Genomic DNA, 57,671 nt, shown 5'->3' on the forward strand with positions numbered 1-57,671 from the left:
ATGGCGTCTGCGGACCGGCAGGAAGCGTTCGGACCGGCGACTTCGGCGATCGGCGGCCCCGGCGCAGTCGACCCGACGGACGCGACCGCCGTCGTCACCGCCGCCGGTGAGATCATCGGCTGGACCCCCGGTGTGGAGGTACTCCTCGGATACGCACCGGAGGAGGTCGTCGGCCGCTCGGGGGCCTTCCTGTTCGCAGGGCACGAGGACCGCGCCCGGACGGCGAGGATCCTTGAGCGGTGCCGCACGGGGCCGGGGTGGAGCGGCGTGACGACGGCCCGCCGCCGCGACGGCCGGACGATCGAGGTCGCCGTGCAGGTCTCCGCCGCGTTCCGGCTGGCCGGCCAGGAGTGCTTCCTCGTCTCCGGACGGGAGCGGCGACCGGAGTGGACGATCGGCCAGTCCGTGCTCGACGGGTTCCTGACCCGCTCCCCGATCGGCATGGCGGTCATGAGCCCGGACCTGCGGTACGTCTGGCTGAACGACACCCTGGAACGCTTCGGCGGGGTGCCCCGCGAGCAGCGGATGGGCTGCCGGCTCAGCGAGGTGGTGCCCGGTCTGGAGGCCGAGGCCATCGAGGCGATCATGCGCCAGGTGCTGGACACGCGCGTGCCGGTGGTCGACTACGAGTACCAGGGCTGGAGCTGGGCCGACCCGCACCGCCGGCACGCCTACTCCACCTCGTTCTTCCCGCTGGTGGACGCGCGGGGCGTCATCACCGGGGTGTGCTACATGGTCATGGACGTCACCGACCGGTGGAACGCCCAGCAGCGCCTGGCCCTGATGAACGACGCCGGGGCCCGCATCGGCAGCACCCTGGACGTGATGCGGACGGCTCAGGAGCTCGCCGACGTCACCGTGCCGCGCTTCGCGGACTTCGTCGTCGTCGACCTGCTGGAGTCGGTGCTCAGCGGCGAGCCCGCGGTCCCCGCCGTCCCCGGGGACGAGCCGCCCGAGAGCAGGCCGAGGATGCGCCGGGCCGGGATGCGGTCGATCCACGAGGGCTGTCCGGAGGCGGTCGTCCAGATCGCCGAACCCGTCGACTTCACCACCCCGCGGTACGACGCCAGCCACATGTTCCACGGCGAGGCCGTGTTCATACCGGCCCTCGACCCCCTCGACCAGGCCTGGACGACCGAGCAGCCGGCGCGGGCCGCCAACATCCGCCGGTTCGGGCTGCACACGCTCATCTCGGTGCCGCTGCGGGCGCGGGAGACGGTCCTGGGCGTGGCGACCTTCATGCGGTCGGAGAACCTCGCCTCCTTCGAGCGGGACGACCTGCTGCTCGCCCAGGAGCTGGTCGCCAGGGCGTCGGTGTGCATCGACAACGCCCGCCGCTACAGCCGGGAGCACGCCACGGCCCTCGCACTGCAACGCAGCCTGCTGCCGCGGACCCTCGCCGGCAGTCCGGTCCTGGAGGTGGCCTCCGCCTACCTGCCCGCGGACACGAAGGACGGCGTCGGCGGCGACTGGTTCGACGTCCTGCCCCTGTCGGGCGCTCGGATCGCCCTGGTCGTCGGTGACGTGGTCGGGCACGGCATCACCGCCGCGGCGGCCATGGGACGGCTGCGCACCGCCGTGCACACGCTCGCCGACATGGACCTGCCGCCGGCCGAGCTGCTGGCCCACCTCGACGACCTGGTGCTGCGGCTGACCGACGACGAACCCGAGGACGAGCCCACCCGCACCGCCGTGCTCGGCGCGACCTGCCTGTACGCGGTCTACGACCCCGTCACCCGGCACTGCGAACTCGCTCGCGCCGGGCACCCGCCGCCCGTCCTGGTGGGTCCCGACGGGACGGTCAGCTTTCCCGACCTGCCGTTCGGCCCGCCGCTGGGCCTGGGCGGTCTGCCGTTCGAGGCGACCGATCTGGAGGTGCCCGAAGGGAGCCTGATAGGTCTGTACACCGACGGTCTCATCGCGACCTCCGGCCAGGACGTCGACGCGGGGATGGCCCGCCTGGGGCGGGCCCTGGCCCAGACGGGTCTGGATCTGCGGGAGCTCTGCGACGCGGCGGTGGGACGACTGCTGCCGGGCCCGCAGCCCGACGACGTCGCGCTGCTGCTCGCCCGTCCCCGTCCGCTGGCCCCCGAGCAGGTGGTCACCTGGGACGTCCCCGCCGATCCCGCCGCCGTGGCGGCCACCCGGTCCCTCGCCGCGCGGCACCTGGACGGCTGGGGCCTGGGCGAGCTGGTCATGACCACGGAGCTGATCGTCAGCGAGCTGGTCACCAACGCCATCCGCCACGCCACCGGACCCGTCCGGCTCAGGCTGCTGCGCCAGCCGCTCCTGATCGTCGAGGTGTCGGACGCCAGCAGCACCTCGCCGAGGCTGAGGCATCCCCGGACCACCGACGAGGGCGGCCGCGGTCTCTTCCTGGTCGCTCAGCTCGCCCGCCGCTGGGGCACCCGGTACACCGACAACGGCAAGATCATCTGGGCGGAGCAGGACCTCCCCGTCGGCACACGCACGACCGGCGCCCCCGGCTCCGACCCGCTGCCCGCGAGGCATCCCATGTCCGGCGACGAACCGGCCGCCGCCGCGCTGTAACCGATTCGGGCGTCGCCGCCCACGTCCGCACGAAGCCGCACGTGGGAAAGGTTTTTCCGTTCGCACCCTGGACACGGACGGGCGTCGTCCCCGTTAATCCATCCCATGTCGCCGGTTTCCGACCGGTGACCGTGCGTGAATCCGTCATCCCGCACACGCCGCTCATTGATGGGATGCATTTAGGGCGGGCACACCCACCTGTCGGGCATGAACCGAGTGCTGTGCCCCGATTTTCAGGGGTTTCCCTGCCGGACACCTAGACACCCCACCCACCCTCCCTCTATAAACATCCCATCTCTTCACGAGCGACATCTCACCGTCGCACCCGTGTACCACCCCGCTTCGGGACCAGCGCGAGGAAGTACCGATGAGACTCAGAACAGTCCTCTGCTCCACCGCATCCGCCGTCTCCGCCCTGGCGCTGCTCAGCGCCTGCGCCGGCGGCTCCCAGACCGCCTCGTCGTCGGGCGAGCCGCTCGTCGGCGTCGACTACCCGCGGTCCGACACCGACTTCTGGAACTCGTACATCAAGTACACGCCCCAGTACGCCAAGGAGCTGGGTCTGAACCTGAAGACCACCAACTCGCAGAACGACGTCGCCAAGCTCACCGCCAACGCGCAGACTTTCATCAGCCAGGGCGTCAAGGGCGTGGCGATGGCCCCGCAGGACACCGCCGCCATCGCGCCGACCCTGGCGCAGCTGGAGGCGAAGAAGATCCCGGTGGTCACCGTGGACACCCGCCCCGACACCGGCAAGGTCTACATGGTCGTACGCGCCGACAACCGCGCCTACGGCGAGAAGGCCTGCCAGTTCCTCGGCACGAAGCTGGGCGGCAAGGGCAAGGTCGTCATGCTCCAGGGCGACCTCGCCTCCGTCAACGGCCGTGACCGCACCGAGGCGTTCAACGCCTGCATGAAGAAGGACTACCCGGACATCAAGGTGTTCGGCGAGGCCACCAACTGGGACGGGGCCGTCGCCGCGCAGAAGCTCCAGACCGACCTGACCGCCCACCCGGACATCAAGGGCGTCTACATGCAGTCCAGCTTCGCCCTGTCCGGCACCCTCCAGGTGCTCAAGCAGAAGGGCCTGCTCGTCGGCCCGCAGGACGACAAGCACGTGTTCGTGGTCTCCAACGACGGCATCCCCGAGGAGCTCAAGGACATCGCCGCGGGCAAGATCGACGCCACCGTGTCCCAGCCGGCCGACCTCTACGCCAAGTACGCCCTGTACTACCTGAAGGCGGCGATCGACGGCAAGACGTTCCAGCCCGGCAAGACCGACCACGACAGCACCATCATCCAGGTCCGTGACGGACTGCTGGAGGACCAGCTCTCCGCGCCGCTCGTGACGGCCGACGGCGCCACCTACGGCGGGGTCGCCAGCCTCAAGAGCGACGACAAGTCCCTGTGGGGCGACAACCTCGGCTGACCACCCCCTGCCAGGCAGCCAACGGCTATGGAGAACAAGGCGGTTGAGATGAGCGACGGGGAGCGAGAAGTCACCCCCGCGTCCGCCCCGGCGGACGGCGGACGGGTCCCGGCGGACCCGCCCGTCGTCGAGGCGACGGGCATAGTCAAACGATTCGGTCCGACGGTGGCCCTGAACGGCGCCCGGATCACCATCAGGCCCGGCGAGACCCACGCGCTCGTCGGCCGCAACGGAGCCGGCAAGTCGACCCTGGTGTCCGTGCTCACCGGCCTGCACGCCCCGGACGGGGGCGCGGTCGTCTTCGGCGGCGCCCCGGCGCCGCGGCTCGCCGACCGCGACGCCTGGCGGCAGCGGGTGGCGTGCGTCTACCAGAAGTCCACCGTCATCCCCACACTGACCGTCGCCGAGAACCTCTTCCTGAACCGGCACGACCACGGCCGCGGCCGCCTGATCAGCTGGCGGGGCGTGCGCAGCCGCGCCCGGGACCTGCTGTCCACATGGTCGGTGGACGTCGACCCGCAGACCCTCGCCGGCGATCTGGACGTGGAGCAGCGGCAGTTCGTGGAGATCGCCCGGGCGTTGTCCTTCGGCGCGCGGTTCATCATCCTCGACGAGCCGACGGCGCAGCTCGACGCGGCGGCCATCAACCGCCTCTTCGACCGCATCCGCGATCTGCAACGCCAGGGCGTGACCTTCCTGTTCATCAGCCACCACCTCCAGGAGGTCTACGAGATCTGCGACATGGTGACGGTGTTCCGCGACGCCCGGCACATCGTGACCGCGCCGGTCGCGGAGCTGCCCCGAACCGACCTGGTCGCCGCGATGACCGGCGAGGCGGCCGCAGACCGGCGTGAGGACCGGGCGAGCAGCCATGTGCCCGCCGCCGAGGCCGCGTTGAGCGTGCGCGCGCTGGACGGCGAGGCCTACGGCGACGTCAGCTTCCGGGTCGGCGCGGGTGAGATCGTCGGGCTGGCGGGGGCGGCCGGCAGCGGGCGCACCGAGGTCGCCGAGACCGTCGTGGGGCTGCGTTCGGCGGCGGCCGGCGAGGTGGAGATCGCGGGGACGCGGCCCCGGCCGGGCAGTGTGCCCGCCGCGCTCGCGGCCGGGGCGGGGTTCGTCCCGCAGGACCGGCACCACCAGGGCTTCGTCCCGGACATGTCGATCGCGGACAACGCCACGCTGTCCGTGCCCAAGCGGCTGGGCCGGGGCGGGCTGCTGGACCGCGGCCGCCGGGACCGGCTCGCCGAGGTCATGATCGAGAACCTTGCGATCAAGACGCCCGGCCCCGATCTGCCCGTCTCCGCCCTGTCCGGGGGCAACCAGCAGAAGGTCGTGATGGCGCGCGCCCTGGCCGACGACCCCCGGCTGCTGGTGCTGATCAATCCCACCGCGGGCGTGGACGTGCGCTCCAAGGAGTTCCTCCTCGGCAAGGTCGAGGAGACCGCGGACACCGGGACCGGGGTGCTCATCGCCTCCGACGAACTCGACGACCTGCGTATGTGCGACCGGGTCCTGGTGATGTTCCAGGGCCGGGTGACGACCGAGATGGCCCGCGGCTGGCACGACCACGACCTCGTGGCAGCGATGGAAGGAGTGGACCTGAATGCCTGAGGCAATGCCTGAAACGGTCCTCGCGCACCCGCCCGCGCCCCCGGCCGCGAAGCCGCGGCCGAAGCGGACCGCGCTGCTGGGCGGCCGGGTGCCGCTGGCCCGGCTGCGCGACCTGGCGCTGGTGCCCGCGATCGTGGTCATCGCGATCGTCGGTCAGATCGTGAACCCGGTCTTCCTCCAGACGGACAACCTCATCAACGTCCTGCAGACCATGTCCGAGATGGCGCTGCTGGTCCTCGCCCAGACGATGATCCTGATCGTCAAGAAGATGGACCTGTCGCTGGAGTCCACGATGGGTCTCGCGCCCGGAGTGGCGGCCTGGCTGGTGGTCCCCGTCGGCGCCGGACACGGGCTGGGCCTGCTCTCCGGGGCCTGGGCCGTCCCCGTCACGCTCGCCGTGGGCGCGCTCGTCGGCGTGCTCAACGCGCTGCTGATCATCCGCTTCGGCCTCAACGGCTTCATCGTCACCCTCGGCATGCTGATCGTGCTGCGCGGCGTCCTCACCGGTGTGTCCGGCGGCCAGACGTTCTTCCAGCTGCCCGAGTCGATGCTGTACCTGGGCACCGCGCAGTGGTTCGGGATGCCGGCGTCGATCTGGATCTGCCTGGCGCTGTTCGCCGTGGCGATCGTGGTGCTCGGCTGGACCAGTTTCGGCCGGTCCCTGTACGCCATCGGCGGCAACGTCGACGCGGCGAAGGCGGCCGGCATCCGCACCGACCGGGTGCTGTGGATCGTCATCGTCACCGGCAGCGTGCTCGCCGCCCTCGCCGGCCTGATGCTCTCCGGACGGCTCGCGTCGGTCGCCTCGGCGCAGGGCAACGGCTACATCTTCACCGTCTTCGCCGCCGCCGTCATCGGCGGGATCAGCCTCAACGGCGGCAAGGGCACCATGTTCGGGGCGTTCAGCGGCATCCTGCTGCTGTTCATGATCCAGAACGTGCTCACCCTGGCCGGCGTCCCCGCCCAGTGGATCGGCGCCCTCAACGGCCTGATCATCCTCTTCGCCCTGATGATCTCCCGCATCACCGGCGGCAAGGTCCAGGACTGACCGGGCGGCCCGCGCCCTGAGCCGTCTTCCATGTCTCGTCGCGAGGGGCCGCACGCCCCTCGCCCCTCACAGGAGTTGCCGCAATGTCCTCCACTGTGTCCCCTTCCCCGGCGTCTGCCCACATCATCGCCCTGGACGTGCTGGACGTGCGCTTCCCGACGTCCGAGCATCTCGACGGCTCGGACGCGATGAACCCCGAACCTGACTACTCGGCCGCCTACGTCGTCCTGCGCACCGACGCGGGGGACGGGCTGGAGGGCCACGCGCTGGCCTTCACCACCGGCCGGGGCAACGACGCGCAGGCCGCCGCCATCGCCACCCTCGCCCCGCATGTGGTGGGCCTGTCCGTCGAGCAGGTCTGCGCGGACCTCGGCGCGTTCGCGCGCGGTCTCGTCCACGATCCCCAACTGCGCTGGCTGGGGCCGGAGAAGGGCGCCATCCACATGGCGACCGGCGCGGTCGTCAACGCGGCCTGGGACCTCGCCGCCAAGCGGGCCGGAAAGCCCGTCTGGCGCTTCCTGGCCGAGATGACGCCCGAGGAACTCGTCGCCCAGGTCGACTTCCGCTGGCTGAGCGACGCCCTCACCCCCGAGGACGCGCTGGAGATCCTGCGCCGCGCCGAACCGGGCCGCGAACGGCGGACCGGCCTGCTGATCGACGAGGGCTACCCCGCGTACACGACCACCCCGGGCTGGCTCGGCTACTCGGACGAGAAGCTGGCCCGTCTCGCCCGCGAGGCCGTCGCCGACGGCTTCACCCAGATCAAGCTGAAGGTCGGGGCGTCGCTGGCGGACGACACACGTCGTATGCGGGTGGCGCGTGAGGCGGTGGGGCCGGACATCCGCATCGCCGTGGACGCCAACCAGAGATGGGACGTGGGCCCCGCCGTCGACTGGATGCGGGAGCTCGCCCCGTACGACCCGTACTGGATCGAGGAGCCCACCTCCCCCGACGACATCCTCGGCCACGCCGCCGTCCGCGAGGCGCTGGCCCCGATCAAGGTCGCCACCGGTGAGCACGTCGCCAACCGGGTCGTCTTCAAGCAGCTGTTGCAGGCCCGCGCGGTGGACGTGGTGCAGATCGACTCGGCTCGGGTGGGCGGCGTCAACGAGAACATCGCGATCCTGCTGCTCGCCGCGAAGTTCGGCGTGCCGGTCTGCCCGCACGCCGGCGGGGTCGGCCTGTGCGAGATGGTGCAGCACCTGTCGATGTTCGACTACGTCGCCGTCACCGGCACCACCGAGGACCGGGTCATCGAGTACGTCGACCATCTGCACGAGCACTTCGTCGACCCGGTGCGCATCGTCGACGGCCGCTACCTCGCGCCGACGCGGCCCGGGCTGAGCGCGCAGATGCACCCGGAGACGCTGAAGGAGTACCTCTACCCCGACGGCCCGGTCTGGTCCGCCCGTGTCTGAGCCGCTGCCCTTGGTCGACGCCCACCACCACGTGTGGGACCTGGACCGGCGTCCCCAGCCCTGGCTGGACGAGCCCGGCCTCGAACCGATCCGCCGCACCCACGGCATGGACGACCTGCGGCGGGCCGCGAGCCGGCCCCTCGCGGGACGGCGGCTGACCCGGACGGTGCTGGTCCAGTGCGTGACCTCGGTCGCCGAGACGAGGGAACTGCTGGCCCTCGCCGAACGGGATTCACTGATCGGCGCGGTCGTCGGCTGGGCGGACCTCACCTCGCCCGCGGTCGGCGACGTACTCGACGAACTGCTTGCCGGGCCCGGCGGCGGGCGCCTGCGGGCCCTGCGCCACCTCGTCCAGGGCGAGCCGGACCCGGAGTGGCTGCAGCGGCCGGCCGTGGAGAGGGGGCTGCGCGCCGTGGCGGAGCGGAGGCTCGGGTACGACGTGCTCATCCGCGACCACCAGTTCCCGCAGGCCATCCGCCTCGCCCGGCGCTTCCCGGACCTCCCGCTGGTCCTGGACCACGCCGGCAAGCCGCCCGTCGGCCGGACCGACCTCATCGAGTGGACGCGGCAGGTGCGTGCGCTGGCCGGCTGCCCCCAGGTGCGGTGCAAGGTCTCCGGGCTGATCACCGAGGCCGACCACCGCACCTGGACCCTCGACGACATCCGGCCCGTGTGGGACACCCTGCTGGCCGCCTTCGGCCCCGACCGGCTGATGTTCGGCTCCGACTGGCCCGTGTGCGTCCTCGCCGGCGGCTGGGACCGCTGGGCCGCCGCCGTGGAGGAACTGCTGCACGGCTGCTCCGCCGACGAGGCCGGGGCGATCCTGGCCGGCGCCGCGACCGGGTTCTACCGTCTGAAGGACACATCATGCTCCTGACCGAACTGCTGCACCCCGGCATCCTCGAAGCGCTCGCGGGAGCGGGGCACGGCGCCCGCGTCCTGCTCGCCGACGGGCACTACCCCGCGAGCACCGCCGTCGGCGAACGGGCGAGGACCGTCCATCTCAACCTCTCCCCGGGCGTCCTCGACGTCACCACCGTCCTCGGCGTGCTGCTGCGGGCCCTGCCCGTGGAGTCGGCGCAGATGATGGTGCCGCCCGAAGGCGAGCCGGAACCGCCCGCCGTCGCCGAGTACCGCTCGCTGCTGGCGCCCGTCGCCGTCGACACCCTCGGCCGCTTCGCGTTCTACGACGCTGCCCGCTCACCCGATCTGGCCCTGGCGATCGTCACGGCCGACACACGGACCTACGCCAACCTGCTGCTGACCATCGGCGTCCGCGCTGAAGGGACCCTGACCCCGCGATGACACTCGCCGTCCGCTACACCCGCGCCCGCACCCTGGACACCGCACCCGCGCTCAACGCGCCGCCCGGCCCCGGCGAGGTGGAACTCGCCCCCGCCTATGTCGGCATCTGCGGCACCGATCTGCACATCTTCCACGGCGACATGGACGCCCGGGTCGCCGCACCGGCCGTCCTCGGGCACGAGATGTCCGGCCGGGTCGTCCGCGTCGGACCCGGCGTCGAAGGCCGGCGGCCCGGCGACGCGGTCACCGTGATGCCGCTGCGCTGGGACGCTTCCTGCCCCGCCTGCCGAGCGGGTCATCGGCACATCTGCCGGCACCTGGACTTCATCGGCATCGACTCCCCCGGCGCGATGCAACAGCGCTGGACCGTGCCCGCCTCCACCCTGATCCCGCTGCCCGAATCCCTCCCCCTGGACCGGGCCGCGCTCGTCGAGCCCACCGCGGTCGCCGTCCACGACGTCCGCCGCGCACAGGTCACCGAGGGCGAGAAGACCGTCGTGGTCGGCGGCGGCCCCGTCGGCGTCCTCATCGCCCTGGTCGCCCGGGCCGCCGGCGCCGACGTCCGCGTGGTCGAACTCAACGCCCATCGGCGGCTGCTGGCCGAGGACCTCGGCCTGACCGCCTGGGACCCGGCCGCCCACGACATACCCGAACTCGTCGCCCGGTGGACCGGCGACGCGGGCGCGGACGTCGCTTTCGAGGTGTCCGGCGCGGCGGCCGGAGTGGACACCGCCGTCGAAGTACTCGGCGTGCGCGGCCGGTTGTGCCTGGTCGCGATCCACTCCCGGCCCCGCGAGATCGACCTGCACCGCTTCTTCTGGCGTGAACTCACCCTCGTGGGCGCCCGGTTGTATGACCAGGGCGACTTCAAGGAGGCGGTCATCCTGGTCGCCGACGGCACCGTCCCGGCCCAGCGCCTGATCAGCAAGGTCGTACCGCTCACCGAGGCGGCCGCCGCGTTCGAGGCGCTGGAGAGCGGCGGCGACGTGATGAAGATCCTGCTCGACTGCACCACCACCCACCATGAGGCCGCCGTATGAACGCCTTCGACCTCACCGGCAGACTCGCCGTCGTCACCGGCGCCCGGCGCGGGATCGGCCGGGCCATGGCCCGCGCGCTCGCCGAGGCCGGTGCGGACGTCATCGGCGTGAGCGCCTCGCTGGAGGAGTCCGGCAGCGCGGTGGAGAAGGACGTCACCGCCGCCGGCCGCGCCTTCGAGGCGATCCGCGCCGACTTCGCCGACCCCGACGCCGTCCGCGCCCTGGGCGCCGAACTCGCCGCGCGGGAACGCCCGGTGGACATCCTCGTCAACAACGCCGGCACCATCCGCCGCGCACCCGCCGCCGAACACAGCGACGCCGACTGGGAGCTGGTGCTCCAGGTCAATCTGAGCGCACAGTTCGCCCTCACCCGCGCGGTCGGGGTGGGCATGGTCGCCCGTGGACACGGCAAGGTCGTCTTCACCGCATCGCTGCTCAGCTTCCAGGGCGGCATCACCGTCCCCGGCTACACCGCCGCCAAGCACGGCGTCGCCGGGCTCACCAAGGCCCTGGCCAACGAGTGGGCGCCGCACGGCGTCAACGTCAACGCCATCGCCCCCGGATACATCGCCACCGACAACACCCAGGCGCTGCAGGACGACCCGGCCCGCAGCAAGGCCATCCTCGACCGCATCCCGGCCGCCCGATGGGGCAGCGCCGACGACCTCGCCGGCGCCACCGTGTTCCTCGCCTCGAACGCGGCCGACTACGTCCACGGCGCCGTCCTGCCCGTCGACGGCGGATGGCTCGGCCGATGAGCGGCGACGGCCTGACGGCCGTGCTGGCGGGGTCCCGGCTGCTGCCGGTGCTGACGGTCGCCTCCGCGTCCGGCGCAGGTCCGCTGGCCGACGCGCTCGCGGCGGGCGGCGCCCGCTGCGCCGAGGTCACCCTCCGCACACCCGACGCCGAACAGGTCCTCAAGGCGATGGCGGCGCACGGCGCTCTGACTGTCGGGGCCGGCACCGTGCTCACACCGGACCAGGCGGAGCGAGCCGTGGAGGCCGGCGCCCGGTTCCTCGTCTCCCCCGGCTTGGACGCCGACGTCGTCGACAAGGGGAGGGAGTTGGGGGTGCCGGTCGTGCCCGGCGTGGCGACGGCGACCGAGTTGATGCGTGCGCTGAAGGCCGGCCTGGACACGGTCAAGCTGTTCCCCGCCGAACCGCTCGGCGGCACCCGGATGCTCCGGGCCCTCGCGGCGCCGTTCCCCGGGGCGCGGTTCGTGCCCACCGGCGGTATCGGCCCGGACCGGTTGTCCTCCTATCTGGCCCACCCGGCGGTCCTGGCGGTGGGGGGCAGCTGGATGGCCGCCGACGGCCGCCTGGAGCGCGGGGAGTACGCGGAGATCCGCCGGCTGACCGCCGAGGCCGTGGAGCGGAGCGCGCCATGACCGACGTGATCGCCCTGGGCGAGGTGATGCTGCGCTTCGACCCCGGGGAGGGACGCATCCGCACCACCCGCTCCTTCCGGGTCTGGGAGGGCGGCGGGGAGTACAACGTCGTACGGGGGCTGCGCCGTTGCTTCGGGTGGCGTACCGCCGTGGTCACCGCGCTCGCCGACAACGCGGTGGGCCGGCTCGTCGAGGACCTCGTCCTCCAGGGCGGCGTGGACACCTCGCTCATCCGCTGGACGCCCGACGACGGCGCCGGCCGCACCGTGCGCAACGGACTGAACTTCGTCGAGCGCGGCTACGGCATCCGGGGCGCGCTCGGCGTCAGCGACCGGGCGAACACCGCCGTGTCCCAGCTGCGCGAGGGGGACGTCGACTGGGACGCCGTCTTCTCCGGCCCGGTGCGCTGGTTCCACACCGGGGGCGTCTTCGCCGGTCTGTCCGACACCACCGCCGACGTCGCCGACGAGGCGATGGCCGCCGCCCGCCGCCATGGGGTGACGGTCTCCTACGACCCCAACTACCGCCCGAGTCTGTGGGCCGGCCGGGGCGGCGCCGACCGCGCCCGCGAGACGGACCTGCGGCTCGCCCGGCACGCCGACGTCGTCGTGGGCGCCCTGGGTCTCGCGGGCACCCGGCCCGGCGACGGACGCCTCACGCCGGCCGAGGTCCCCGACGCGCTCACCTCGGTCGCCGGTCTGCTGCCGGACGCCGGGATGCTGGCGACGACCCTGCGCGAGGTTCCCTCCGCCGGAATCAACGACTGGTCGTCGGCCGCCTGGTCCGCCGCGACCGGCGTGGTGACCGGCCCTCTCATGCCCGGCCTGCACGTCCTGGACCGCATCGGCTCAGGAGACGGTTTCGCCGCCGGACTCATCCACGGCCTGCTCACCGGCGCCGGCCTGGAGCGCGCCCTCGCCTACGGCACCGCGCACGGCGCGCTCACCATGACCACGCCCGGGGACGTCTCCATGGCCACCCTCGCCGAGGTCGAGGCGCTCGCCTCGGGCGCCACGGCTCACATTCGACGCTGACCACACCCGCACCCGCACGACCGAGGAGCACGTCTTGCACCACCGGAAGATCCGCGGCACGGCGGTCGCCGTCTCCGAACTCGGCTTCGGCGGCTCGGTGATCGGCAACCTGTACCGCGTCACGCCGGCCGAGGAGGCGGCCGCCGCCGTCGACACGGCCTGGGACGCCGGCATCCGCTACTTCGACACCGCGCCGCACTACGGCCTCGGCCTGTCCGAGCGGCGACTCGGCGCCGCCCTGCGCGGCCGCCCCCGCGGCGAGTACACCGTCTCCTCGAAGGCCGGCCGGCTCCTCGTCCCCAACGAACGGCCCACGGGCGTCGACAGCGAGGGCTTCGCCGTCCGCGACGGCCTGCGCCGCCGGTGGGACTTCAGCCGCGACGGCGTGCTGCGCTCCCTCGACGACACGCTGCGACGCACCGGCCTGGACCGGATCGACATCGTGTACCTGCACGATCCGGACGACCACTGGCCCCAGGCCGCCGACGAGGCCATGCCCGCCCTGGCCCAACTCCGCGACCAGGGGGTGGTCGGCGCGATCGGCGCGGGCATGAACCGGTCCGCGATGCTCGCCCGCTTCCTGCGCGAGACCGCCGCCGACGTCGTCATGCTCGCCGGCCGCTACACCCTGCTCGACCAGTCCGCCCTGGACGACGTGCTGCCCGCCGCGCACGACACCGGCAAGAGCGTCGTCGCCGCCGGCGTGTTCAACTCCGGTCTGCTCTCCCGGGACCGGCCCGCCGAGGGCATGAAGTACGACTACCAGGACGCCCCGTCCGGCCTCGTCGCGCGGGCCCGCGCCCTCGCCGAGGTCTGCGAGGCCCATGGCACCACTCTCCCGGCGGCCGCCATCGCCTTCCCCCGCACCCACCCCCACGTCGTCAACGTCACCCTCGGCATGCGCGACCCCGGCGAGGTCGCCCGCAACGCACGACTCCACCGCGACGCCGTCCCCGACGCGTTGTGGGACGACCTGCGCGACCGGGGACTGATCAGGGCCGACGTGCCCTCCGTGAGGAGCGCCCCGTGTCCCTGACCGACAAGGCGATCACGAGGATCCGCGAGCTCATCGCCACCGGCGCGCTGCCCCCGGGCTCCAAGCTGCCCCCGGAGCAGGAGCTGGCCGCCCAGCTCGGCCTCTCCCGCAACCTCGCCCGGGAGGCGGTGAAGGCCCTCTCCGTGGCCCGCGTGCTGGAGATCAGACGCGGCGACGGCACCTATGTCACCAGCCTCCAGCCGAGTCTGCTCCTGGAGGGCCTCGGGGGCGCGGTGGAACTCCTCCAGGGCGACCCCGACGCGGTGCTGGACCTCATGGAGGTGCGGCGGCTGCTGGAGCCCGCCGTCGCGGCGCTGGCCGTCGCCCGGATCTCGGACGACGGGCTGGCCGAGGTGAAACAGCACCTGGACGCCATGCGGGCGGCACGCAACGACATCGAACGGCTGACCGTCCACGACGCGGCGTTCCACCGGGCCATCGCGGACATCACCGGCAACGAAACGCTGATCACGCTGCTGGAGGGCATCGCGGGCCGCACCCTGCGGGCCCGTATCTGGCGCGGCCTGGTGGACGCCCGCGCCGCGGCACGCACCCTCGCCGAGCACGAGGCGATCTACGCGGCCCTGGCCGCACGGGACGTCGCCCTCAGCCAGGCGGCCGCGCTGCTGCACGTCAACAACACCGAGCAGTGGCTGCGGGAGCACCTGGCGGCCGGCGGCGCCCGGCGGGAGACCGTCGCCGCGTCCGGACCAACCCCGTGACACCGGACCGCCGTACGCGGCCCCGGAGTCCTGGCTCCGACACCAGGGAAGGGCGCAGCTGATCAGCCACTGTTGCCCGGGCGGTAGACGCTGAGGTCGCCGTAGGCCGACAGGACGCCGGCCAGGTCACCGGGGGTGTGCCGCAGGGTGGTGTCAAGGAAGGCGAGAGTGGTCGCGGCGACGACGCGCGGGCTCTCGATGCGGCCCAGGGAGCCGACCACCGAGGGGACGGGCGGGAGGTACAGGGGGCCGTCCATGAAGGTGAGGTGCGCGGCGCCGGGGATGGTGAGCCGGTAGCTCGTCGCGGCGCTGAGCTTGAGGACCTTGGCGAGGCGGGGTATGTAGTGCGGGTCGGTTGCAGGGGTGATGGCCTGAGTGAGCGCGAGCGTCGGCTGGCGGAGGGAGGGCGAGGTGGGGCCGTGGGGGTAGCCGTCGAGGTCGATGACCGCGTCGAACCGGCCGTCCTGCCGGGCTGCCTGCAGGGCGGCAGCACCCCCCATGGAGTGGCCGGTCACCGCGACCCGGCTGGTGTCCAGGCGTCCGGTCAGCGGGCCGGCGATCTCACCTCGATCCAGACGGTTCAACTGAGTGAGAACGAAGCTGAGATCAGCGGCCCGAACAGCCGTCCAGCCGGCCGCCAGCCTGTTGTCCTTGTCCCGGTCGCCGGTGGAAGCGGTCCTGGTGTGAATCGCTCGGCCGTCGTTGAGGACGACGGCGGCGGAGTCGTACGGGTGGTCAAGGGCGGCGACCACGTAGCCGTGGCTGGCCAGTTCCTCCGCCCAGGCGGTGTTCTGGGTGCGCACTCCGCCCGACCCGGGGGATAACAGTACGACCGGGAATCGTCCGCTCCTGCCGGCCACTGCGGCGTCGAAGACCGAACGGGTGTGGGCACGCGGGATACCGTCGACCAGGAAGCCGGGCAGGCCGACCTGGCGAGCGAGGGCGTCAGAGACGATGCGCGCCTCGTGCTCTGTGCGTCCCAGGTACTGAGCCCGCCGCGCGCCTGCGGGGCTCTCCTCCGCGGGATACCAGAGCTGGACCACGACCCTGCGCCGGTCCCCACGGTCGGCGGTGAAGGTCTCGGAGCGGTGTGGGTCGGTCCACTGCACCACACGGGTGCCGACCGCGAAACGACCTGACGGCTCGGGAAACACGGGCACGGGAAAGGACCAGGCTGCCACCGGGCCCGTGGCGATCAGGCCGACGCAGGCAGCCGACCCCGGCAACGCCAGCCACCATCGGGCCCGCCACGCCGGCCGACCGCTACGGCGTCGCATGAAAGGAGAGAGGGCGAACGGCAGCGCGAAGGCAGCGCCTGCCAGTACCGGCAGCACCTGCCAGCGGATCCCCGCCACACTCAGCACGATCGCGGACAGCACCAGCACCACCCCCGCCGCGATCGTGACGCGCGGGCGGGCAGCGACGGGAAACCAGCGCGCCACCACCAGCGCGACGGCACCCAGCACGGCAAGCAATTCCAGAGGGGACATGTACAGCCCCGTGATGATGTCGGTCATCCGGCCATCCTCAGCGCGGGACACGCGATGCCACATCGATCCAGGGTCGCCATCGCGTGCGACCGGAGTCGCAATCCGTGGCATGTCCCCCGTGCGACCGAAGTCGCGATCGGACACGCCGGTTCAGCGGTCGCTTTGCGACCACGGGGGTAGCGGGAGTCCTCCTACGGTCGCATCTCAGCGCGCCGTCATCAGACGGTGGACTCATGCGTTCCGCTGAATCTGCGGCCTACCGTGACAGGGCCGTGAAACCCGCCGGGCAGGCCGGGGCTTCGCTTCCCTCGTCCGACTCGAATCCGGCTGTACGCGGTGGTGGCCCCGGGCGGGGTCACCATGATGCTCAATCGACGGGTACATGTGATGACCCAGGTGGCCCCGGAACCCGACAATGTCCTCCCTGTGCTCTACCCGGACCGCGTGCGGCGGACGAGGACAGCCGTACGGCTGACGAGGACAGCCGTGCGGCTGACGAGGTACGCCGACCTGGCCTCCGTGCGAACGGGGCGACTGGCGAGTGCCGCCCGGAGCCGACGGCCGGACCCCGTTCCGGTCGGGCGGGACGGCCTGCGATCCGCGCCGGGCGCACCGCTATCATCGACGTCACACTTCAGGGCCTTCCCGCCCGGGACTCGACGAGACGAACAGGGCCCGTGCGCGCGGCGCACTCGCGGAGAGGAGCTCCCCTTGTCCCTGACCGACAGGGCCATCGAGCAGATCCGTGAGCTGATCCGCTCGGGCGCGTTGCCGCCTGGAGCGAAGCTGCCGCCGGAACCCGAGCTGGCGGCGCAGCTGGGGCTCTCGCGCAACCTGGCACGCGAGGCGGTCAAGGCGCTGGCCGTCGCCCGGGTCCTCGAAGTCAAGCGGGGAGACGGCACGTACGTCACCAGTCTCCAGCCGAGCCTGCTCCTGGAGAGCCTCGGGGGCGCGGTGGAACTCCTCCAGGGCGACAACGGAGCCCTGCTGGACCTGATGGAGGTGCGGCGGCTGCTCGAACCGCTCGCCACGGGGCTCGCCGCGAGCCGGATCTCGGACGCGCAACTGGCGGACGTCAAGCGCCACTTGGACGCGATGCGCGAGGCGCGTGACGACGTCGAGCGGCTCAACGCCCATGACGCGGCCTTCCATCGCGCCGTCGTCGAGGCCACCGGCAACGAAACGCTGCTCACCCTCCTGGAGGGCGTCTCGGGCCGCACCCTGCGCGCCCGTATCTGGCGCGGACTGGTCGACGACCAGGCGGCCGGGCGGACCCTCGCGGAACACGAGGCGATCTTCGACGCGCTCAGCGCCCGTGACGCCACCCTGAGTCAGGCCGCCGCCCTGCTCCACGTCGGCAACACCGAGCGCTGGCTGCGCGAGCACCTGCGCTCCGGCGGCTTCGAGCAGGAGCCGCGCTGACCGATCGGGCCGCGCGTGCCGCACTGACGGACCGGCGCCGTCCTGCGCTGCCGGCCCCGTGTCACACCCACGTCGACGATCCCCGCGGATGAACGCCCCTCAACAGACGTGGCGTTCATGATGACGGTCGGCGTTCAGGATGACGGCCGCTTTTCACGATGAGGTCGGAGTTCCGGTCGCGTGCGTGAACACCGGCCCGGGTGACGGCCATTGACCATTGCGGCGGGATTCCCAATCATCCTCCCTGTCCGACTCCCCGAGTGACGTTCGAAAACTCGGACATCGAGAAGGAGTAGTGATGTCGATGTCGAAGCCCACATCATGGCCCGCCCTGGTCGCGGGACTGCTCGCCCTCGTCACGATCACCGGCGGCACGGCGCTGACCGACGGCACGAACGCACCACGCGCGGCGCTCGCCGGGGCCGCGGCGCCCGCGGCGACCGCCGGGTGCGGAAAGGCGCCCGGACTCGCCAGCGGCACCCACACCCTGCAGGTCAACGGCAAGAGCCGCAGCTACATCCTGCGGGTTCCGGACAACTACGACCGCAACCGCGCCTACCGCATGGTCTTCGGCTTCCACTGGCGCGGCGGCACCTCCACCGACGTCGCCACCGGCCGGACCGTGCAGAACGGGACCTGGGCCTACTACGGCCTGCAGCGGCTGGCGAACAACAGCGCCATCTTCATCGCGCCGCAGGGCCTCGGCAACGGCTGGGGCAACGCCGGCGGCGAGGACCTCACCTTCGTCGACTCCATGGTCCGCCAGATCGACGCGGCGCTGTGCGTGGACACCGCCCGCCGCTTCTCCGTCGGCTTCAGCTACGGCGCCGCCATGACCTACGCCCTGGCCTGCTCCCGGCCCACGGTGTTCCGCGCGGTCGCCGTGCAGTCCGGCGGACAGCTCAGCGGATGCAGCGGCGGCAACCAGCCCGTCGCCTACCTCGGCATCCACGGCATCCGGGACGGCGTCCTCGGCGTGGCCGGCGGACGCGGCCTGCGCGACCGGTTCGTCAGGAACAACGGCTGCGCCGCCCAGAACCCGCCCGAGCCCGCGCAGGGCAGCCGGACACACCGGGTGACCGCCTACTCGGGCTGCGCGGCCGGACGCCCCGTGGTCTGGGCCGCGTTCGACGAGGGCCACATCGCTGCGCCCCAGGACGGGGCCGGCGGCGACAGCGGCTCGCGGACCTGGGTGCCGGGCGAGATCTGGAAGTTCTTCACACAGTTCTGAGCCCCACCCCCGTCGAGGAGAACAACACCCCCCACTGCCAAGGGAGTTCTCATGCCCGACCGAACCAGGCCACGCGCGCTGCGGCACCTCCTGCTCACCGCGGCGGTGGCCGGCGCGCTCACCGTCGGCATGCTGACCGGCACCGCGCCGGCCGCGCCGTCCACCGCGGCCGCACCCGCCGCCGCCTCGCTGCCCTGTGACCTCTACGCCGCCGGCGGCACCCCCTGCGTGGCGGCGCACAGCACGACCCGCGCGCTGTACGGGGCGTACAACGGCCCGCTGTACCAGGTGCGGCGCAGCTCGGACAACGCCACCCGGGACATCGGCGTCCTCGGTGCGGGCGGGGTCGCCAACGCCGCGGCGCAGGACTCCTTCTGCGCCCGCACGACCTGCCTCATCACCGTGGTCTACGACCAGTCCGGCCGCGGCAACCGCCTCACCCAGGCACCGCCCGGCGGCTTCCCCGGTCCGGCTCCGGGCGGTTACGACAACCTCGCCAACGCCACGGCCGCGCCGACCACGCTCGGCGGGCGCAAGGCGTACGGCGTCTTCGTGGCCCCCGGCACCGGGTACCGCAACAACAACACCAACGGCATCGCCAAGGGCGACCAGCCGGAGGGCATGTACGCCGTCCTCGACGGCACGCACTACAACGGCGGCTGCTGCTTCGACTACGGCAACGCCGAGACCAACAGCCGCGACAACGGCAACGGCACCATGGAGGCCATCTACTTCGGCAACAACAAGGTCTGGGGCTACGGCTCGGGCAACGGCCCCTGGATCATGGCGGACCTGGAGAACGGCCTGTTCTCGGGGGTCAACCGGCGTTACAACGCCAACGACCCGTCGATCAGCCACCGTTACCTGACCGCCGTCCTCAAGGGCGGCCCCAATCGGTGGGCCGTCCGCGGCGGCAACGCGCAGTCAGGCAACCTGGCCACCTTCTACAACGGGGTCCGCCCCAACGTGCCGGGCTACAACCCGATGAAGAAGGAGGGCGCCATCATCCTCGGCATCGGCGGCGACAACAGCCATGGCGCGGCCGGCACCTTCTACGAGGGCGTGATGACGTCCGGCTACCCTTCGGACGCCACCGAGAACGCTGTACAGGCGAACATCACCGCGGCTGGATACGGCAGGTAACTCCCCTGCGGAAGCGGCCCGTTCGTCGCCCTCCCGGCCTCACCGAGCGGCCTCTCACGAGAGTCACCCGAAGGGAGTTCACGAACGGGCCGCGATATCCCTGGACAGGATTCGCGCGAAGACGCCGTGGCCGGGTTCACCGCGTACACGGGAGCGCACGCGGCCACCCCGCGTACGGGTGCCGCACCCCGAGGAGTTCGCCCGCCTGCACGCCATGCACCTCGAGGAACACCTGCCCGGACCGGTCCGCGCCCGAACGCGGGAGTGAACGCCTCGCCCGGTCACGGAATGGCGCCCTTCTCGCAGACGAGGCGGGCCACGTCGCGGAGTTTGAGGTTGTTCTCCTGGGAGTAGCGGCGCAGAACGTCGAAGGCCTGTTCCTCGCCGAGGTGGTGACGGCCCATCAGGATGCCCATGGCCTCGCCGATGAGGTGGCGGGTGGCGATGGCCTGCTCCAGCTGGGCGTGGGTGCGGGCGCTGGAGAAGGCGACCGCCGCGTGGGAGGCGAGCAGCCAGCCGGCCAGCTCGCTGGCCTCGGTGAACGCGCCGGGGCGGCGGGAGTAGAGGTTGAGCGCGCCGAGGTCCTCGTCCTCGGTGAACAGCAGGAAGCCCATCATGCTGCCCACGCCGAGGGCGCGGGCGCGGGGGGCGTAGGCGGGCCAGCGGGGCTGCTCGGCGGTGAAGTCGGCGATACGGAAGACGCGCTCGCCGGTCGTGGTGTGGGCGGCGTCGAAGCAGGGGCCTTCGCCCAGCCGCACCTGCAGCCGGTCGCTGTCGACGACCAGCTGGTCGGTGGCGGCGAGGGTCTCCACCTCGGATCCGCGCAGCAGGAGGATGCCGGCCGCGTCGCACCCGTCGACCAGTTCGGTGGCCGAAGCGGTGATCCGCTCCAGAGTGGCGTCGACCGACTCCTGCGCCAGGAGGTCCCTCGCCATGGACGCCATCTGCTGCGCGAACCGGTCCCAGTCCACCGTGTCCTCCCTGACTGCCTCGGCCGGACGCCCGCCCGACGGAAAACCTCCTACCCGGCTTTTTCCACCGCGCCTCATGTCCGGCCCTCAGTCGTCGTAGTCGGGCGTCCACTGGGCGGCGTCGATCGCGGTGCGCAGTTCGTCCTCGGTCGCCTTCGGGGCGACGCCGTCCTCGACGGCCGCGAGGGCCGCGGCGAGGGCGATCTCGCGGGCGGCGTCCCGCATCCGGCCCAGCGGCGGCAGCAGGGGCGCCGGGGAGCCGTCGTCCGGTGCGGAACGGGCGGCGCAGCGGCCCACGGCTCGGGCCGCGGCGACCATCATCCGGTCCGTCACCCGGGTGGCGCGGGCGGCGGTGACGGCGAGGCCGATCGCGGGGAAGACGTAGACGTTGTTGGCCTGCGCGACCGGCACGTCACGGCCGTCGATCCGAAGGGGCGGGAACGGGGATCCGGTCGCGACCAGCACCTTCCCGTCGGTCCAGCGGGCCAGGTCGGCGGGGTCGGCCTCGGAGTGCGAGGTGGGGTTGGACAGCGGGAAGACGACCGGGCGATCGCAGCCGGCGGCCATGTCCCGCACGATCTCCTCGGTGAACGCCCCGTGCGCGGTGGACAGCCCGATCAGCACGGTGGGCCGCACGCGGCGCACGACCTCGGCGAGGCCGGGCGCCCCGTCGCCGTCCCAGTCGCGCACCTCGTCGTCGTCGCGGGCGTACGTTCGCTGTTCCCCGGTGAGGCCGGACCTCGACTCCGTCAGCAGTCCGTCGACGTCGACGAACCAGAAGCGGGAGACGGCGTCGTCCGCCGACAGGCCCTCCTCTTCGAGGGCGGCGCGGATCATGTCGGCGACGCCGACGGCCGCGGATCCGGCGCCGAGCACCACGAAGCGCTGGTCGGACAGGCGGCTGCCGGCGATCTCGGTCGCCGTGGTGAGCGCGCCGAGCGCCACGGCCGCCGTTCCCTGGATGTCGTCGTTGAAGGTCAGCAGCCTGTCCTGGTAGCGGGTGAGGATCGGGCGGGCGTGCGCGGTGGCGAAGTCCTCCCACTGGAGGAGGGTGCCGGGCAGCTCCGCCTCGACGGCCGAGACGAACAGCTCCACCAGCTCGTCGTACTCGTCGCCCGTGACCCGGCGGCGGCGGGTGCCGAGGTAGTGCGGGTCGGCCAGCAGCTCCTCGTTGTCCGTGCCGACGTCCAGCAGGACGGGCAGGGTGCGCGCCGGGTGGATGCCGCCGATGGCGGTGTAGAGGCTGAGTTTGCCGATCGGGATGCCCATGCCGCCGACGCCCTGGTCGCCGAGGCCGAGGATGCGCTGGCCGTCGGTGACGACGATGACGTCGACGTCGGCGTGGGGCCGGTTGCGCAGGATCTCCCGGAAGCGGTGCCGGTCGTCGTAGGACAGGAACAGTCCGCGCGGCCTGCGGTAGATCTCGCTGAAGCGGCGGCAGGCCTCGCCCACCGTGGGGGTGTAGACGACCGGCAGCATCTCCTCCAGGTGCCTGGTGACCAGCCGGTGGAACAGCACCTCGTTGGTGTCCTGCAACTGGCGCAGGTAGATGTGCCGGTTGAGCGGCTTGTCGTAGCCGAGGAACGCTTCGTAGGCACGGTCGGCCTGCTCGTCGAGGGTTTCGACGGCGGGCGGGAGAAGCCCGTCGAGGCCCAGGTCGGCGCGGTCGCGCCGGCTGAAGGCGGTTCCCCTGTTGCGCAGGGGGTCGGACAGGAGCGCCGTGCCGCGGGTGGTGTTGCTGGCTGTCATGCCGGTCGGCTGCCCGGGATGTCGGGGTCCGCACCCCAAAATTCGGTAAGGCGCGGGAGCCCTGCCGTCACAGGAAGCGGCGTATGGGCTGTACGACGGCTTCGTAGGCGCGTTGCCGCAGCGGGCGTCTCTTCCAGCGGCCGGGCACGATCGGCGTGCTGACCGCGGTGTCCTCGTCGAAGTGGGCGTCGAGGGCGGCGGTGAACCGTTCGTCCAGCACGGCGAGCATGACCTCTTCGTCGTGGTCCAGGGAGCGCCGGTTGAAGTTGGTGGAGCCGACGAGGGCCGCCGTGCGGTCCACGGTGACGATCTTGGCGTGCATCATGGTCGGCTGGTACTGGTGGATCTTCACTCCGCAGGCGAGGAGGTCCTCGTAGAAGTGCTGGCCGGCGAGCTGGCAGACGCGCTTGTCGGTGTGCGGTCCGGGCAGCAGGATCTCCACCTCCACGCCCCGGCGGGCGGCGGCGCACAGCAGTTCGACGAAGTACGCGTCCGGGGAGAAGTAGGCGGTGGACAGCCGGAACCGTTGCTCGGCGGACTCGATCATCACGCGCATCAGGGTCTGCATGTCCTGCCAGCCGAAGCTCGCGGAGCCGCGCACCACCTGGACGACGGCGTCGCCCTGCGGGCGGTGCTCGGTGAAGCGGTCGCGGTCGTCGAACAGCTCGTCGTGGCACTCGGCCCAGTTCTGTGCGAACGCGGCGGCGACGCCGTCGACCGCGGGACCGGTGAGCCGTACGTGCGTGTCGCGCCACTCGCCCGGGTTGCGGGCGTCGCCACACCACTCCTCGGCGATGCCCACCCCGCCGGTGAAGGCGACCTGTTCGTCGACGACGAGGACCTTGCGGTGGCAGCGGTGGTTCTGTTTCAGCGGCGACAGGTAGAGCGGTCTGCGGAACCAGGCGACCTGGACGCCGGAGCGGCCCATCTCCTCCAGCAGGTCCTTCTCGATCAGCCGGCTGCCGAAGCCGTCGAGCAGCAGCCTCACCCTGACGCCCGCGCGGGCCCTCTCCGCCAGCGCGCCGGCGAACTGGCGGGCGATGTCGCCCTTCCAGTACACGAACGTCATCATGTCGACGGTGTGCTCGGCGGACCGGATGCTCTCCAGCATCGCCGGGAAGATCTCGTCCCCGTTGCGCAGGACGACCAGGGCGTTCCCCTCGGTGGCCGCGATCCCGATGAGCCGTTCGAGCCGCCGCCGTATCCGGGCGGCCCGCTCGGTGAAGTCGGACCGCCCGGCACCCCCGGGCTCCCCGGCCGCTCCGGCCCCGCTGCCGTGCTCGGCCCGCTCGACGAGTTTCGACGGCCCGTCCACCGCGCTCGTCGTGGCGCCGGGCGCGTTCTCCTGTGTGCTGGTCATACCTGCCCCCTCTTCCCCGGCCCGACATGCGGCGACCGCGGGCCGCCGGCGAGGCCCGGCGCGGTGCAGGGCGACTGTAACGCCGGGGCGGCCGGGGTGTCGGGAGGCCGGGGTGCGAGACGGATCACTGGGTGATCACTGGGCGGGGGGCGGGGCGGGGTCACGACGCGGGGCCGGTCAGCGGCCGCGGGGAGGGGGCCCCGCCGGCTGACCGGCGAGGGCGTGTTTCGAAAGTAGCGTCGTCCGCCCGGAGGGCGGGCTCGCGGCGGCGAGGGGGGCACCTCCCGCGCGAGTTCGGTTCGAGCGTGGGGGAGCGTGCGATCGCAAGGCGGAGGGTCGCCCTCGTACTGGGCGTACGAGGGCGATCCCGACAACGCGGCGAGCGCGCGTGCCAGACGCCGCGAGCCTGGGGGCACCTCCCACCCCCTCAGGGCAGTGGGGGGAGGGACTTTCGAAACACGCCCTGGTCTGTCACCGGTCGGCCGGTGGAGCCGCCTCGCTCTCTCCGCGTGCCCGCTGCCAGGCCCCCTCCGTCAGCAGGCGCAGGCCGTTGAGGCCGACGAGGACGGTGGAGCCCTCGTGTCCGGCGACGCCGAGCGGCAGGGGGAGGGCGCCGAGGAGGTCCCACAGGACGAGGACGGCGATGAACGTGCCCGCGATCACGAGGTTCTGCACGACCAGGCGCCGTGCGCGCCGGGAGAGCGCGATCACGGCGGGGACGGCGGCGAGTTCGTCCCGGACGACGACGGCGTCGGCCGCGTCCAGCGCGAGGTCGGAGCCGGTGCGGCCCATCGCGACGCCGGTGTGCGCGGCGGCCAGGGCGGGCGCGTCGTTGACGCCGTCGCCCACCACCAGGACCCGGCGCCCCTCGCCCTCCAGCTCGCGCACGGCGGCGACCTTGTCCTGGGGCAGCAGCCCGGCGCGCACGTCGGTGATGCCGACCTCCTCGGCGAGGCGACGGGCCGCGCGCGGGTTGTCGCCGGTGAGCAGGACGGGCCGGCGGCCGGTCAGGGCGGTGAGGCCGCGGGTGGCGGGGCCGGCGTCGGCGCGCTGCCGGTCGGCCACGCCGAGGAGACCGGCGGGCGTGCCGTCGACGGTGACCAGGACGGCCGTACGGCCCTGTTCCTCCAGTCGCTCCGCCGCGGCGCGCGCGGGGTGCCCGTCGGGCAGGAGCCGGGCGGGGCTGCCGACGCTCACGGTGCGGCCGGCGACGGCGGCGGTGACGCCGGAGCCGGGCACGGAGCGGAACCCGGTCGCCTCGGGCGGGGTCAGCCGGCGGCCACGCGCGGCCTCGGTCACGGCGCGGGCCAGCGGGTGCTCGCTGGCGTGCTCGGCGGCCGCGGCGAGCCGGAGCAGCTCGTCCTCGTCCGTGCCCCCGTCGGGCAGGGGTCGTACGTCGGTGACGCGGGGCAGGCCCTGGGTGAGGGTGCCGGTCTTGTCCAGGGCGACCGCGTCGACCTGCCCGAGGCGTTCCATGACGACGGCGGACTTGACGAGGACGCCGTGCCGGCCGGCGTTGGCCATGGCCGACAGGAGCGGCGGCATGGTCGCCAGGACGATGGCGCAGGGCGACGCGACGATCATGAACGTCATGGCCCGCAGGAGCGCGTCCCGCAGCTCGGCGCCGAACAGCAGCGGAACGGCGAAGATCAGGACGGTGGCGGCGACCATGCCGACGCTGTAGCGCTGTTCGATCTTCTCGATGAACAGCTGGGTGGGCGCCTTGGTCTCGGCGGCCTCCTCGACCATCTTCACGATGCGGGCGATGACGGAGTCGGACGGGTCGCGTTCGACTCGGACGCGCAGGGCGCCGGTGCCGTTGACGGTCCCGGCGAAGACCTCGTCGCCGGGTTCCTTGGGGGCGGGCAGGGGCTCGCCGGTGATGGTGGCCTGGTCGACCTCGCCGGCCCCCGCCAATACGCGGCCGTCGGCGCCGATCCGCTCGCCGGGCCGGACGAGGATGACGTCGCCGGGGGTCAGGCGGTCGGCCGGGACGGTCTCCTCGCCGTCCCGCGTGAGCCGGGTCGCGGTGTCGGGCGCGAGGTCGAGCAGTCCGCGCACGGAGTCGGCGGTGCGGGCGGTGGCGACGGCTTCGAGGGCGCCGGACGCGGCGAAGATGACGATCAGCAGCGCACCGTCCAGCACCTGACCGATGGCCGCCGCGCCCAGCGCCGCGACGACCATCAGCAGATCGACGTCCAGGGTCCCCTCCCGTGCGGCCTTCAGCCCCTCCAGGGCCGGCTCCCGGCCGCCGGTGACGTAGACGGCGGCGAACAGCGGCCCCCACGTCCACGCGGGCGCGCCGAGCGGGTGCAGCGCGAGGGCGGGGAGGAACAGGGCGAGCGCGGCCAGCGCCCACCGGGCCTCGGGCAGGGACAGCAGGCGGGTGCGCCGCCCGGGCGGCGCGGGGCTCGGGCGGGGGCCGGTCAGGCCCGGGGCGGGGCGCTGGTCCAGGGCGGAAGGCATGACGGATCGACCCCTCGGGGCATGGCGGCAGGGACCCCCACACCATACAGGAACATATGAACAGGTCTTCATATGTCGTCGGTATGCTGTCCCCCATGGGTCATGGAAGCGTCACCACCAGCACCGCGACCACCCGCGAGCGTCTCGACGCCGTGGGCACCGCGGACGTCGCCGCCACCCTCCAGGCCCTGGCGACCCCGTCACGACTGCACATCCTCGCCCGGCTCCAGGAGGGCGCCTGCTCGGTCGGGGACCTGGCCGCCGCCGTCGACATGGAGCCGTCCGCCTGCTCCCACCAGCTGCGGCTGCTGCGCAACCTCGGCCTGGTGACGGGGGAACGCCGGGGGCGCTCCATCATCTACGCCCTCTACGACCGGCACGTCGCCGAACTGCTCGACCAGGCGCTGTACCACGTGGAGCACCTGCGCATGGGCATCCGCGACATGCCGGCCACGGACGCCGCCCCGGACGCCGCCGACGCCTCCGGCTTCGCCGGCTGACGCCTCAGGGGCCGGCCCCCTCACCGGCCCGTGCTCAGTCCGCGGCCGCCCGCTCGCCGGCCGGACGCCTGCGCAGCGCGGGCTCGGTGAGCGGCCGGGGCTGCCAGACGCCGTCGGCCCGGTACAGGTCCGTGCCGGGCGCCACGATCTCGTCGATCCGGTCGAGCGTCTCGTCGTCGAGCAGCAGATCGGCCCCCTTGAGCAGCGACGTGAGCTGGTCCATGGTGCGCGGGCCGATGATCACCGAGGTGACGGCCGGGTGCACCAGCGGGAAGGCGACGGCCAGCTCCGGCAGGGTGCGGCCCGACTCGTCCGCCAGCAGGGCGAGTCGCTCGGCGGCCGCGAGCTTCTCGGCGTTGCCGGGGACGGCGGGGTCGAAGCGGTGCGGGGTGAGCTTGGCGCGGCCGGCGGTGAGGTCGACGGGGCGGCCCTCACGGTAGGCGCCGGACAGGAATCCCGAGGCGAGCGGCGCCCAGGTCAGCACGCCCATGCCCAGGCGGTGCGCGGTGGGCAGCACCGCCCGCTCCACACCGCGCGCGAGGATCGAGTACGGCGGCTGCTCGGTGCGCAGTCGCATCAGCCCCCGCCGCTCCGCGACGTGGTGCGCCTCGACGAGGTCCTCGGCGGGGAACGTGGAGCAGCCGAACGCACGGATCTTGCCCGCCCGCACCAGATCGCTGAGGACGGACAGCGTCTCCTCGATGTCGGTGGTGTGGTCGGGACGGTGCACCTGGTAGAGGTCGATCCAGTCCGTGTCCAGGCGGCGCAGACTGTCCTCGACGGCCTTGAGGATCCAACGGCGGGAGTTCCCGCCGCGGTTGCGGCCCTCCCCCATCGGGAAGTGCACCTTCGTGGCGAGCACGACGTCGTCGCGGCGGCCCTTCAGCGCCTTGCCGACGATCTCCTCGGACTCGCCGGCCGAGTACATGTCGGCGGTGTCCACGAAGTTGACGCCGGCGTCGAGGGCGGCGTGGACGATGCGCGCGCAGTCCTCGTGGTCGGGGTTGCCGACGGCGCCGAACATCATGGTGCCGAGGCAGTGGGTGCTGACCTCGATGCCGGTGGTGCCGAGGACTCGATATCGCATGCCGCTTCTCCGGGTCGGGTAGGGCCAACTGGGAGCGTCACTGTAGGAGTTGGAGTGCACTCGAACGCAAGCGCGGCGAGGCGGAGCGGAGGGGGCGGGATGCTCACGTTGGCCGAGGTCGCCGACGAGCCCGCGATCCTCACCCGGCGGGTGGGCCTGGGCGACGGCACGGAGGTCGTCTTCCGGCCGCTCACACACGCCGACGTGGAAGGGCTTGCGGAGTTTCTGCGGGAACTGTCCCCGGAATCCAGGCGGTTCAGCACGTTCGGCGGGTACGACCTGGCCTTCGCACGGGAGTTGTGCGACGCCATAGCCCGGTACGACAAGCTCAGGCTGGTGCTCGACGAGGTGGGGTCCGGCAGGATCGTCGGCCTGCTGGAACTGGCCCTCGATCTGCACCCGTCGGACATCGCCCGCTACAGCGAGGCCGGCATCGCTCTGACGGCGGCGGACTGCCGCTTCGGCCCGACCCTGGCCGACGACCACCAGGGCAGGGGCGTGGGCACCCTGGTCTTCCCGCTCGTCGCGGACGTCGCCCGGCGTTTCGGCAGGACGCGGATCATCCTGTGGGGCGGCGTCCTCGCCGACAACGCGCGCGCCGTCCGCTTCTACGAGAAGCAGGGCTTTCGGACCGTCGGCGCGTTCACCGAGGCCGACGGGACACGCGCGCTCGACATGATCCTCGACCGGTCCGGGCCGCCGGGCGGCTGACGCCGTCTCACGCCGCCTCACGTCGCGGGAGCCAGCGCCCCCTCGATCAGCGTTTCGAGCTGCTGTGCGACCTGGTCCAGGGGGTGCGCGTCGCGCTTGGCGCGGCACATCGCGGTCGCGCCCTCGACGGACGCCACCACGAGGGCCGCGAGGCCGTCGGCCCGGTCGGCGTCGACCCCCTGTCCGCGCAGCGAGTCGGCGAGCAGCCGCTCCCAGTCCTCGAACGCCTCGGCGGCTGCGAGGAGGGCGGGCGGGACCTCGTCGGTCTGCGGTTCCTCGACGGAGACGGCCAGCACCGGGCAGCCCGCGCGGAAGCCGCTGTCGACGACGATGCCGCGCCACAGGGCCAGGAAGGCCCGCAGTCCCGCGACCGGGCCCGCGTCCAGTTCCTGGCGCAGGACGCGCGTGACCGCCGCCCCCGCGTACCGCACGGCCTCCGTGGCCAGCTGCCCCTTGCCCTGCGGGAAGTAGTGGTAGGTCGAGCCGAGCGGTGCTCCGGCGTGTTTGGCCAGATCACGGATGCTCGTGGCGTTGAGGCCGCGCCTGCTGATCAGATCGGCGGCGCCGGCCACGATACGTTCACGCGACGGCGCGCTGGGTTTGCCCAAGACTCCGCTCCCCTCTGGATATAACGCACGTCATAGCCTATCCGACGCTGTCCGCCCCCTACTGTGACGCCCGGCCGTCACCCGCCGGCGAGCCGCAGCGCCAGAAGCGCGACGTCGTCGAGGCGTTGCGCGCCGACGCCGGCCCGGGCGAGCAGCGTGTCCACGAGCGGGTCGAGCTCCCGTTCGCGGGCCTGTGCGAGGTGGTGGGCGAGGCCGGCGATGGCTTCGTCCAGGTCGAGGCCGGGCCGTTCGACCAGCCCGTCGGTGTAGAGGACGAGCATCAGCCCGGCGGTGAGCGGCATTTCGGTGACGGGGAAGGCGGCGTCGGGGTCGATGCCCAGCAGTGGGCCGGGCGGGACGTCCAACGGCCGGGCGTCGCCGTCGGCCCGGCGCACCAGCGGCGGCGGATGGCCGGCGCTGGCCAGTGTGGCGCGGCCCGCGGCGAAGTCGAGGTGGGCGTAGAGGCAGCTGGTGAACAGGTCGGGACCGAGGTCGGTGAGGAGGCGGTTGGTGCCGGACAGGACCGTGTCCGGGTCGCCGGCGACCGAGTGCGCGTGGACGGCGGTGCGCACCTGGCCCATCAGGGCCGCCGCGGCGACGTCGTGGCCCTGGACGTCGCCGATGACGGCGGCGACGGCGGTGTCACCGAGCCGGATCAGGTCGTAGAAGTCCCCGCCGATGTCCATGCCGTGGGTGGCGGGCAGGTAGCGGGCGGCGACGTCCAGTCCGGGGACGACGGGGAGGTCGCGCGGGAGGAGGGCCTGCTGGAGGCCGTGGGCGAGCTCGTGTTTGACGTCGTAGAGGCGGGCGCGGTCCAGGGCCTGGGCGATGAGCCCGGCGAGCGAGGTCATGACGGCGCGGTCCTCGGCCGGGAACTCGCGGGGTTCGTCGTAGGACAGGACGCAGATGCCGACGGGCCGGCTGGAGATGATCAGGGGGAGGAAGGCCCAGGCCTTCTTGCCGCTCACCTGCTGAGCCTCGGGGTAGATGCGCCGCATGTCCTCGGGGCTCGTGAAGAACGCGGGGATGCCGCTGCTCAGGGCGCGGCCGGCGGGGGTGAACGAGGTGCCCAGCGGCAGGCCCTGGAGCCGTTCGATGACCTCGGGGGCATAGCCCCGGTACCCGGTGATCCGCAGCCGGCCGGCCTCGGCGCTCGACAGGACCAGGCCCTGGGCGCCGAAGGCGGGCATGATCTGCTCGGCGACCAGGTCGACGACGTCCTGGACGCCGACGACCTCGGTCAGCGCGGCGGCAAGATGGGTGAGCTGGTAGAGCCGGCCGGCCCGCGCCGGCGCGGCCGGCTGAGCGGGATGGTGGGAGGCGGGCGAGGCCGGCGGGGGGTCGCCGTTGGGGACGATGCGGACGCTGATGCCGCTGGCGTCGGGGAAGAGGTGGAAGTCCAGCCACTGGTCGGGCGGGCGGCAGGCGGTGAAGGCGACGGGTGCGCGGCTGATCACAGCGGCGCGGTAGCGGTCCTCGTAGGTCGGGTCGTCGAGCCAGGGCAGGCTCCGCCAGGGCAGTGTGCCCAGCAGTCGGCCGGCGTCCCGGCCGAGCAGTTCGCAGGCGCCGTCGCTGAGGTAGGTGAAGTGCCCTTGCAGGTCCAGGGCGCAGCTGCCGCCCGGCAGGCGTTCCACGAGGTCGGCGGCGGCCGCCTCGGAGCCCGACCGCAGCCCGGTTTCCGCGGGCAGGGCACGCGGGGGCCGGGCGCAGGCCGGCGGTTTGCCGTGGTCGAGGGCTTCCTCCAGCAGGCGGGCCAGCCGGCGGCAGCTCGCGAGGATGTGGTTCTCCTCCCGCCGGGTCATCCGGGGCGGGTGCGTGGACGGCCACATCAGCAGCAGCGACCCCCAGGTGCGGACGCCGGTGACCGGGGCGGCGGCCAGCGCCAGGGGGTAGGGCAGCGCCATCGCCGTGCGGGGGTAGGAGTGGGCCAGCTCCCCCTGGCCGGCCATCCACACCAGGCGGCCCTCCCGGACGGCGTCGGCCACCGGCGCGGGCGACGCCGTCGGCACCCTGGTCCACGGCGTGGCGAAGTCGGCGGGCGCCCCACACAGCACGTCGAGACAGAGCACCTGCTCGTCGGGCGCGAGCAGGTACAGGGCTCCGATGGACGCGCCCGTCCTGCGGACCGTCTCCGCCAACGCGGCGTCGAGCGCGTCGGCGACGGCGGCCCCGGAAATGTCCGGGCCGGTCACACGGCACCTCCAGCGTGATGAGGCGTTCTCCTCACCCACGCATACCCCGCCTCACCCACATGTGGACGCTACGCCTGTGCGCGGCTGCCGGCACCTGGCGATGTCCTCCCGCCCCGTCACGACCGCCGGCGAGCGGCGCCGGGCGCGTGGTGCGCACGCCCGACGCCGACGGCTGTGCGGGGTTCAGCCGGTTCCCCCCTGCCCCCGTGCCTCGTCGGCGACCTGACCACCCGACCGGCGCGCCTGATCCTTGAGCTCGGCCGCCTGGTCGCGGGCCTCGTCCTGCGTGGTGCGGGCGGCTTCCTGGGCGGTGCCCTTCACTTCCTCCATGGCGCCCTGCGCGACGTCCTTCGCCCCCTCCCGCAGGTTCTGCGCGGAGTCGGCGGCGGCCTCCTTCAGCGGCTCCAGTGCCTCGCCACCGCGTTCCATGAGGTCGGCGGCCTTCTCCTGCTCCGCCTGGGAGGCCGGGAGCAGCGAGGACGCCAGCATGCCGGCGCCGAAGGCGATCACTCCGGCCGCCAGCGGATTGCCCTGCGTGCGGCGCATCGCCTCGTCCGGCGCCTGCCGTACCGCTTCGCCCGTCTGGCCTGCCGCGTCGCGCGCCGTGCCGGCCGCTTGCCGGGTGCCCTCCTGCAGCGAACCGGCCGCCGACTGGGCGCCGCTCGCGACCTCGTGGGCGGTGTGTGCGGCCGTTCCCATGACCCTCTCGCGCACGCCGGAGACGGCGCCGCGCATCCTGCGGGCGCGGCGACGCGCCACGCGACGCGGGCTGGCCCGGTCCGCGAGCCGGTCCACGTCCGCGGACAGCCGCTCCCTGGTGGCGGTGATCTCGGCCCTCATCTGGTCGGGTGACGTGCCCATTGCGCGTTCTCCTTCATCGTCTCGACTGTCTGCTCCGGTCTGGGCGCCACGGCGCGCATGCGGGTGCGGCCCCGCGCGTAGAGGACGGCCGCGATCACCGCCCACACGGCGGCGACGATCAGAGCGGCCCAGCCCCCGTCCATCACGTCGGCCAGGCCGAACACGGCGGCCAGTGACAGGAACAGGAGCACCATGTATCCGGCGAAACCGGCGCCGCCGTACATGCCGGCGGCCTTGCCCGCCTTGGTCGCCTCTTGCCTGACCTCGGCCTTCGCGAGTTCGACCTCCTGGCGGAACAGGGTCTGCACATTCGACGTGACGACGGACAGCAGTTCGCCCACCGAGTCGTCCCCGCTGCGCGTCGGCGCCGGATGGGACGGAAGAGAGGTCATGGTTCACACCCCCGGCCGGCCAGGCGCGTCGCCGGAGGGCGCGCCGACGGACGGCGGGTACTCCGGGACGGCGGGCGCCGCCGGCGTGGCGGTCTGTGCGACGTCCGTGACGGAAGAGGCCGGGACCGCCGTGGCCGGCTCGCCCAGCGTCATCTGCTGTGTGTCGGCGGCGAGTTCCCGCCGTCCTGTCCCGGACGACGTGCCGGCGCCTGAGGACGTGTCGGCCTTGGCCGCCACCTTCATCAGCCGGCCGACGGCCATCCCTGCCAGCAGGGCGCCGCCCAGAAACGCGCCCGGACGACGGCGGGCGAAGCCCTGCACGTCGGAGAGGACGCCTTGGACCCCCTGCTTCTCCAGGTAGTCGGCAGCCCGGTGTCCGCCGTCCGCCGCTTGGGCCGCGAGACTGCGTGCGGGTGAGTCGCCCGGGGCGTTGTCGGCCAGTCCGGCCAGGTCGTCCGCCCAGTGGTGCAGCTTGCCGGCGGCCCGCCGAGCCTGCCCCTGGACCTCGTCCATCGCGCGGCTCCGCAGGTCGCCTGCCATGGCGCCGACCTGCTGTCGCGCTTCACCCGCCACGGTTTTGGCCTGGTCCACGGCTGCGCCGGCGACCTGCCCGGCAGCCTGCTTGGCCTGGCCGGCCGTGGCCGAAGCCTCCGCTTTGGCCGTCTCACCGGTCTGCTGCAATCTCGTCGTGTCGCCCTGGATCGTGTCACTCATCGGCCACGCCTCCCAGCCCTGCATGCAGAGATTTATCCTTTCCGCAACCGAGTGACTGTTTTGTTCTGCTTCACACCCGTATGACCTTCGAAACTCTCGGCTCTCGATGGAACCCCCACCTGGCACGAACCACGGTTCGACCGCATGGTCATGGTTTGCCGTGGATGCGAGCGCGGCACTCGGTGCACCCAGGGGTGTGCGCCCCTGGAGGGTCGGAAACAGAGGCGGCCGATGACGACGATCGGTGTGGAAGAGGAGTACCTGCTGCTCGACCCGGTCACGGGCCTGCCGGTGCCCCACGCGGACAAGGTGCGCGTCGCCGCGGGGCTGGGGTCGCTCGCGGCCGACCAGGAGGTGCAGTGCGAGCTGCTCCAGGCGCAGGTCGAGGTGGCCACGCCGGTCTGTGGCGACCTGGAGGAGGTAGGAGGGCATCTGCTGCGGCTGCGGCACGCGCTCGGGGCCGCGGCCGAGGCGCACGGCTGCCGGATCGCGGCCTGCGGGACGCCGCCGCTGCGCCACGGCAGGCCGGTGGCCGTCACCGACCACGCCCGTTACCGCGCCATGGCTGTCCAGGCGCCCCAGTTGGTGGCGGAGCAGCTGGTCGACGGCATGCATGTGCATGTGGCCGTGCCGAGCCGGGATGCGGGCGTGCAGGTGCTGAACCGGATCCGGGTGTGGCTGCCGACGCTGACGGCGATGTCGGCGAACTCGCCGCTGTGGGACGGCCATGACACGGGGTTCGCCAGCTGGCGCACGGTGATCTTCAGCAGGTGGCCGGTGAGCGGGGTCCCTCCGTTCTTCCGCGACGCCGCGGACTACGACCGGCGGGTGCGGCGGCTGCAGGACAGCGGTCTGATCTCGGACAGCGGCCAGCTGTACTGGCAGGCGCGGCTGTCGGACCGCTACCCCACGGTGGAGGTGCGGTGCCTGGACGTCCAGTTGCGGGCGGACGACGCGGTGATGTTCGCCGGGATCGTCCGGGCCCTTGCGGAGACCGCGCTCGTCGAGGCCGCCGCCGGGGCGCCCGCGCCGGACTGCGCCCCGGAGCTGCTCCAGGCCGCGATGTGGCACGCGGCCCGGCACGGTCTGAGCGACACCCTGATCGATCCCGCGGGCGGGCGGGCCAGGGCCGGCGACGTCCTCTACGAGCTGGTGCGGCGTATCGCCCCGGCGCTGGAGGCGGCCGGAGACACCCGTGAGGTGACGGCCCTGATCCACCGGTTGCTCCAGGACGGCACGGGAGCGGACCGGCAGCGCACGGCCCTCGCCGCCGGAGGCCTCCGGGCGGTCACGGACCTGATCTCCGTCGAGAGCACGACCCCGTGAGCACAGGCCGCGAAGCGGTGCGGCGGGTCGTGCGCGGACCCGGCGGTGTCCCCCGGCGGCGGCCCCGGCTGCGCTTCGACGGCTGGATCGCGGGCGTCGGCACGTCGTCCGGGACACGGATCGTGCTGGGGCACTGGCAGCGCTCACCGTTCGGCCCGTTCAGCGACGTGATGCTCGAACGGGCCGACGGGCGGCGCCTGTTGCTGGCGCCCACGCGGCGGACGGCGGACTTCGTCAGCGCGACGTACACGTTCGACGCCGTCGAGGTCACCCCCGTCGACGTGCGGGTCGCCGGCGACATCTGGACCGTGTCCGCCGGTTCGCTGGAGCTGCGTCTCGTCACCGGGCGGCGGGGGCTCCTGGGGTGCCTGCTGCGGGCGGTGCCCGGCGTCCTCGCCGGCCGGCCGGAGTGGATCGCGCTCACGGACAGCGTCGCCCGCGTCCTGCTGCCCGGCGTGCGCACGCGCGGCCGGGGGGCGTCGGGTCTTCGCGCCTGGTACGGGGCGCGGGACCTGCGCCCGATCCACGGCGTGTCGGCGTCCTTCGAGGGCGGCGACCTGGGCACGGCGGCCCCCGTCGAACCGCCCGTCCGCTTCGGCTTCGGATCGGTGCCGCGCACGCCGGCCCTCACGCGGATCACGACGACGGTGGAGACTCGGGGCCCCGGGTGAACTCACCCGGAGGAGTCCGCGGCGCGAACCGCTCAGGCGCCCACGAACGAGGCTCGGGCCGCCCTTGGAGCGGCGGTCAGCCGGAGCGCCCCTGCGTGCCTTCCGTCGCCTTCCCGCTCCACTTGCCGTTCGCCTCGCGCGGGCCGTGGCGCCGCAGGCGCACGTCGACATGGCCGTCGAGGACGCGGGTGTCGAAGGCGGGCTGGGGCGCGGTGGCGGGGCCGCGGACGTTCCAGCCGTCGGAGAGACGGAAGACGCTGCCGTGCCAGGGGCACTGGACGCACCCGTCGGCGACCGTGCCCTCGGACAGCGGGCCGGCGAGGTGGCTGCACCGTTCGGCGAGCGCGTGGATCTCTCCGCCGGTCTCGCGGACGACCAGGATCGGCACGTCGTCCACGACGCGCCGGACGGGCTCGCCGGCCGGGAACTCGGCGACCGCGCCCACGCGGTGCCAGGTGTCCCGGATCACGTGCGGGACCTCTTCGGCGTGGTTGGCGCCGGAGGCCTGACGGTAGGCCAGGTGCCCGCCGAGCATGCCGCCGATCCCGACCGCCGTCAGCCCCAGGAAGCCGTAGGCGCGGCCGGCTGCCGTGCGGCCCTTGACGCGGCACACGAGGGAGGTCGCGTAGAGGCCCACGGCCGTCCAGTTGGCCATGGCGTGGACGAGTCCCACGCGTGACTGCTCGCGATGGAGTTCGGCCCAGTCCACGGCCCCCGACAGGGCGGCGGGAGCCGCCGCGGCGAGGCCGACGCCCACCAGCAGGCCGGCCTCCCGGGAGCGGCCCGGCCGCATGTCGAGCACGGCCGCGGACATCCAGCTGCCCACCGGCACCTGCACCAGCAGCGGATGGACCGGATGCCCGAGCCACCTGCCGTGCAGCAGGTCCCGGCCGCGCCCGAGCGGCAGGGAGCGGATCCCCGACTGGAGGGTGTCGATCAGCCGATCGGCCCTCGGTTCGCGCTCCAGGCGGTCCAGGAGCCCCAGCATCCGGTTCTGCTTCGTCCGACGGCGACGCTGCATTGCGCTCATGGGCCGCCGGGTTCCCCGCCCGGCCCTGGACAAACGGCCTGGACGGGGAGCAACCGGGGTGAACGCCTACGGCGAGGCCGGCTCACCGTGTCATGTCGCGGGTCATCCGGGTGGAACGGCCGCGACCGCCCCGGTCGGTGTCGCCCGCCGCCATGGCCGCCGCGAGGGCGAGCAGCAGAGCGATGACCCCGACGATGATGTTGTTGACGACGGTGCGCGTGGTGTCCACCTCTCCGGCCACCGCCCACGGCGCGATGATGGTCCAGGCGCCCAGTACGACGGCCGCCCAGGCACGGGCGTGGGTGCGTTCGTAGGCGTGCCCGAAGCCGCTCAGCAGCAGCGCGTAGGCGATGCCGGTGATCAGGTTGTTCACGGTCAGGGTCGTGAGGCCGTTGAAGCCCGCGATCCAGGCGGATGCGGCCAGGTACAGGCCGGTCAGCATGGCCAGCGCCTCGACGGCTTGGCCCTGCTGGGTCGACGCCGCTCGCTCGGCCCGCTCGTGGCGCTCGCGCATCTCCAGGATGTCCGGGTGCGACTCCATGGTCGTATGGGTCCGGTCGGTCATGTTCGCCTCCAGGGGAGGAATGTGCGGTTCCAGGCCCCGTGCCGCCCGGGTACCCATCGAACGGCCCCCACCCCGGACACCGCGCACCGGATTTCCCGGCCACACCGACGACCTCCCGGCGACCCCGCGGGTGGTCAGAGGTCGGGCGCCGGGCGGATCGTCACGTCCTGGGTGACGGTGACCTGGTCGATGTCGGTGAGGCGGACGGTGAGCGCCATCGTCCAGGCGCCGGGCAGGGCCAGACGGAGCCGGTCGGCGGCCCAGTAGCCGTTGCGGTCGACGAGTCTGACGTCCAGCGGGCCGATCTGCTGCTCGCGGTGAGTGAGCGTGAGCCGGACCTCGGGGACCGACAGGATGCCGCCGTCCGCCCCGTACACCAGGGCCTCCACCGTGTTGTCTCCGACGCGCGCCGGGGCGAACGTGATCTGCACCTTGCCGCTGCCGTTGGCGATCCCGGTGTCGAAGGGCACCATGACCATCCGCGCCGTCGGCGCATGGGCCTCGGCGGCCATGGCGGCGTTGCGGACGGCGGCCCGGCTGGGCTCGGTGCCGGTGAGCAGCGTGGTGATCGCCAGGACCAGGACGCCGAGGACGGCTTCGAAGGCGACCGAGCGGCGCAGGGAGCGGCGGTGGCTTTCGGGGTCGGGGGCTGCCTCATCGGGGGCCGGCTGGTCAGGCGCCGGTTCGGCGGGGGCCGCCGGGGTCGGCTCGGTGTCGACGGGGGCGGTGGCGTCGGCATCCGCGTCGACGGAGGCGGAGGCGGGGGCGGCGGCATCGGAGGGCGCGTCGGCCGGCGGCCCCGCCGGGACGGTTTCCGCCACTTTCCGGCGGGCCGCCTCGGGGGCCTTCTCCCTGTCCGTCCGCGCCGGTTCCGGCTTCAGGAGCCGGCCGGTCAGCTGGCGGGAGAAGGAGGCCACCGTGAGCACCAGGACCACGGCGCCGGCCTTCAGGGTGAGAAGCCGGCCGTAGTCGGTGGTGCTGAGGGCGTCCAGCGAGCCGACCTGGCGCCAGGACTGGTAGAGGCCGGTCACGACCAGGACCACGACCGAGGCGAACGCCAGCCGGGAGAAACGGGCCACCGCCGGCGCCGGCACCTCGGAGTCGGCGGGCGTCCGGTACAGGGCGACCCCCAGCGCGGCCAGGCCGCCCCACCACACCGCCATGGCCAGCAGGTGCAGCACGGACACGGGGATCGCCAGCGGGACCTGGATGCCGGCGGAGGCGTGTTCGGCGGCCGCCCAGGTCAGGGCGAGGGCGACGGCGGTCAGCGCGCCCGCGACCCGGACACCGGCGGCCATCGCGTCGCCGAGCCGGGCGCCGTACTTCCTCAGCGCGACGCCCACCGCGGCGAGCAGGACCAGCCGCGCGCCGAGGGCCGACCCCGTCCTGCCGGTGATCGTGCCCTCGAGGAGCGACGGGTCGAAGGCGGAGGCGAGGCTGCCGCCCGACTCGTACGGGCCGCGCAACAGCAACAGCAAGGCGGTGGCCGTGGTCAGCGTCGCCCAGCCGGCCGTCAGCAGCCTGCGCAGCGGACGCAGGCCCGCGCCGGCCGGCCAGCACGCCGCCACGAACAGGGTGACGCCGATGAGCAGGGCCAGGCCGCCGTAGGCGACGTAGCGGACCGCGTCGTAGAGGCGGGAGGCGGCGGTGCCGTCAGGGGAGTCGGAGGCCGGCACGGCGGTGGAGAAGGAGGGTTGGCCCAGCGAGAAGGTGAAGGCGCCGGAGATCGGGTGGCCGTCGGCGGAGACGACCCGCCAGCCCACGGTGTAGGTGCCGTCGGGCAGCTTGTCGGCCAGCGTCACCTCGGCGGTGTCGGCGGTGCCGGGCGCGTGCCGCACCGGCCCTTCGTCGACGCGCAGGCTCTCCGGGGAGAGCACGCGCAGCGAGCCCGCCGAGAGGCTGACGGTCTCGGAGAAGGTGAGGGTGATCCGCTCGGGCACGGTCTTGATCACCGAGGAGTCGGCGGGGACGGCGCGGACGAGCGTCGAGTGGGCGGAGGCGGGGCTCGCGCCGCCGACGAGGAGGGCGAGCACGGCGCCCGCCAGGAGCAGGAGGACGGTCAGCCGCGACCGGGACGCTCGGCGCACCGCCGGGGCGACGGCGGCCGTCATGACGCGCTCGGCGCGGCGGACGGGGCCGTGGTGGGGCCGGTGGACGGGGCCGTGGTGGGGCCGACTCCGCCCAGTCGGCGGATCGTTCCGCCGAGCTTGGTGCGGAATCGCTCCAGCATCTCGGGCTCCTTCGCGCTGACGATCCACCGCGTGCCGACGAGGTACGTGCCGCCGTAGATGGCCGCGGAGTCCAGCCAGGCCTCGGTGAACCGGTCCTCGGGGAAGGTGGTGATGAGGTAGTCGATCTCGGGTGTGTGGCAGACGCCCTGGCGCAGTTCGTCCGCCTCGATGCGGATCTTGGGCGTGCAGCCGGTGAGGCCGGCGATGACCTCGACCTTGGCGGGCGCCACGACGCCGGCCGCGGGGGCGGCGGAGATCTTCGACGGGTCGCCGTCGCCGGCGGCGTTCTTGTCCGTGCCGCCGTCGGCGCCGCTGCACGCCGTGGCCAGGGGCAGCAGGGCGAGGCTCAGGGCGAGGGCTGCGCCGCGTATCGAGCGGGCGGAATGCGGGGTCCGGCCGGTGCGTCCTCGCTGCGGCTGTCGTGGCACGTGCCTCTCCGTATCAGGTGGGGGTCCGCCCGTGGGGGCGGGCAGGGGCGGCTGTTGCAGGGGGTACGGATGAACGGGATGCGGCGTTCACCCCGGTATGTCACGTCGGCATGTCATCCAAGAGGGGATGTCACCCGGGGTCTCACCTCAGCAGGTCACCGAGACGCGGCGGGAGGGCCTGGGGCACGTCTCACGGCCGTGGGAGGCGGGGACTGCGAGGGGGGCGCGGGCGCGCGGACGCCGGAAGCGGAGTCCGACGGCTCAGCGGCGGAAGGACTGCAGGGCGCTCAGCGCGGGTGCCCGGCCGCCGCCCGGGTCATGGACGTCCCGCGCGGCACGGGAGGGCGCGGGGCCGAACGCGGCCGAGGCAACGGGGACCACGTCCGCGCTCACGTCGGCGGTGAGCGCGGGCGTCCCCTCGGGGTGGCCGGAGCGAGGGGGCAGGACGAGGGCGTCGGCCTGGGACTCGTGGTGCGGGGCGCCGAGGGCGCCGCCGTGCAGCGCCGCGGCCACGGGCCGCTGTCCTGCGCCGGACCTCTCGGGGCCGGCGGCGCCGGTCCGCGGCATGCTTTCCGTGTCGCCCGCGACGGCCGTCGCCGCCACCGGGTTCACCGGGGCGGCGAAGAAGTGGTGCGGTGTGCCGAGGTGCAGCAGGACGGCCGCGGCGAGCAGCACCACGGCTGCGGCCATGCGACGTACCACCACTGACGCCCCGACTCCTCGAACTGCTCGTGAGCGCTGACCGCTCCCGGCCGCCGGCTCGTGCCGACGGCCTGAACGTTACCGGTCGGGGCCCTCCGGGCAGCGCGAACGCGTCAGGAGCGGGAGTGACATGGACTACACCGGCGACGCCGAGGCGTCAGACCACGGGCTCGCGGGCGACGTAGCAGTCACCGGGGTCGTCGACGACGGCGCTCGCCCCGCCCCCCGTCGTCCCTCCCCCGCTCGTCCCGCCGCCTGCCGATCCTCCCCCGCCCGACGGCGTCGCGTCGTCGGCCGGGGGCAACGGGGGGAACTGTGGGGTACGCGCCGCCTCGGCCAGGACGCGGACCTTCAGGCACTCCGGCGGCGGGCGGGAGGCCGCGAGGGCGAGCCACGCGGCGGCCTCCTGGTGACGGGCCGTCTCTCGGGCGCACTCGGGGCACTCGGCGCAGTGACGGCGGAAGGCCTCCCGTTCCTCCTGGTCCAGCGCGTCCATGGCATAGGCGCCGGTGAGGTCGTTCGCGTCGTCCTTCGTCATCGGGGGGCTCCCAGGCATTGCCGCATATGGGTCAGTGCCCTGCGCAGACGGCTCTTGACGGTGCCCAGCGGCAGGGACAGGACTGAGGCGACCTCCGCGTGGGTCAGGCCCCGGTAGTAGACGAGCAGCACCGGTTGCAACAGCTCGGCGGTGAGCTGCCGCAGGCAGGTGCGGAGCTCCTCGCGTTCGCCGAGCGCCTCCACGGCTTCCGCGACGTCGTCGAAGGCGGGCACCGATTCCCGCTGGGAGACGGCGCGTTCGCGTTCGGCGGCCCGGCGCACGGTGCGGACGCAGTCGACGGCGCGGTGGTGGGCGATGGTCATCATCCAGGTCATGGCGTGCCCGCTCTCCGGCCGGTAGCGGGGGGCTGTCTGCCACACCTCCAGCATGACCTCCTGGGCGACCTCCTCGGCGCGGGCCGGATCCCGCAGGACCTGGCAGGCGATTCCGTAGATCGGGCCGGCGACCGCGTCGTACAGACGGGTGAAGGCGTCCTGGCTGCCCTCGGCCACGGACAGCAGCAGTCGGTCGGCCTCGGAGGCACCGATGTGCTGGGCCCAGGAGGCTTGTCGCTTCGCCACACCCTCTCCCGCCTGCGCGCCTGCCCCGGCCTCGCCGCCGGGTTCATGTGTCCCTCCTCACAGTCTGTGAGGCACGGCCGTCGACCGCATCTCGCAGGGGCGCGGAGTCCGCCGTCCGGGAACCGGTCCAGGTCTCGTCGTCCTGGAAGGAGCGGCCGGTCCACAGGTCGGGGGAGGCGGCGGGGGGCGCGGTGCGGGCGGCCAGGGAGCCGGCGGCGTCGGGCTCGACGGGGCCGAGGACGTCCTCGCCGTAGAGGGCCTGGACCCAGTTGGCCTGGTAGACGGTTTCGAGGTAGCGCTCGCCGAGGTCGGGGGCGATGGCCACGGCGGTGAGGCCGGGTGTGCCGTGACGGGCCAGCCAGTCCATCGCCCCGCTGACGACGGTGCCGGTGGAGCCGCCGAAGAGGAAGCCGCGCCGGGCCAGCCGACGGCAGGCGCGGATGGTGTCGGCCTCCTCGACGTGGACGGCCTCGTCGACGTACCCCTCGTCGAGGAGCGGGGGGCGGACGCTCATGCCGAGGCCGGGGAGCATCCGGCGGCCCGCCTCGCCGCCGAAGGTCACCGAGCCGACGCTGTCCACGGCGACGATGCGGACGGGGCGGTGCCATTCGCGGAACCAGCGTGCGCAGCCCATCAGGGTGCCGGTGGTGCCGGCGCCGATGAACAGCACGTCCAGACGGGGGAACGAGCGGGCGATGGCGGGCGCCGTCTGGTGGTAATGGGCTTGCCAGTTGCCGGGGTTGGTGTACTGGCTGAGCCACAGGTAGCGGTCGTCCGAGGCGCAGAGCGTGCGGACGTAGTCGATCCGCGCGCGCAGGAAACCGCCGTGGGCGCTCGGTTCGGTGATGACGTGGACGTGTGCGCCGAGGGCCTCCATCAGCAGCCGGGTGGACAGGTTGCAGCGGGAGTCGGTGACGCACAGGAACGGGTAGCCCTTGCTCGCGGCGATCGTGCTGAGGGCGACGCCCATGTTCCCGGAGGAGGACTCGAGCAGGACGGACCGCGATGTCAGGGCTCCCTGCCGTTCGGCGGCCTCCACCATCTCCGTGGCGGGCTTCAGCTTGATGGACCCGGCGAAGTTGAAGCCCTCGCACTTCAGGAAGAGTTCGCCTCCCAGCACCGATCGGAGATCGACGTAGAGGTCCTCCTCGTTGAAGGTGTAGGGGTCCGATATGACTGACACGATGGCCTCCGCGGGTTGAAGGTCGGCCCGGGGCCGGATGGTTGTTCATCCGTACCTGTTCAGTTCGTGGAAGAAGTCGTCGACGATGTGCAGCTCCTGGGAGGCGGCCACCTCGTCGTGGACGTACTTGCCGACCGCGAGGTCGAGCACTCCGAGGCCGAAGGGCGAGAACACCGTCGTCCGGTCCGTCGGGGGCGTGAGGCGTCCGGCCAGCACGTCCGCCAGCGTCCCGGTGACGAAGTCGCGTCGGCCGGTGAGCTGTTCGGCGAGGTGGACGGAGGTCTGCGCGGTCAGGCAGTGGTCGACGTCGTCGACGAGGTTGGCCGAGGCGAGCACGACCTCGGGGGCGAGGTCGCGCAGGGACAGGTGCAGTACGAGCGGGTGGTGGGCGAACCACGAGGGCGCGTGGATGTGCGGCCGGCCGGCGACGGTGGCGAAGACGACCAGGTCGCTCGCGCGGATCAGGGCCTCGGGGCTGTCGTGCACGACGATGTCGCCCGGGGCGCCGGAGCGCTCCAGGTAGCCGCGGAACCCGTTCGCGCTGTCGGCGGACAGGTCGTGGACGCCGATGGCGTCGAAGGACCAGCCGGTGCCGGTGAGGAAGGTGTGGACGTAGCGGGCGATCAGGCCGCAGCCGATGAACCCGACGTGGGCCGGGCGGGGCCGGCCGGCGCTGAGCCGGTCCGCGGCCAGCGCCGCGGACGCCGCCGTGCGGGTGGCGCTCACGATGGAGGCCTCCATGCACGCGAACGGGTAGCCGGTGTCGTGGTCGTTGAGGATGAGCACCGCCGACGCCCTCGGCACGCCGGCCGTCACGTTCTGCGGGAAGCTGGAGATCCATTTCAGTCCGTCCACCGGTGTCTCCCCGCCGATCGAGGCGGGCAGCGCGATGATCCGCGAGGTGGGTCGGTCGGGGAAGCGCAGGAAGTTCGACGGCGGGTTCACCGTGTCGCCGGCGTCGTGGAGCCGGTAGACGGCCTCGACGAGTTCCACGATCTGCTTCTCCCGCCCGCGCAGGGCGCGGCGGACCTGTGCGCCGGGGACGACCGCGAACGGCGGCACGGCCGCCGGGGTCGCGTCGTCGCGGGGAGCCGTCATACGGGGGTCACCTCCACGGTGGGCGAGCAGTCGGCCAGCCGGACGGGGTCCGCCATCGCTACGAGCACCTCGCGCGGCCCCTCGTAGGGCTCCCTGCTGTGGGCGGTGCGGACGTTGTCGACGAGCATGAGGTCGCCGGACTGCCACGGCTCGCGCACGGTGTGCGCCTCGTACACCTCGTTGAGCAGGCGGACGGTGTCCTCCTCCAGGGGTGAGCCGTCCCCGTAGCGGGTGTTGAAGGGCAGCCCGTCGGCGCCGTAGACGTCCACCAGGTACTCGCGAACCTCGGGGGCGAGGGTCCACTCGTTGAGGAAGGCGATCTGGTTGAACCAGCAGCGCCGGCCGGTGAGCGGGTGGCGTACGACCGCGCTGCGGCGCTGCCGGGTGCGCAGTCCGCCGTCGGGCTGCCACTCGAAGGCGATGGCGCAGGCGCGGCAGTGGGCCTCGATCGCGGCGCGGTCCTCGGTGCCGAAGGAGTCGGCGAGGGAGGCGCCGATGTCCTCGTTGTAGGTGCGGGTGAGGAGCCAGCCCTGCCGCAGGAACCGTTCGACGAGGTCGGTGGGCAGCGCGCCGAGGACGGTCGGCGCGTCGGCGAGGGCGGTGGCTCCGCCGGCGGCGGGCGCTTCGAGGCAGGCGAACAGCATCAGCCCGGGGAACTCCAGGGTGTAGCTGAGTTCGTGGTGCATGCACATGGGCTGGCTGGGCGGCCACTTGGCGGAGGAGTACACGCCGTCGGAGTAGGTCCGCCGGGCCGCGAAGGCCTCCTTCTCGGCCATGGGCGGGCCGCCGGCCAGTTCGCGCAGGACGGCCCCGGCCGTGTCCGGGTCGGCGAGCGCGAGGCCGCGGACGAGGACCGCGCCGTGCTCGGCGACGGCGGCGCGCAGCGCGTCCCGGTGCTCGGCGGCCCAGCTCACCGCGTCGCCGGTGAGGTCGGCGCGCAGGACGGGAGGTCTGCCGGGCCGCAGGTCGACGCCGGGCGGCGACAGGGGGATCGAGGACGGCATCTCGGTCTCCTTCCGGAGGCGGTGAGGCGGTGGGCTCTATCGGTGGCGTCCTGGCCGTGTGGTCCGGGCCGTGCGGTCTACGTCGTGGTCCTGCGGTCCGGGCGGCGCGGACCGCTGGAAGCGGGTGCCGGTGCGGTCTCGCGTTCGTCGACCGTGCGGGCCAGGTCGGCGAGGACCGGGTGGCGGGTGAGGTCGGTGAGGTCCACCGCGCGGTCGAGGGCGATCGCGAGCCGGACGGCGGCGAGCGAGGTGCCGCCCTGGTCGAAGAAGTGGTCGTGGCGGCGGACGCGGTGTTCGGGTACGTCCAGCACCTGGGCCCATGCGGCGGCCAGACGCCGTTCGGTCGGGGTGCGGGGGGCGTCCCTGTCCGGGCCGTCGGCGCCGGGAGCGGTGGTGGCGGGCGCGCCGGCGGGTCCGTCCGCGCCGAGCCGGGCGGCGAGCGCGGTGAGCGCCTTGCGGTCGGTCTTGCCGTTGGCGGTCAGGGGCAGGCTGTGCCGCCAGTGGAAGTCGGAGGGGACCATGTAGGCGGGCAGCGACTCGCCGAGCCGGGCGCGCAGGACGGCGTCGTCCAGCGGGTGCGGGCCGGCGTAGAAGGCCACCAGACGTCCGCCCCTTCCGGCGCCGTCGGCGGCCACCACCGCCCCGTCGCGTACTCCGGGTACCCGCAGGAGGGCGCTCTCGACCTCGCCGATCTCGATGCGGAAGCCGCGGATCTTGACCTGGTTGTCCCGGCGGCCGAGGAAGTCCAGTTTTCCGCCGGGCAGCCAGCGGCCGTGGTCGCCGCTGCGGTAGAGCCGTTCGCCGGGCCGGTGCGGGTCGGCGGTGAAGGCGAGCCGGGTGCGCTCGGGGTCGTTGACGTAGCCGCGTCCGACGCACACCCCGGAGAAGACGATCTCGCCGGGCGCGCCCAGCGGCACCGGTGCCAGGTGCTCGTCGACGACGTACACGCGTACGTTGTTGACGGGGCGGCCGAGCGGGACGCGGTCGCCGTCGGGCGGCCGGTCCATCACCTCGTGGTTGGTGTCGTCGGAGGTCTCGGTGAGCCCGTAGGCGTTGACGAGCGGGATCCGGGGCTGGGCCGCGAACCAGCGCTGGGCCTGCTCCTTCTTCAGGGCCTCTCCGGTGACCGACACGCGGCGCAGGGCGGGCAGGTCCCGCGGGTGCCGTTCCAGGTAGGCGAGGACGGCGTCGAGGTACGAGGGCACGACCTGGAGCACGCCGACGCGGCCGTGGTCGACGGTGTCGACGAACCGGGGGACGTCGAGGATCGCCTCCTGTTCCACCAGCAGGGTGCTTCCGCCGGCCAGGAGCCCGGCCAGCAGCTGCCACAGGGAGATGTCGAAGCACTGTGGCGCGGTCTGGGCGACCACCTCTCCCTCGCCGATGCCCAGGTCGTCGATCTTGGCGTGGAGATGGTTGAGCAGGCCGGCGTGCTCGCACATGGCGCCCTTGGGCTCGCCGGTGGAGCCGGAGGTGAAGAACAGGTAGGCGAGCTGGTCGGCGGCCACGGGCACGCCGAGGTCGCCGGCGGGGTGGTCCTCCGCGTACGCCTCGGCGACGGGAAGCGCCCGGACGGCGGGCAGGGCGTCGAGGGCCCGGTCGAGCGTGGCGGCGGCGCCCTCCTCGGTGAGCACGAGGCGGCAGCCGGCGCGGGAGAGCATGGTGGCGACGCGGTCGGCCGGGAAGTGCGGTTCGACGGGCAGGTAGGCGCCGCCAGCCTTGAAGACCGCGAGGACGGCCGCCGCCCAGTCCAGGGTGCGTTCGGTCACCACGGCGACCACGTCCTCGGGGCCGAGGCCGCGCGCGAGCAGGGCGCGGCCCAGCCGGTTGGCCCGCTCGTCGAGTTCCCGGTAGGTCCAGCCGCGGTCGCCGCGGACGACGGCGACGGCGTCGGGGTGGGCGCGGACGCGCTCCTCGAACAGTTCGTGGACGCGGCGGTCGGGCAGCTCACGGCGGGGGCCGGCGAGGGCGTCGAGCTGGAAGCGGAGCTCCTCGGGCGTCAGCAGGCTCTGTCGGTCGTGCGAGGCGTCCGGGTCGGCGGCGATCAGCCTGAGCGCGCTGAGGTGGTAGCCCGCGATGCGGGCGGCGCTCTCGGCGTCGAGCGCGCCGGTCCGGTAGCGCAGGCGCAACAGGGGGCGGCCGTCACGCTGTGGGAGTTCCAGCCGCAGCACGGCGTCCTCGGGCAGTTCGCCCGCCGCGCCGGTCGGATCGAACACGGCCTCGGTCGACGGCCCGGCGCGGCCGGCTTCCCTTCGGAGAGCGTCCACGGGGAAGTCCTGGTGGATCACCAGGGCGACGGCGGCGCGGTGGGCGTGCTCCACCAGCGTGCGCCAGGGGCCGGGGTCGACCGTCAGCCGGCAGGGCAGCGGCCGGCCGCCCTCGGCGACGACGTGAGCGGTGGTGACCTCCCGCTCGCCGGAGAGGGCGGCGAGCACCTTGGCGTGGGCGGCGAGCAGCACCGAGCCGAGGAGCGGGTCGCCGGGCAGGCCGGTCGCCCGGAGCGCGGCGAGCAGGTCGTCGGGCAGCGGGGTCTCGTGCACGGCGGTGCCGCGGGCGGCCGTGGGGCCGGCGTCGGCGGTCCGCCACCGGGGGATCGTGGTGGCCCCGCCCGAGGCCAGGACGTTCTGCCAGTGCTCCCGGCCGGCCTGGGTGACCAGCGCTGGTGTCGATGTCGCCATGTGGACCTACCTCCCCTCGCCGCTGCCGGACGGGCCCAGCGGCGTGGCCGGATTGCCGCCCCAGCGGGCGTCCTGGGGGACGAGCTCCCCCTTCATCAGGAAGGAGTCGGGGGCGAGGACCGCGCCGTCGCCGACCGTGACTCCGTAGTGCACGAACGCGCCGACGCCGAGGGTGCAGCGGGAGCCGAGAGCGCTGCGGTCGGACTTGAAGGTGCCGTCCTCCTGCGAGTGGCACTGCACGACGGTGCCCGCGTTGAGCGTGCATTCGTCGCCGAGGGTGACCAGGGCCCGTTCGGTCAGGTAGCAGCCGTCGTCGAAGACCCGGCGGCCCAGGCGGACGCCGAGCAGCCGCCAGACCAGGTTCTTGTACGGGGTGCCGTTGAAGATCCGCAGGTAGGTCTCGGAGGGCACCTTCCAGTAGCGCTCGTGCCGCCAGAAGCGCGGGTCGTAGATCGAGCAGAGCAGCGGGCGCAGCCGGACGACGGCTGTGAGGACGCGCTCCAGGAGCACGAAGTACGCGACGGTGAAGACCAGGCCGAGCACGTCGGCCAAGGCGATCGCCGGCGCGCCGAACCTGGCGTAGCACTCGGAGGCGGCGGAGGCGAGCAGGATGAGGCCGAAGGCGTAGATCCACCGGGTCCCGAGGTACCACAGCATGGTGGAGGCGTTGTGCCGGTTCTTCGCCGCGAGGGCGGGCCGCAGCTCCTCGGGGCTCTTGAACCGGTCGAACCGGCTGTCCCTGAGGACCGTGCGGGGGATCTCGAAGCTGGGCGAGCCGAGCAGTCCGACGCCCTCGCGGACCTTCCCGTCGACCGGCACCATGACCTTCGTCGCCAGCAGGCAGTTCTCGCCGGTCCTGCCTCCGGCGGGATAGGCGATGCGGTTGCCGAGGAAGTTGCGGGGGCCGATCGCCGCCCGGGAGACGCGGAAGGCGCTGCTGGAGTAGTCGGCGTTCACGATCGACAGCCCGTCGGCGACCATCGTGCCGCGTCCGACGAAGCTCAGGTAGGGCGTCTCGTGCTTCATCTCGGTGCCGAAGTTCGATCCGGTCTGCTCGACCCTGGACAGGTCGTAGCCGAGGCACCGCAGATAGTGGACGACAACGGAGCTGTCGCCGAACAGGCGCTTGAGGAAACGCCAGTTGGTGAGGGTCGTGATGGTCCGGTGCACGCCGTGGTGGAAGCCGTACAGCGGGTAGACCCGGTCGGGCTTCACGGTCTTGCCGAGCAGCCGGGGGACGGTGGCGAGCACGAGCAGTCCGGCGGGGACGGCGCCGAAGACGAGCACGAAGGAGAAGGCGAGGGCGTCGCGGTAGAACGTCCAGTCGCCGAAGACCGCGGGTCCCGGCTCCAGTGCGGACCGGATGTCCGGGGTCTCGGCGAGCAGCGCGTACGCGCCGCCGACCGCGATCGGCAGGTACACGGCCAGGGCGATCAGCAGTTGCAGCCCGCTGTGGACCGTCCGGCGCAGCGGGCCGCAGGGGACCGAGCCCACCCTCCGGTAGTCGGTGTCGGCCGGCTGGGCCGGGGAGCCGTGCCAGTGCTCTCCGGCGGGCACGGTCTGCCCGCGGTGCAGCGAGGAGGCGTGGCCGAGCTGGGCCCCGTCGCCGAGACGGGTGTCGATGTCGAGCACCGTGGCCTCGCTGACCAGCACGTCGTCGCCGAGGGTGACGGGGCCGGTCTGGATCAGTCCGTCGTGGGCCCGGTAGCAGGTGAAGGAGGAGTCCTTGCGGACGACGGTGTCGGCGCCGATGGTGAGCAGATCGGTGCAGACGGGCACGGTCCGCGAGAGGATCACGGAGCCTCGCCCCACCTTCGCGCCCAGGGCTCTCAGATAGACGAGGTAGAGCGGCGATCCGTGGAACAGCACGAGCGGGTCGGAGCGGATGAGCGCCTTGACGATCCAGAAGCGGACGTAGGCGAGGCTCCAGACGCGGATCTCCCGGGGCTTCCACCGGCCGACGAGCGCCCATTTGGCGACGACGGGCAGCACGCACAGGGCCAGGAAGACGGCGGCGCCGAACAGGACCGACCGCAGGTACACCTCGCCCGCTCCGGAGCCGGCGGTGATCCACTCGTAGCCTTGTTCGACGACCAGGGCGATGAGGTAGGCGTAGGCGAGGAAGGCGAAGAGCTGGAGGGCGCCGCACAGGACGTAGTGCGGGGCGCCGGCCGGGGGCGGTGCCGCCTGCCCCGTCCGGGTGGGGGCGGACGTCCGGGCCGGCTGCCCGTCCGGGGCGGCCGCGATGACCGCCTCGGCCCGGGCCGCCTCGGCCGTGGCGTCGGCGAGGGCCGTCGCGAGGCTGCGCAGCGTCGGATGGCGGTAGACGTCTTTCATGGACACCGGTGGCAGGTCGCCACGTTGCCTGATCTTGGCGCAGAAGTGCGCCATCACCAGCGAGTCGGCGCCCAGCTCCTCGAAGAAGTGGGCATCGGCCGGGATCCGCTCGACACGGACCACGTCGGCCAGTACGGGGATGAGTTCTTCTTCGAGTACAGCCGGGTCGCCGTACCCGTCCAGTAGAGCCGTGGACTCCTCCCGTGCGAAGGGCAGTGTCTCCACCGGCTTGTCCGCCATGTCAGCTCCGAAGGTTCCGAGGAAGTGCCGCTCGGCACTGGCCGGTTCGCGTGGCGCACCGGTGTCGGCCAGGGTCGTGGTCGCACCCATGTCCTTCATTCGGCACGGAGGGGCGAGGAGATCTCCCAAGCGTCATATTTCTTACATTTCGGACATTGTCTCGCGAGGTGAGACGCCGAGAACCCGGGGGTGGGCCGACGGCCCTTGTCACCCAGGCACGAACCCCGGCCCCGGGGGACTCACCTCTCGCACACAGAACGGCCAACCACTCGGCCCCTCCCCGCCCCGCTGCCATATTCGGTAGCCACTTCGGAGGTGGCTGTGACACCAGAAGCGACGACGTCCCCGACCAGAAGCTCCCCCACGGGGGCGCCCCCGCCCGCGATCCGGGCGCCCGACGGCACCGCCGAGCGCATCGCTGCCCTGGAACGGCGCCGGGCGCGGGCGCTCTCCGGGGGCGGCCCGAGAAGACGGGGCGAGTTCGGCGCCCGGGAACGGATCGACCTGCTGCTCGACGAGGGCTCCTTCACCGAGACCGGTCAGTTCGTCCGGGCCCGCGCCACCGGCGACGGCGCCGGCCGCCCGTACGGCGACGGGGTGGTCACCGGGCACGGCACGATCGACGGCCGGCCGGTGTGCGTGTTCGCCCAGGACCCCACCGTGTTCGGCGGCAGCATGGGCGAGGCCTTCGGGGAGAAGACCGTCGCCCTGATGGACCTCGCCCTCAAGACGGGCTGCCCGGTCATCGGGCTCAACGACGGCGGCGGCGCCCGCATCCAGGAGGGCGTCGCCTCACTCGCCCTCTACGCCGAGCTGGTCCGCCGCAACGTGCGGGCGTCCGGGGTGATCCCGCAGATCTCGGTCGTCCTCGGGCCGTGCGCCGGCGGGGCCGCCTACTCCCCCGCCATCACCGACTTCACCGTGATGGTCGACGGCGCCTCGCACATGTTCGTCACCGGGCCCGACGTCATCGAGACCGTCACCGGCGAGCGGGCGAGCGCCGAGGAGCTGGGCGGGGCCCGTACCAGCAACTCCGTGAACGGCAACGCCCACTTCCTCGCCGCCGACGAGAAGGAGGCCCTCGACACCGTCCGCGACCTGCTGTCGTACCTGCCGGCCAACAACATGGAGCGGCCCCCGCGCTACGCCCCGGCCGACGCCCCCGTCGGCGCGCGGCTCGACGAGACGGTGCCCGACCGGCTCGGGCAGGCGTACGACATGCGCGACGTCCTGCGCGCGGTCGTCGACGACGGGGAGCTGCTGGAGGTCCAGGAGCTGTTCGCGCCGAACATCGTCTGCGCGCTCGCCCTGGTCGAAGGCAGCCCCGTCGGCGTCGTCGCCAACCAGCCGCTGCACGCGGCCGGCGTCCTGGACATCGACGCCTCCGAGAAGGCGGCGCGCTTCGTGCGCTTCTGCGACGCGTTCGGGCTCCCGCTGCTGACCTTCGCCGACGTCCCCGGCTATCTCTCCGGCGTCCGCCAGGAGCAGGCCGGCATCATCCGGCGCGGCGCGAAGCTGCTCTACGCGTACGCCGAGGCGACCGTCCCCAAGGTCACCGTGGTGGTGCGCAAGGCGTACGGCGGCGGCTACGCGGTGATGGGCTCCAAGCACCTGGGCGCCGACATCAACCTCGCCTGGCCCACGGCGCGCATCGCCGTGATGGGCGCGGAGGGCGCGGTCGGCGTCCTGCACCGTCGCGAGCTGGCCGCGGCGGCCGACCCCGCGGCGTTGCGGGCCCGTCTGGTCGCCGCGTACGAGAGCACGCACGGCACGCCCTACCTCGCGGCCGAGCGGGGTTACGTCGACGCCGTGATCGCCCCGCGCGACACCCGCGCCCATGTCTGCCGCGCCCTGCGCGCGCTGCGCGGCAAGCGCGCCCCGGCCCCGGAGCGCCGGCACGGCAACATCCCCCTCTGACTCCCCCCTCGGCACCTGGATACCCCTCCGGGTCATCCCGGCAAGCGCCCCCGCGACGTGAGGAGCCCCGCTCGATGGACAACCGCCGCCCCCCGCTCGCCCCCGCGTGCAGCACTCTGCCGGAGTACGTGCGGCACTGGGCTGAGCACGCTCCGCAACGCCGGGCGTTCACCTTCGTCGACCATCCCGCCCCGCACGCGCGCGGCGTGCACCGCACCCTGACCTGGCGCCGTCTGGACCTGCGGGTGCGCGCGGTGGCCGCCCGGCTCGCCGAGGAGGCCGCACCCGGAGCGCGGGTGGCGCTGCTGTGCCCCCAGGGCCCCGAGTACGTCACCGGCTTCCTCGCGGCGCTCACCGCCGGGCTGGTCGCCGTACCGCTGTATCCGCCCGGTCTGCCGGGGCACGGCGACCGGCTCTCCGCCGTGGTCGCCGACGCGGATCCGGAGCTCGTGCTGACGTCCCGTCAGGCAATGGATGAGGTGCGGGAGTTCTGCGCGGGACGGGCGGTGCGGGTGCTCGCGGTGGACGACGTGCCCGACGCCGCCGCCGACGAGGCACGGCCGGGCACACCGGTCGCGTCGGCGGTGGCCTACCTCCAGTACACCTCCGGTTCGACCCGCACGCCGGCGGGCGTGGAGATCACCCATGCGAATGTGGTCGCCAACGCCCTTCAGGCGCTGACCGCTTACGGCGCGGAGACGGATCCGGTCACCTGTGTGGGGTGGCTGCCGCTGTACCACGACATGGGGCTGGTGCTGAGCGTCGCCGCCCCGGTGGTGCGGGGCCTGCTGTCGGTGCTCATGGATCCGGTCGCCTTCCTCCACGAACCCGTGCGCTGGCTGCGGCTGTTGGCCGCCCATCCGCGCGTGGTGAGCGCGGCCCCCAACTTCGCCTACGACTTCTGCGCCGCGGCCGTGACCGACGCGCAGAAGGCCGGCCTGCGGCTGGACGGGGTCGCCGCGCTGATCAACGGCAGCGAGCCGGTGCGGCCCGGCACCGCCGACCGCTTCCACGCTGCCTTCGCCGCGCAGGGCCTCCCGCCCGGCTCGCACTGCCCCTCGTACGGGCTGGCCGAGGCCACCGTGTTCGTCAGCGCCGCCCGTCCCGGGGAGCCGTTGCGGCGGTTCGCGCTCGACCGGGACGCGCTCGCCTCGGGGAAGGCGCTGCCCGCGCGAGCCGGGGACCCCATGGCGGTCCTGCTGGCCGGCTGCGGCGCTCCGGCGGGCCAGCGGGTCCGCATCGCCGATCCGGTGTCCCGTGCGGCCCTGTCGGAGGGCGAGGTGGGCGAGATCTGGGTGCAGGGTCCCAACGTGGGGCGCGGATACCGGGGACAGGGCGGGCTGACCCGGCGGGTCTTCGGCGTGCCGCTCGACGAGGGTGCGGGCGCCGGGGGAGGGCCGGAACGGAGCGAGGGCGGTTCGGGGGGCTGGCTTCGCACCGGGGATCTGGGGGCCTTCCTGGAAGGGCAGTTGATCGTCACCGGCCGGCTGAAGGACCTCATCGTGGTCGACGGCCGCAACCACTATCCGCAGGACGTCGAGGCGACCGCCCAGGAGGCGCACCCGGCCGTGCGGCGCGACCGGCTGGCCGCGTTCGGGGTGCCGGGCGACTCGGGCGAGCGGGTCGTCGTCGTGGCGGAGCACGCGCGGACCACGCTCGTCGCGGACATCGACGTGCCGGGGCTCATGCGCGCGGTGCGCGCCGCCGTCTCCTCCCGGCACGGACTGCGGCTCGCGGACGTGGTGCTCGTCCCGCCGGGGACCGTGCCGCGCACGTCGAGCGGCAAGGTGTCGCGGGCGCTGACCCGGGAGCGCTACCTCGCCGGCGCCTACCCGGCGGGGGCGGCGGGATGAGGGCGGCCGGAGAGGGCGAGCGGCGGCGGCCCGCCGAGCCGCCGCATGCGGGAGAGGTGCGTCGGCTGGTCGCGGCGCGGGTGGCCGAGCGGGTGGCCGGCTGGAGCGGGGCGGCTGTCGGGGACGTCCCCATGGACCGGCCGCTGGCGGATCTCGGCATGTCCTCTCGGGACGCGGTCGTGCTGGCCGGGGAGCTGTCCGAGATGGCCGGCCGGGAGCTGCCGGCGACGCTGGTGTGGGAGGCGGCCACGGGCGACGACCTCGTGGCACGGGTGTGCGACCCGGCGGTGCGGCCGGATACGCGGGTGGGCGACCAGGCGGTGCGGCCGGGTACACGGGTGGGCGACCAGGCGGTGCGGCCGGGCTCGTCCCCTGCGGGCCGGTCGGACTTCCCCGCCGTCCCTCCCGCGGGCGCGGCCGGCGAGCCCGTCGCCGTAGTCGGGGTGGGCTGCCGGCTGCCGGGCGGTGTGCACGGGCCGGACGACTACTGGCGGCTGCTGTGCGAGGGGCGTGACGCGATCCGGCGGGTACCGGAGGACCGGTGGCGGGACTTCACCGCCTTCCCGCCCGCCGACGCGCCCGCGTACGGCGGCTATCTCGACGACGTCGCCGGCTTCGACGCGGACTTCTTCCGCGTCACCCCGCGCGAGGCCGCGGTGATGGACCCGCAGCAGCGGATCCTCCTGGAGGTCGTCCACGAGGCCCTCGACCACGCCGCCGTCCCGGCCGCGTCCCTCGCGGGCACCGCGACCGGCGTCTTCGTCGGCGTCTCGGCCCCGGAGTACGGGCAGCTCACCGGCGCCGACCCGGCGGGCGTCGATCCGTGGGCTCCCGCCGGCGGGGCGCTGAGCGTGGCCGCCGGCCGGCTCGCGTACGTGCTGGACACGCGCGGGCCGGCGATGGCCGTCGACACCGCCTGCTCCTCGTCGCTGGTCGCCGTGCACCAGGCGTGCGTCAGCCTGCGCTCGGGCGAGTGCGACACGGCGATCGCCGCGGGCGTCAACCTGCTGCTCTCCCCCACCGTCACGGTCGCGTTCCGGCGGGCGGGGGCCCTCGCGCCCGACGGTCGGTGCAAGCCGTTCTCACCGGCGGCCGACGGCATCGGGCGCGGCGAGGGCTGCGCGGCCGTGCTGCTGAAGCGGCTGTCGGACGCCGAGCGGGACGGCGACCGCGTTCTCGCCGTCATCCGCGCCACGGCCGTCAACTCCGACGGCCGCTCCAACGGGCTCCTGGCCCCCAACCCCGCCGCTCAACAGGCCCTGTTGGCGACGGCGTACGCTCGGGCCGGGCTCGCCCCCGCGCTCGTGGACCTCGTCGAGGCGCACGGCACCGGCACCCCGCTGGGCGATCCGATCGAGGCGGGCGCGCTCGGCGCGGTCCTCGGTGCGGAACGCGACCCCGACCAGCCTCTGCTGCTCGGTTCGGTCAAGGGCAACCTCGGGCACCTGGAGTCCGCGGCGGGCGTCGCCGGGCTGGTGAAGACGGTGCTCGCGCTGCACCACGACCTCGTCCCGCCGTCCCTGCACTGTGCCCAGGGCAGCGCCCTCACCGACGAACGGCTGAGGGTGGTGACCGAGCCGGAGCCCTGGCCGCGCTACAGCGGCACCGCCACCGCCGGGGTCTCCGGATTCGGCTTCGGCGGGACCAACGCCCATGCGGTGCTGGAGGAATGGCGGCCCGCCGCGGGGCCCGGGGAGGCTGCGGGGTCCGGAGGCTTCGCGGACTTCGTGGGCCCTGTCGGCTTCCTGGGCTCGCGGCCCGCGCGGGAGCCAGCCGCCCGGCTGCATCTGCTCAGCGATCTCGACGCGGTCCGGATTCGGGACACCGCCGCCCGGCTCGCCGTACGGCTCGACACGCCCGAGGGGAGCGCCCTGTACCCCGCCGACGTGGCGCGCACCCTCGCCGGGCGGACGGGGCGGGGGCCCGTGCGGGCCGCCGTGGTCGCGCGGGATCACAGCGAACTCGTGGACGGGCTGGAGGCGTTGGCTCGGGGAGACGCGCACCCGCGGGTGGCGACCGGGGAGCGGGATCTCGTCGGATCGCGCGGGCCGGTGTGGGTGTTCTCCGGGTACGGCAGCCAGTGGGCGGGGATGGGACGCCGACTGCTGCGGGAGGAACCGGCCTTCGCCGCCGCAGTGGAGAAGCTCGACGGGCAACTGGCCGCCGAGTGCGGTGTGTCCCTGCACGGTCAGCTGGCGTCCGGACTGCCGCTGGACCGGCTGGAGGTGTGCCAACCGGTTCTGTTCGGCTTGCAGTTGGCGCTGGCGGAGTTGTGGCGCTCCTACGGCGTGGAGCCCGCCGCCGTGATCGGTCACTCGCTCGGCGAGGTGGCCGCCGCGGTGTGCGCGGGCGCCCTCGACGTGTCGGACGCGGCGCGGATCGTCGCCGTACGGGCCCGGCTGCTCAGCGGGCTGCACGGCGGGGCGATGGCGGTCGTCGACCTCGACGACAGTGAACTCGTCGCACTGGAACGGGACTTCCCCGGTGTGCAGGTCGCCGTGCACTCCTCGCCCGGGCAGAAGGTCGTCACCGGGGACGAGCCGGCGGTGGACCGGCTGGTGCGCCGGCTGGAACGGGAGGGGCGGGCCGCGCGTTCCCTGCGCGTGGCCGGCGCCGGACACTCACCCCAAGTCGATCCGCTGTTGCCCGAGTTGATGAACCAGTTGTCGGATCTCCCGGCCCGGCGGCCCGAACTGCCCGTCTACTCCACGGTGCTGGACGACCCGCGCGGCGACTGCGTCTTCGACGCGGGACACTGGGCCGCGAACCTGCGGCGGCCCGTGCGCCTGGACCGGGCCGTCGCGGCGGCCGTGGCGGACGGCCACAGCGCCTTCGTCGAGATCTCGCCCCACCCGGTGCTGACCCGGGCCGTCGCCGACAACGCGCCCGGCGTCCTCGCCGTCGGGACACTGCGCCGCGACGCCGACGGCTCGGCCGGATTCCTGACCCAGGTGGGCGCCATGTACGCGGCGGGCGGGCGGCTGCCGCTGCCGCCCGGCCGGGTCGTCGACCTGCCCGCGCCGCGCTGGCGGCACGTCCGCCACTGGTGGACGGACGGACGCGCGCCCACGACGGCCTCCCCCGCTGCCGGCGGGCCCGCCGAGCCGCCGCCACCGGCCGCACCGACGACGCGGACGGCGGCCTCACGGGAGGCCGACGCGGCGCGGGACGCCTCGGTCGTCGGCCGGCTCTGCCATCACATCGTCTCCGTCACCGGCCACCCGCCGGGCCGCGTCACCCCCGCCACCGCGCTCGCCGACCTCGGCTTGGACTCGCTGATGGCGGTCCGCGTCCGCGCGGCGCTGCAAAGGGAGCTGGACATCGAGCTGCCGCTGCGGGAGCTGCTCGGCGCGGCCACCGTCGCGGAGGCGGCGGCGTCCGTCGAGCGGGCGCTGTCCGTGCGGCCGGAGGGCCCGCTGCGGGTGCTGAGCGCCGTCGGCTCGCGCGCCCCGCTGTTCCTCTTCCACGCCGCCGGCGGCAGGTGCGACGTCTACCGAGGGCTCGCCGAACGGCTCGGCTCCCGGCCCGGGGGCCGGCGGCCGGTGTACGGCTGCGACCGGCTCGACGACGTCCGCACGGTCGCCGGCAAGGCCCGCCGCTACGCCGACGCCATCGCCGCGGCCCACCCCGACGGGCCCTGTGCGCTGGGCGGTTGGTCCTTCGGCGGCTTCCTCGCCCAGGAGACCGCGCGGCAACTCGTCGCCGCCGGGCGTGAGGTGGAGCTGGTGGCGCTGATCGACTCCGTGCGGCCCCTCCCCCGGCCCGACCGCGCCCCGGCGGACCTGGCCCGCGACCGCTTCGAGGGGTTCGCC

At 73.5% G+C, this 57,671-nt stretch carries 45 protein-coding genes and 1 pseudogene (1 of these 46 only partly in view); 23 read left to right on the plus strand and 23 right to left on the minus strand.

From position 1 onward, the window contains the following. The 13 genes from ACIRS4_RS30010 to ACIRS4_RS30070 all read left to right on the plus strand — a co-directional run bounded on the left by ACIRS4_RS30010 (position 1) and on the right by ACIRS4_RS30070 (position 14,580). Positions 1-2,550 carry a SpoIIE family protein phosphatase gene (locus tag ACIRS4_RS30010; RefSeq protein WP_404201969.1) on the plus strand — a complete coding sequence of 850 codons (2,550 nt, stop codon included), beginning with the start codon at positions 1-3 and terminating at the stop codon, positions 2,548-2,550. Positions 2,551-2,917: 367 nt separating this feature from the next. Beyond that, positions 2,918-3,979, plus strand: a complete 1,062-nt coding sequence (locus tag ACIRS4_RS30015; RefSeq protein ID WP_404201971.1) for a sugar ABC transporter substrate-binding protein — start codon at positions 2,918-2,920, stop codon at positions 3,977-3,979. Positions 3,980-4,027: 48 nt separating this feature from the next. Next, on the plus strand, positions 4,028-5,590 hold the full coding sequence (locus ACIRS4_RS30020; RefSeq protein WP_404201973.1) for a sugar ABC transporter ATP-binding protein: 1,563 nt from the start codon (positions 4,028-4,030) through the stop codon (positions 5,588-5,590). A gap of 4 nt (positions 5,591-5,594) precedes the next feature. Continuing rightward, positions 5,595-6,638 (plus strand): ABC transporter permease, encoded by a 1,044-nt coding sequence (locus ACIRS4_RS30025; RefSeq protein WP_404202060.1) that lies wholly within the window; start codon positions 5,595-5,597, stop codon positions 6,636-6,638. An 83-nt stretch (positions 6,639-6,721) separates the two neighbouring features. After that, positions 6,722-8,056 carry an L-fuconate dehydratase gene (locus ACIRS4_RS30030; RefSeq protein ID WP_404201975.1) on the plus strand — a complete coding sequence of 445 codons (1,335 nt, stop codon included), beginning with the start codon at positions 6,722-6,724 and terminating at the stop codon, positions 8,054-8,056. Continuing rightward, positions 8,049-8,933 (plus strand): amidohydrolase family protein, encoded by an 885-nt coding sequence (locus tag ACIRS4_RS30035; RefSeq protein WP_404201977.1) that lies wholly within the window; start codon positions 8,049-8,051, stop codon positions 8,931-8,933. The genes ACIRS4_RS30030 and ACIRS4_RS30035 overlap by 8 nt, the downstream gene beginning before the upstream one ends. Continuing rightward, a complete protein-coding gene (locus tag ACIRS4_RS30040) occupies positions 8,924-9,361 on the plus strand; it encodes an RbsD/FucU domain-containing protein (RefSeq protein ID WP_404201979.1) in 438 nt (145 codons plus the stop codon). Before ACIRS4_RS30035 ends, ACIRS4_RS30040 begins: the two co-directional genes overlap by 10 nt. After that, positions 9,358-10,401 carry a zinc-binding dehydrogenase gene (locus tag ACIRS4_RS30045; protein WP_404201981.1) on the plus strand — a complete coding sequence of 348 codons (1,044 nt, stop codon included), beginning with the start codon at positions 9,358-9,360 and terminating at the stop codon, positions 10,399-10,401. Before ACIRS4_RS30040 ends, ACIRS4_RS30045 begins: the two co-directional genes overlap by 4 nt. Then, the gene (locus ACIRS4_RS30050) at positions 10,398-11,159 is read left to right on the plus strand and encodes an SDR family oxidoreductase (RefSeq protein WP_404201983.1); all 762 of its coding nucleotides are present in this window, start codon (positions 10,398-10,400) and stop codon (positions 11,157-11,159) included. Before ACIRS4_RS30045 ends, ACIRS4_RS30050 begins: the two co-directional genes overlap by 4 nt. Then, complete coding sequence (locus ACIRS4_RS30055; RefSeq protein ID WP_404201985.1) at positions 11,156-11,788, plus strand: bifunctional 4-hydroxy-2-oxoglutarate aldolase/2-dehydro-3-deoxy-phosphogluconate aldolase; 633 nt, start codon at positions 11,156-11,158, stop codon at positions 11,786-11,788. The genes ACIRS4_RS30050 and ACIRS4_RS30055 overlap by 4 nt, the downstream gene beginning before the upstream one ends. Beyond that, a complete protein-coding gene (locus ACIRS4_RS30060; RefSeq protein WP_404201987.1) occupies positions 11,785-12,822 on the plus strand; it encodes a PfkB family carbohydrate kinase in 1,038 nt (345 codons plus the stop codon). Before ACIRS4_RS30055 ends, ACIRS4_RS30060 begins: the two co-directional genes overlap by 4 nt. 34 nt (positions 12,823-12,856) lie before the next feature. Continuing rightward, positions 12,857-13,858, plus strand: coding sequence for an aldo/keto reductase (locus tag ACIRS4_RS30065; RefSeq protein ID WP_404201989.1), 1,002 nt, complete (start codon positions 12,857-12,859; stop codon positions 13,856-13,858). After that, positions 13,849-14,580 carry a FadR/GntR family transcriptional regulator gene (locus ACIRS4_RS30070; protein WP_404201991.1) on the plus strand — a complete coding sequence of 244 codons (732 nt, stop codon included), beginning with the start codon at positions 13,849-13,851 and terminating at the stop codon, positions 14,578-14,580. Before ACIRS4_RS30065 ends, ACIRS4_RS30070 begins: the two co-directional genes overlap by 10 nt. A 62-nt stretch (positions 14,581-14,642) precedes the next feature. On the opposite strand, the gene ACIRS4_RS30075 is transcribed toward ACIRS4_RS30070, so the two are convergent. Beyond that, positions 14,643-16,097: an alpha/beta hydrolase family protein gene (locus tag ACIRS4_RS30075; protein ID WP_404201993.1), complete on the minus strand. Its 1,455-nt coding sequence runs from the start codon at positions 16,095-16,097 to the stop codon at positions 14,643-14,645. A gap of 684 nt (positions 16,098-16,781) precedes the next feature. On the opposite strand from ACIRS4_RS30075, the gene ACIRS4_RS30080 reads away from it, so the two are divergent. The 3 genes and pseudogenes from ACIRS4_RS30080 to ACIRS4_RS30090 all read left to right on the plus strand — a co-directional run. Further along, positions 16,782-17,492, plus strand: a complete 711-nt coding sequence (locus ACIRS4_RS30080; protein ID WP_404201995.1) for a FadR/GntR family transcriptional regulator — start codon at positions 16,782-16,784, stop codon at positions 17,490-17,492. 298 nt (positions 17,493-17,790) lie between these two features. Beyond that, positions 17,791-18,723 (plus strand): alpha/beta hydrolase family esterase, encoded by a 933-nt coding sequence (locus ACIRS4_RS30085; RefSeq protein WP_404201997.1) that lies wholly within the window; start codon positions 17,791-17,793, stop codon positions 18,721-18,723. 51 nt (positions 18,724-18,774) lie between these two features. After that, positions 18,775-19,857, plus strand: a pseudogene (locus ACIRS4_RS30090) (arabinofuranosidase catalytic domain-containing protein); the annotation flags it as partial. A gap of 290 nt (positions 19,858-20,147) precedes the next feature. Here ACIRS4_RS30090 and ACIRS4_RS30095 read toward each other — a convergent pair. The 4 genes from ACIRS4_RS30095 to ACIRS4_RS30110 form a co-directional block, all read right to left on the minus strand. Further along, on the minus strand, positions 20,148-20,837 hold the full coding sequence (locus ACIRS4_RS30095) for a GAF and ANTAR domain-containing protein (protein WP_404201999.1): 690 nt from the start codon (positions 20,835-20,837) through the stop codon (positions 20,148-20,150). 87 nt (positions 20,838-20,924) lie between these two features. Continuing rightward, positions 20,925-22,586 carry an NAD-dependent malic enzyme gene (locus tag ACIRS4_RS30100; RefSeq protein WP_404202001.1) on the minus strand — a complete coding sequence of 554 codons (1,662 nt, stop codon included), beginning with the start codon at positions 22,584-22,586 and terminating at the stop codon, positions 20,925-20,927. Between the two features lie 67 nt (positions 22,587-22,653). Beyond that, positions 22,654-23,946: a phosphatidylserine/phosphatidylglycerophosphate/cardiolipin synthase family protein gene (locus ACIRS4_RS30105; RefSeq protein ID WP_404202003.1), complete on the minus strand. Its 1,293-nt coding sequence runs from the start codon at positions 23,944-23,946 to the stop codon at positions 22,654-22,656. Positions 23,947-24,417: 471 nt separating this feature from the next. After that, positions 24,418-26,412 carry a heavy metal translocating P-type ATPase gene (locus ACIRS4_RS30110; RefSeq protein ID WP_404202005.1) on the minus strand — a complete coding sequence of 665 codons (1,995 nt, stop codon included), beginning with the start codon at positions 26,410-26,412 and terminating at the stop codon, positions 24,418-24,420. A 95-nt stretch (positions 26,413-26,507) separates the two neighbouring features. On the opposite strand from ACIRS4_RS30110, the gene ACIRS4_RS30115 reads away from it, so the two are divergent. Beyond that, positions 26,508-26,912, plus strand: coding sequence for an ArsR/SmtB family transcription factor (locus ACIRS4_RS30115; protein WP_404202007.1), 405 nt, complete (start codon positions 26,508-26,510; stop codon positions 26,910-26,912). A 34-nt stretch (positions 26,913-26,946) separates the two neighbouring features. Here ACIRS4_RS30115 and ACIRS4_RS30120 read toward each other — a convergent pair whose 3' ends face one another. Next, positions 26,947-27,999, minus strand: a complete 1,053-nt coding sequence (locus ACIRS4_RS30120; protein WP_404202009.1) for an aldo/keto reductase — start codon at positions 27,997-27,999, stop codon at positions 26,947-26,949. Between the two features lie 99 nt (positions 28,000-28,098). On the opposite strand from ACIRS4_RS30120, the gene ACIRS4_RS30125 reads away from it, so the two are divergent. Then, the gene (locus tag ACIRS4_RS30125) at positions 28,099-28,710 is read left to right on the plus strand and encodes a GNAT family N-acetyltransferase (RefSeq protein ID WP_404202011.1); all 612 of its coding nucleotides are present in this window, start codon (positions 28,099-28,101) and stop codon (positions 28,708-28,710) included. A 17-nt stretch (positions 28,711-28,727) separates the two neighbouring features. Here ACIRS4_RS30125 and ACIRS4_RS30130 read toward each other — a convergent pair whose 3' ends face one another. The 5 genes from ACIRS4_RS30130 to ACIRS4_RS30150 all read right to left on the minus strand — a co-directional run bounded on the left by ACIRS4_RS30130 (position 28,728) and on the right by ACIRS4_RS30150 (position 33,477). Further along, positions 28,728-29,318, minus strand: a complete 591-nt coding sequence (locus tag ACIRS4_RS30130; protein WP_404202013.1) for a TetR/AcrR family transcriptional regulator — start codon at positions 29,316-29,318, stop codon at positions 28,728-28,730. A gap of 77 nt (positions 29,319-29,395) precedes the next feature. Then, entirely contained in the window at positions 29,396-31,510 is a 2,115-nt protein-coding gene (locus ACIRS4_RS30135) for a SpoIIE family protein phosphatase (RefSeq protein ID WP_404202015.1), read from the minus strand. Between the two features lie 183 nt (positions 31,511-31,693). Beyond that, positions 31,694-32,371 (minus strand): DUF3618 domain-containing protein, encoded by a 678-nt coding sequence (locus tag ACIRS4_RS30140; protein ID WP_404202017.1) that lies wholly within the window; start codon positions 32,369-32,371, stop codon positions 31,694-31,696. Beyond that, on the minus strand, positions 32,347-32,763 hold the full coding sequence (locus ACIRS4_RS30145; RefSeq protein ID WP_404202019.1) for a phage holin family protein: 417 nt from the start codon (positions 32,761-32,763) through the stop codon (positions 32,347-32,349). The genes ACIRS4_RS30140 and ACIRS4_RS30145 overlap by 25 nt, the downstream gene beginning before the upstream one ends. A gap of 3 nt (positions 32,764-32,766) precedes the next feature. Continuing rightward, complete coding sequence (locus ACIRS4_RS30150) at positions 32,767-33,477, minus strand: hypothetical protein (RefSeq protein WP_404202021.1); 711 nt, start codon at positions 33,475-33,477, stop codon at positions 32,767-32,769. A 231-nt stretch (positions 33,478-33,708) separates the two neighbouring features. On the opposite strand from ACIRS4_RS30150, the gene ACIRS4_RS30155 reads away from it, so the two are divergent. Both ACIRS4_RS30155 and ACIRS4_RS30160 read left to right on the plus strand, forming a co-directional pair. Beyond that, positions 33,709-34,803, plus strand: a complete 1,095-nt coding sequence (locus ACIRS4_RS30155) for a glutamate--cysteine ligase (RefSeq protein WP_404202023.1) — start codon at positions 33,709-33,711, stop codon at positions 34,801-34,803. Positions 34,804-34,832: 29 nt separating this feature from the next. Next, positions 34,833-35,474 carry a hypothetical protein gene (locus ACIRS4_RS30160; protein WP_404202062.1) on the plus strand — a complete coding sequence of 214 codons (642 nt, stop codon included), beginning with the start codon at positions 34,833-34,835 and terminating at the stop codon, positions 35,472-35,474. Between the two features lie 76 nt (positions 35,475-35,550). On the opposite strand, the gene ACIRS4_RS30165 is transcribed toward ACIRS4_RS30160, so the two are convergent. The 12 genes from ACIRS4_RS30165 to ACIRS4_RS30220 all read right to left on the minus strand — a co-directional run bounded on the left by ACIRS4_RS30165 (position 35,551) and on the right by ACIRS4_RS30220 (position 50,089). Beyond that, the gene (locus ACIRS4_RS30165) at positions 35,551-36,504 is read right to left on the minus strand and encodes a Rieske 2Fe-2S domain-containing protein (protein WP_404202025.1); all 954 of its coding nucleotides are present in this window, start codon (positions 36,502-36,504) and stop codon (positions 35,551-35,553) included. 82 nt (positions 36,505-36,586) lie between these two features. Then, a complete protein-coding gene (locus tag ACIRS4_RS30170) occupies positions 36,587-37,069 on the minus strand; it encodes an SPW repeat protein (protein ID WP_404202027.1) in 483 nt (160 codons plus the stop codon). A 134-nt stretch (positions 37,070-37,203) separates the two neighbouring features. Beyond that, a complete protein-coding gene (locus tag ACIRS4_RS30175) occupies positions 37,204-39,180 on the minus strand; it encodes a copper resistance CopC/CopD family protein (RefSeq protein WP_404202029.1) in 1,977 nt (658 codons plus the stop codon). Then, on the minus strand, positions 39,177-39,728 hold the full coding sequence (locus ACIRS4_RS30180) for a hypothetical protein (RefSeq protein WP_404202031.1): 552 nt from the start codon (positions 39,726-39,728) through the stop codon (positions 39,177-39,179). The genes ACIRS4_RS30175 and ACIRS4_RS30180 overlap by 4 nt, the downstream gene beginning before the upstream one ends. A 261-nt stretch (positions 39,729-39,989) precedes the next feature. Next, positions 39,990-40,433 carry a hypothetical protein gene (locus ACIRS4_RS30185; protein ID WP_404202033.1) on the minus strand — a complete coding sequence of 148 codons (444 nt, stop codon included), beginning with the start codon at positions 40,431-40,433 and terminating at the stop codon, positions 39,990-39,992. A 154-nt stretch (positions 40,434-40,587) separates the two neighbouring features. Then, positions 40,588-40,968 carry a zf-HC2 domain-containing protein gene (locus tag ACIRS4_RS30190; protein WP_404202035.1) on the minus strand — a complete coding sequence of 127 codons (381 nt, stop codon included), beginning with the start codon at positions 40,966-40,968 and terminating at the stop codon, positions 40,588-40,590. Further along, the gene (locus tag ACIRS4_RS30195) at positions 40,965-41,549 is read right to left on the minus strand and encodes a sigma-70 family RNA polymerase sigma factor (RefSeq protein WP_404202037.1); all 585 of its coding nucleotides are present in this window, start codon (positions 41,547-41,549) and stop codon (positions 40,965-40,967) included. The genes ACIRS4_RS30190 and ACIRS4_RS30195 overlap by 4 nt, the downstream gene beginning before the upstream one ends. A gap of 43 nt (positions 41,550-41,592) precedes the next feature. After that, positions 41,593-42,732, minus strand: a complete 1,140-nt coding sequence (gene sbnA / locus ACIRS4_RS30200) for a 2,3-diaminopropionate biosynthesis protein SbnA (RefSeq protein ID WP_404202039.1) — start codon at positions 42,730-42,732, stop codon at positions 41,593-41,595. A gap of 45 nt (positions 42,733-42,777) precedes the next feature. Further along, entirely contained in the window at positions 42,778-43,830 is a 1,053-nt protein-coding gene (gene sbnB, locus ACIRS4_RS30205) for a 2,3-diaminopropionate biosynthesis protein SbnB (RefSeq protein ID WP_404202041.1), read from the minus strand. Further along, the gene (locus tag ACIRS4_RS30210; RefSeq protein ID WP_404202043.1) at positions 43,827-44,834 is read right to left on the minus strand and encodes a TauD/TfdA family dioxygenase; all 1,008 of its coding nucleotides are present in this window, start codon (positions 44,832-44,834) and stop codon (positions 43,827-43,829) included. Before ACIRS4_RS30210 ends, sbnB begins: the two co-directional genes overlap by 4 nt. A gap of 77 nt (positions 44,835-44,911) precedes the next feature. Continuing rightward, positions 44,912-47,512, minus strand: coding sequence for an amino acid adenylation domain-containing protein (locus tag ACIRS4_RS30215; protein WP_404202045.1), 2,601 nt, complete (start codon positions 47,510-47,512; stop codon positions 44,912-44,914). A gap of 6 nt (positions 47,513-47,518) precedes the next feature. Then, positions 47,519-50,089: a Pls/PosA family non-ribosomal peptide synthetase gene (locus tag ACIRS4_RS30220; RefSeq protein ID WP_404202064.1), complete on the minus strand. Its 2,571-nt coding sequence runs from the start codon at positions 50,087-50,089 to the stop codon at positions 47,519-47,521. Between the two features lie 384 nt (positions 50,090-50,473). Between ACIRS4_RS30220 and ACIRS4_RS30225 the strand changes: the two genes are divergently transcribed. From ACIRS4_RS30225 to ACIRS4_RS30235, 3 genes are all read left to right on the plus strand, one after another. Further along, positions 50,474-52,006: an acyl-CoA carboxylase subunit beta gene (locus tag ACIRS4_RS30225; RefSeq protein WP_404202066.1), complete on the plus strand. Its 1,533-nt coding sequence runs from the start codon at positions 50,474-50,476 to the stop codon at positions 52,004-52,006. A 74-nt stretch (positions 52,007-52,080) separates the two neighbouring features. Further along, on the plus strand, positions 52,081-53,859 hold the full coding sequence (locus ACIRS4_RS30230; protein ID WP_404202047.1) for a fatty acyl-AMP ligase: 1,779 nt from the start codon (positions 52,081-52,083) through the stop codon (positions 53,857-53,859). Continuing rightward, positions 53,856-57,671: the 5' portion of a beta-ketoacyl synthase N-terminal-like domain-containing protein gene (locus tag ACIRS4_RS30235; RefSeq protein ID WP_404202049.1), read on the plus strand. Its footprint extends 417 nt past the window's final position; only the first 3,816 of its 4,233 coding nucleotides appear in the window; its start codon is at positions 53,856-53,858; the stop codon falls past the right edge of the window. The genes ACIRS4_RS30230 and ACIRS4_RS30235 overlap by 4 nt, the downstream gene beginning before the upstream one ends.

Origin of the sequence: Streptomyces sp. NPDC101166 (assembly GCF_044768125.1) — a bacterium.
Classification (GTDB): domain Bacteria; phylum Actinomycetota; class Actinomycetes; order Streptomycetales; family Streptomycetaceae; genus Streptomyces.

Bases quoted from the DNA above. Each gene is read 5' to 3' on its own strand.
- ACIRS4_RS30010 (WP_404201969.1), top strand. From the start codon at position 1: ATGGCGTCTGCGGACCGGCAGGAAGCGTTCGGACCGGCGACTTCGGCG.
- ACIRS4_RS30015 (WP_404201971.1), top strand. From the start codon at position 2,918: ATGAGACTCAGAACAGTCCTCTGCTCCACCGCATCCGCCGTCTCCGCC.
- ACIRS4_RS30020 (WP_404201973.1), top strand. From the start codon at position 4,028: ATGAGCGACGGGGAGCGAGAAGTCACCCCCGCGTCCGCCCCGGCGGAC.
- ACIRS4_RS30025 (WP_404202060.1), top strand. From the start codon at position 5,595: ATGCCTGAAACGGTCCTCGCGCACCCGCCCGCGCCCCCGGCCGCGAAG.
- ACIRS4_RS30030 (WP_404201975.1), top strand. From the start codon at position 6,722: ATGTCCTCCACTGTGTCCCCTTCCCCGGCGTCTGCCCACATCATCGCC.
- ACIRS4_RS30040 (WP_404201979.1), top strand. From the start codon at position 8,924: ATGCTCCTGACCGAACTGCTGCACCCCGGCATCCTCGAAGCGCTCGCG.
- ACIRS4_RS30045 (WP_404201981.1), top strand. From the start codon at position 9,358: ATGACACTCGCCGTCCGCTACACCCGCGCCCGCACCCTGGACACCGCA.
- ACIRS4_RS30050 (WP_404201983.1), top strand. From the start codon at position 10,398: ATGAACGCCTTCGACCTCACCGGCAGACTCGCCGTCGTCACCGGCGCC.
- ACIRS4_RS30055 (WP_404201985.1), top strand. From the start codon at position 11,156: ATGAGCGGCGACGGCCTGACGGCCGTGCTGGCGGGGTCCCGGCTGCTG.
- ACIRS4_RS30060 (WP_404201987.1), top strand. From the start codon at position 11,785: ATGACCGACGTGATCGCCCTGGGCGAGGTGATGCTGCGCTTCGACCCC.
- ACIRS4_RS30075 (WP_404201993.1), bottom strand. From the start codon at position 16,097: ATGACCGACATCATCACGGGGCTGTACATGTCCCCTCTGGAATTGCTT.
- ACIRS4_RS30085 (WP_404201997.1), top strand. From the start codon at position 17,791: ATGTCGATGTCGAAGCCCACATCATGGCCCGCCCTGGTCGCGGGACTG.
- ACIRS4_RS30100 (WP_404202001.1), bottom strand. From the start codon at position 22,586: ATGACAGCCAGCAACACCACCCGCGGCACGGCGCTCCTGTCCGACCCC.
- ACIRS4_RS30105 (WP_404202003.1), bottom strand. From the start codon at position 23,946: ATGACCAGCACACAGGAGAACGCGCCCGGCGCCACGACGAGCGCGGTG.
- ACIRS4_RS30110 (WP_404202005.1), bottom strand. From the start codon at position 26,412: ATGCCTTCCGCCCTGGACCAGCGCCCCGCCCCGGGCCTGACCGGCCCC.
- ACIRS4_RS30115 (WP_404202007.1), top strand. From the start codon at position 26,508: ATGGGTCATGGAAGCGTCACCACCAGCACCGCGACCACCCGCGAGCGT.
- ACIRS4_RS30120 (WP_404202009.1), bottom strand. From the start codon at position 27,999: ATGCGATATCGAGTCCTCGGCACCACCGGCATCGAGGTCAGCACCCAC.
- ACIRS4_RS30125 (WP_404202011.1), top strand. From the start codon at position 28,099: ATGCTCACGTTGGCCGAGGTCGCCGACGAGCCCGCGATCCTCACCCGG.
- ACIRS4_RS30140 (WP_404202017.1), bottom strand. From the start codon at position 32,371: ATGGGCACGTCACCCGACCAGATGAGGGCCGAGATCACCGCCACCAGG.
- ACIRS4_RS30145 (WP_404202019.1), bottom strand. From the start codon at position 32,763: ATGACCTCTCTTCCGTCCCATCCGGCGCCGACGCGCAGCGGGGACGAC.
- ACIRS4_RS30150 (WP_404202021.1), bottom strand. From the start codon at position 33,477: ATGAGTGACACGATCCAGGGCGACACGACGAGATTGCAGCAGACCGGT.
- ACIRS4_RS30155 (WP_404202023.1), top strand. From the start codon at position 33,709: ATGACGACGATCGGTGTGGAAGAGGAGTACCTGCTGCTCGACCCGGTC.
- ACIRS4_RS30165 (WP_404202025.1), bottom strand. From the start codon at position 36,504: ATGAGCGCAATGCAGCGTCGCCGTCGGACGAAGCAGAACCGGATGCTG.
- ACIRS4_RS30170 (WP_404202027.1), bottom strand. From the start codon at position 37,069: ATGACCGACCGGACCCATACGACCATGGAGTCGCACCCGGACATCCTG.
- ACIRS4_RS30175 (WP_404202029.1), bottom strand. From the start codon at position 39,180: ATGACGGCCGCCGTCGCCCCGGCGGTGCGCCGAGCGTCCCGGTCGCGG.
- ACIRS4_RS30190 (WP_404202035.1), bottom strand. From the start codon at position 40,968: ATGACGAAGGACGACGCGAACGACCTCACCGGCGCCTATGCCATGGAC.
- sbnB (WP_404202041.1), bottom strand. From the start codon at position 43,830: ATGACGGCTCCCCGCGACGACGCGACCCCGGCGGCCGTGCCGCCGTTC.
- ACIRS4_RS30210 (WP_404202043.1), bottom strand. From the start codon at position 44,834: ATGCCGTCCTCGATCCCCCTGTCGCCGCCCGGCGTCGACCTGCGGCCC.
- ACIRS4_RS30215 (WP_404202045.1), bottom strand. From the start codon at position 47,512: ATGGCGACATCGACACCAGCGCTGGTCACCCAGGCCGGCCGGGAGCAC.
- ACIRS4_RS30220 (WP_404202064.1), bottom strand. From the start codon at position 50,089: ATGGCGGACAAGCCGGTGGAGACACTGCCCTTCGCACGGGAGGAGTCC.
- ACIRS4_RS30230 (WP_404202047.1), top strand. From the start codon at position 52,081: ATGGACAACCGCCGCCCCCCGCTCGCCCCCGCGTGCAGCACTCTGCCG.